We start from the raw sequence: 54,710 nt of genomic DNA on the forward strand, positions 1-54,710 counted from the left end.
AGATTTGTGAAATGGTTGAACCAAAATTGGGACGTATTCTCGGCTTATAAAGCCAGTTTAGGCCTTGTTTGGGCTTAAAATTTGTTTAAGTCCCGCTAATTAAATCTGTAGGCGACGTATTTTTATCGACAGTGATGCGAGAGATGCGGTAGTTATTTTCCAGTCGGTTTACTCTAAATAAATGGTCATTGTACAAAAAGCCACTTAAATGATATTTAGGCAAAATATCTTCCACTTCCGAGTCTGATGCGCCGTAGGGATAGGCGATGTGAGCGCCGATAACTTTATTTTTGTCTAAATCCCCCAGACATTTTCTCAACTCTAACTTAGATTTTGCAATTTCAAATTCTAATTCTTTTCCGCTCACCTTAGTTAAGTCTTTGTGAGTAAAACCGTGTGACTGAATGTCATAAAAACCTTTTTGATATCCATCTCTTAAATCGTTGCAAGTAGTGTGTGCTAAAAAATCTTTGCCCATATCAATACCTAAAAAGTGAGGGTTGACAAATAACACAAATTTACCCTTTTCTTTGTTGGTTACAGACAACTTTTCTAATATTGGAAGTGCATTTTCATGAACGCCTTTGTAGCCGTCGTCAAAGGTTATCATGATTGGTTTTTGACCGAGATTTTTAGCGGGTATTGGCTGCGACTTGTCAATAAAGTATACGTACAAGTCTTGAGATGATAAAAACCAATAGTTTTCTTTAATTAGATATTCTAAAAATACTGACAAGTCTTGTTTGGTGTAGTTAGTGGGAAAAGCGAGCCTCCGAGGTGGTAAGTCGGCGGGATTGCGAGTGTCTACAATGTTGTGAAAACCGATTATAGGGATTCTGGTGAAGTTAGATTCTACTGTCCAGCCAGAAATACCTATACTGATGGCAAATATCACCAATAAGTAAATCAGTTTGACTTTGTGTAGCAGTCTAAAAAGAAAATTTTCCAGGAATTTTATGTTTTCTAACAATTGCTCGAAGCTCATACTTTCTTTACCAAGTTGTGTGCTTTTTACCTCTACCATTAATAGAGGCAAATTCAGCTAACTTGACATTTTTTTTGGTATTTCTTTGGAATCTAGGTAGAGTGTGGATGCCGTAAGCCGATCGCCCAAAATGCTTCCGAGAACCCAAAATGCGTTATAATCGGGGCTGGCGCGAGTGTTACGGCTGTCGATCGAGGGTTGCAATGGCAGAAATCCGTTGACCTCACCTGGATAGGGATGCAAGCCCTTGACAGGAGTCGTAAAGATTCCCCAAATTTAGACTTTGGTTGGATCTCCCAGATTCATCTATGGAGTCAATCTAAAATCTAAAATCTAAAATCTAAAATCGACTGACGAGTACCCGAGTGTCGATCGTACTTTTTGGAAATATCAGAGCAATTGATGTCTACTCACAACCCGACTACCCTAACTGTAGAAGCAGCACAGCAAATCCTCAAGGATTTTACTTGTCTGGATATGCAATCTGTAGCATCGCCACTGGAAAAACAGGCGCTGCGTGAAGCGATTTTGCTGGTAGCAAGTTTGTCGGATTACCAAATGCTTGGAGTTTGCGCGACTTCGACGGATGAGGGTTTTGCAGCTTTAGCAACTTATTTGAAGGCTTTGGGATATGATGCTGTTTTAGATCCAAGTGCTTTTGCTGCATTTAGTGGTTCGGTTTATATTAAGTTCAATACTTTGAAGGGTTCATATTATGTTGATGGCTATCCTGGAACTTATCGGGGCGTGTTAGTATCGTGCCAATTTTCCTCGGAAGATGGAGTTAGCGGGACTTACGGTCATTTACCTCTCGATTTATTTGTTGATTAATTGAGTAGAAGGAAGAAGGAAGAAGGAAGAAGGAAGAAGGAAGAATAGAAATTTAGATGATGTCATTGCGAGGCACGAAGCAATCGCAGGGTAAGAGAGATTGCTTCGTGCCTCGCAATGACACGTTTTCGAGTGCGTCAGCAAATATCCTACTCATTAAAGCGACAATAACGCCTGACGCACCCTACAAAGAAAGAGATTAACCTTTACCAATGATTAATTCGGTTTCCGGTTCCGGTGCGATTTCGTCTGGTGAGATGCCGAGAATTTCGCTGTACAAGTTGACATATTTTCTGGCAGAAATGTCCCAGCCAAAATCTTCTTTCATGCCGCGCTTTTGCAGTTCTTTCCACTTATCTTTGTAGCGGAAACCTTCCCATGTTCGGATCATGCAGGTGAATAAGTCGAGGGGTTCGTAGCGATCGAAACAGTAACCTGTGCCGGTATCATTAATCGGGTCGTTGTGAGATACAGTATCGACTAAACCGCCGGTGCGGCGCACCATTGGGACGCAACCGTAGCGGAGGGCGAGCATTTGGCTGATGCCGCAGGGCTCGAAACGGCTGGGCATCAGGAAGGTGTCGCAGCCTGCGTAAATGCGGCGGGAGAGGGCGTCGTTGTAGAGTAATTGGGTGGACATTCGGCCGGGATAGCGGGCGGTCATTTGCCAGAGTTGGGTTTCGTAGTAGCGATCGCCAGTTCCGAGTACAATAAACTGAGCGTCGGTATAGGCCATGAAGCGATCGAGCATTTGAATGATCAAATCCAATCCCTTCTGTTCTACTAGCCGCGTCACCATGCCGATTAACAGGGCATTTTTATTCACTTCCAAACCGACTTCTTCTTGCAGCGCAATTTTGTTAACTGGGCGCTTGTCAATAGTATCAACACTGAATTGTTGGTGGAGGTACTTGTCAGTTTCTGGGTTGTAAGATTCTGTATCAATTCCGTTCAAAATACCTGATACTTTGCCGCCGAGGAAAGATAGCAAACCTTCCAAAGTTTCCCCATAGGCTGGGGTTTTGATTTGTTCGGCGTAGGTGGGCGAAACTGTATTTACGCGATCGGCAAACTGTACAGCCGCAGCCATTGTATTGTGACCTTGCATATACCAAGGGCACCAAGTCATCTGATCCAAACGCCAGCGCCACGGCCCTTGATAAGCTAAATTGTGAATAGTAAAAACTGTGCTGATATCGGGGTCTTGCTTCATCCAAACAGGTATCATCCCCGTATGCCAGTCGTGACAGTGCATAATTTGTGGTTTCCAGTGATTCCAGGCAAATTCAGCGGCAGCATTGGCAAAGAAAGTGAACCGCCAATCTTCATCTACGCCGCCGTAAACCCGGCGTGGTAAGAAAGATGGATGTTGCAATAAGTATAAAGGTACATCGGTTCCCGGCAAAAGAGTTTCAAAGACGGAGAAGCTTTGGAACATGGCCGCCCCATTCCAAACAGGTTTTTTGGGAACGTCCATTTTGTCGGGGACGAAGCCGTAGTAGGGCATGAAGATGCGGACATCGTGACCCATGCGGCGCAGAAATTTAGGCAAAGCGCCGACGACATCGCCCATACCGCCCACTTTGGCTAGGGGTGCCGCTTCGGCGGATACAAATAAAATTCGCATTATTTTTTTGTGTTCCTTGGGATAGTTAGGCTAGATCAAGTTTAAATGGGTAGCGGCACAATGTTAACGTGCCGTGCAAAAAACAAGTATAAATCTGAGTTGCTGTGTGGCGAGACGTTATAAATCGGTGTCTCTACAAGAGTAAGTCCTAACCCAGAAACCCGGTTTCTTTAAGCTACCCGCGCGGGACACGGCTTAGCCTCAGTGCATAAAGATGCTCGCGTAGAATCTATAGGTGGCAAGATGTTTCATAATAGGTATTAGTTAAAGCTGCCAGTACAGGCTGTGGAGTAAATCTCAAATCTCAAATTTCAAATCTTTTTTAGAGTTAATTTTAAATCTCAAGTCTCAAATTATTTTAGACAATCGAGAACTTTATTCACTTGCTTAGGACTTTTCATTGCCTCGAATATTTTAATAGCTTTTTGCCAATGTTTTGCCGCTATTTCTAACTGTCCCAAGTCGCGATATGTCAAGCCAATGTAATAATTGCTAATCCCTAATTCGTACTTAGCACCAATTTTGGTATAAAATTCAATAGCTTGGTTTTGATATTTCAAAGACGCTGAAAAATCATTACTTTCTCGAAAAACGTCACCTAAAATATACCAGGCACGGGCGATGTCTGATGTAAAGTTGCAATTTTGTGCGATCGCCACAACTTGCTCTAAAGTTTGCTTAGCTTGTTCGTACTCGCCAATATGTTTTTGAGCTAAACCAGCCATATTCAAATCCCAGCAAGCTTGCCAAGGCGGAACACTTTCTAAAGGTTGTTGCAAGTGTCTTGTAGCTTCTTTCAATGCTGCTTTCGCCTCACTCGCTTGTCCTAAATAAGAGTGCAACAGAGCAACTTCGCAATAGCAACTATTTAGCCGAGATTGAATTGCAGGAGATACAGGAGATAAAGCTAGATTAAGTTTGGCCTGATAAATCGCTAATCCTAACTCGTATTCACCAGCAGCAATATAGCACAAACCCATATCACTAAAAGAGTTAAATTCTGTCCATTTATCGCCTTCACGCTTAGCAGCAAATTGAGCTTGGCGGTGATATTCTAAAGCTACTTCAAAACCATCCGCTAGTAGATAGGCGTGACAGTCACCGATGCAGCGATACAGACTTGCCTCCCGGTTAGGCGAAACTCGATTTACCAGTTTTTCTGCTAATTCTAGTGTTTGGCTGATGTATCCCCAAGATAAAAAATATAGAAATAATTCTTCTGGTAAAATAGGTATAGCAGGACGGCACAATACATCCCAAGCTGAATCATAATCTTCAATTTCTCGGAAATGATAATAAGCTTCTAAAACTTGCAAACCTAATTGAGGGGATTGAATGTGTTCTACACTAGAAAACCAATGTTGTGCGATCGCCCTTTGAGTTTGCTCCCATTCGCTGCTCTTTTGCAACTGATTCAAACCCGCCGCCCGAATTGCTGGGTGCATTCGGTATTTACCCCGATGTAATTGTAGCAAGGAATAGTCACACAACCGCCGCGTTACTTTCAATTGTTCTGCTGGTGTCACATCCCACAGCAAAGCTTTGATGCAAGTATCTGGCAACCATTCAATTTCTTGATACCGACAAGCTCCCAAACGACATAGCAAACGGTAAGCTTGATGAGAGTGAGCATTGAGGCGATTTAATTGATTGTTGATAAGAAACGAAAATGGATCTAGCTGCTGTAATTCTTGGCGGTTTTGTTGCCAAGCTTCGGCAATATCTCCATCATAATTATTTTGAATATCATTATACAGCACTTCCATTGCCAGAGCATTGCCTTTATAGAGTGCGTGCATTTCTTGCAGAGATTGTAAATCTTCTGAAGTTTTGGGATATTCAAAATATTGTTGCCATGCTTCTGGACTCAAGCCTGTTAAAGTGTGAGTTTGAACACCTCTGATGTCAGGTTCTTTTAATTTTTCTCTACTGGTGATCAGCGTGACTCCTTTGATTCTTGGATCGCTGAGTACCCGCAGCAATTCTACATAATTGCGGTATTCAGGTAAAAACATACCGTTGCGTAAAGCAGGCTCTAAGTTATCTATGAAAATTGCAACTTTGATTAGACGCAATTTTTTTTCTAGTAAGTTTAAACTAAGGCTAAAATCTCTGGGTGCATCTTCTTGAAAATCTTGTTGCAGCCAAGTCTGCACAAATGAATCGGCACTCCGCAAGTTTTCGGGAGTTAGGGCAATTTTCATATCTAAGATTTTTTCAAATTGGCAACTGGCCAAGTATTGCTGTGCTAAGGTAGTTTTGCCGATGCCGCCTTCTCCTACTACTATCAAAATTTTGAAATTTTCTGATGTCCATTTTTGGAGTTTAGTAATATCTGAAGTTCGTTCTACCCAGCGAGAATTTAATGGTTGTGGTTCTAGTTTCGTTGGGATTAATTCGGGCATGAATTGAAAAAACAATGACTGCAAATCTGACCAGCTAGAGCGCTTGTCGTCTCCTAAGCCAAATGCTTGATATGCTGTTGTCAAATGTTGGCGTACAGTTGCTTCTGATTTAATTTGGATAATTTTGGTGATTTGTTTATTGGGTGTTCCAGCTAGTTTTTGCTGTAAAACTTGTCGGCATTTGTTGCCTAATTTGTTGTAAATACTGATAAATTCTGCTTGATTCATGGGTGGTTTGCCTAGGTCAGTGCGATCTTAGGGGTGTGAACCCCTGGGATGTTTAAAAAAGTCGGATTTCCTAAGTGCGATCGCGTAGGGCAGCGAAATGTCAGAGGTTGGTGACTGCTGCGTGTGACTGCACAATTGTGAGTTTTGAATGTGTATTGATTTTACACTGAGTTACGGGTTAAAAAGTTATTCAATAATTAAATTTTTGCAAACACCATTTTGGAGGTAAGAAGTATGGAGTTTCTGGCGGATGGGAATTGTGCGGATGCAAGGCTGCTAATTGTTGTGCGATGCTGTGCGTCATCGTCTGCGACACTGGGAGCGATCGTGTAAATGATTGTTACAAAAGCTGGAACTATGCGTAAAAACATAGGGCTATTTCCGAAATCTATATAGAGGCTGAAATTTAGGGAGTAAAAAGCTATGAGATTGGTATCAAAGGATGCAGCAGGCGATCGCGATCGGAAAGCAGGCGACAGCAATAGTAAATCTAAGTCAACTCAGAAGGTGGAACCAAATATGTCATCATCGCACAACGTTCAAAGACATACTGTTAAACAAGTTTTTGACCAGGTTGAGAAGATTCTGGAGGAAACTTGGCAAGAAACTGGGTTTGGGAAGGTGACAATTGAAAGTGAAAGGGAAAAGACCAATGCGATTCGGGTAATTGTCAAGGGTTCGACTTATTATAAGTTCTTTATTGACGATGAAGAAGTTAGTAAGTGGAGTTCGAGGAAGTAAGTGCGATGTAGGATATTGACAAATCGACTAAGATGGTGTACCTTATCAATTTAAGGTGCATAAAGCAAAAGTGCATCTACGCTGCAAGGCTGAGAGAGCTGTCAGCGTTAAAGTTTGAATCATCTAAATAAACACAAAACCTAGTTCGAGACTGACGAGAGGCTCAGCGGTGGGCTGGGGAAGTGGTGATTTCGCATTATGTGCGATCGCCGCTTCTCCGGCTTTTTGTTTTTTGGCAAACAAATAGTTTTTTTGAGGAGATCGGATTATGAAATGGCTAACAGATGATGAGTTTTTCGGTACTGAAGTGGGTACGAGTGTCGAGGATCGCGCTTTGATTATGGGAAGTGCGATCGCGCAGACAGCCGCAGGCATCGCGCAGAATTCCCTCAGCATTTTGGCGACAACTCCAGATTTTCTGGCGAAGATGCAGGTAGCATTCGGCAACAGCTTTGATGTTGAGAAAGCAGTCAAGTTAGCATCAGCTTGGGCACAGGGAGATTTTAGCGAATTTCCAGAGATTGAAATTCGTTCCGAAGCTGAGATTAATGGTGCTTTGGGTGCGTTTGCGGCTGCGACTGGGAAGATTTATCTGTCGCGGGAATTCCTTGCCAAAAATGCGGGGAATGTTACGGCTGTTGCGGGTGTTTTGCTGGAAGAGTTTGGGCATTTTGTTGATTCGCAGATTAATAGTGTAGATGCGATCGGGGATGAGGGGGAGATTTTTTCGGATTTGGTTCAAGGTAAGATGTTGAGTCAGGGGGAATTGGCGGGGTTGAAGGGTGAGGATGATTCGGCGATCGTTGTTTTGGATGGGGAATTGAGGGCGATCGAGCAGGCAACAGATTCTAATAATACTGCATCAGATGACTGTGGTAACTCCTCTGATAAGAAAGCTCCAGTGTACACATTTTATATCAATGGACTTAGAGTCCCAGAGGAAGACTACTATACGAAAGACTTGCCAGCAATTAAAAATCTCCTTGATAAAGCTGGTTATGGCGAATCGCTACTCCCAAAAGAAGAACAAAAACATAATAAATCCGGGGTAGACAATGAGACATTGAAAAAACTAGCAAATCAATCCGGTAGTTTGCCAGCGAAAGTCCTAGCTACAGGAGCTGATTTTTTATTAAAAGGTGGTGGCGGAGATATTGTTCAATCCTATATTCAAGCACTTTTTCCATTTTCAGATGAGGAGGGAGAGAAATATAAAAGTTATTTCGTTGGTAAAATCGAGGAACTTGAACAGAAGAATAAAGAAAAAGCTCTAGAAAATTGTTGTGATACACCGCGCCCTAAGTATTTGATTATTGCCCATTCTCAAGGCAATTTCTTTGCAGAACAAATTGCTGAAAATCTTTCCCCAGAAATTCGAGAAAGAACAAAAATTTTAGCTATTTCCCCTTTTACAAATTATAGTCGAGTTTCAGGGGAAAAAGTTAGTTCTCTGGTTCGTAGCGATGATATTTCAAATGGGTCTAATAAAGCGTTAACTAAAGCAGCACTCAGCGGGATTATCAATGGTGTGTTAAAGCTTCCTCTACCTGTTCCTGACATACAAGGTCCACAGCCTGACAACATATCAAAATATCCATCATCAAAAAAGCCGCAAGAACAAAATATCTTTGACAAAGGTGCTGATGAATATTTTGATGTAGAATCTCATGCCATAACCAACTATATTGATGATCCCGACGGTATTGAAAAGCTCGATCCCGACACTGCGGAGAGAACTTTAAATAGGAGCCCAGAGCAAAATGATGTAGTAAGGGAGTCTTTTAATCTCGCTCAACAAAAAATTAAAGATTTGCTCGATCCTGCTGATTCTGGTGTTTACCCCGAAAAGAAAAAGGATTGCTCACCTATTTCCCTTTCAGATGTAAGTTTAACTGAGGGGAATGATCCAGGCACAGCACGGGAAGGAAAAGCCTATTTCATTTTTGGTGGTAAATACTACGAGTGGCAAAAACGCACTGTGGAGGTTTTCACAGGGCCAACAGGAGATATATTGAGTCGAATTGCTCTCGAAACTTTGGGAGATGGTTCTCCAAATGCCTACAACTTCATTGCTTTTCACAACAACATTGCCGATCCCAATTTGATTATTACAGGAAGTACAATTGAAGTTCCCAAGGAAGTATCAAAACCAGATACAACGGGTTACGCTGCGTTTGATGTGAAGCATAGCGGAGATCCAAATACCTCACTAAAAATCGATTATAGCACTGCTAATGGTGCAGCAAAAGCCGGAAGTGACTATAAAGAAACAAAAGGTCAGTTAAGTATCCCAGCAGGACAGGGTGGCATTATTCTAGTGCCAATCATTGGAGATAGGAAGCGGGAAGAGACAGAAACATTCAAGCTTTCTCTGAAAAAACAGGATGGTACGTGCTTGGGAGAGTGTGTGAATACAGTTAATGCAACGGGCACTATTATTGATGATGACAAAGGCACAAGTGGCAAAACCTACAATGACCCTCGCATCGTCACCATCGACAAACAATATAACGACTTCCAAGCAGCCGGAGAATTCACCTTAATAGAATCAACCACTGGCGACCTAAAAATCCAAGTTCGGCAACAACCCATTAACAACAACCCTCGCAGCAATGTCTCCGACAACACCGCAGTAGCAACTGTTTTGGGTGGAAAACGCATCGGAATTTACAAAGATCAAGGACTTTTAATCGATGGTCAACCAACTCAAATTGCTAACGATGATGTAATTGCCATTGGAGACGGCAGCATCTATCGTGAAGGCAGCAAATATACTATTGTTTATCCCACTGGCGATCAATTAGTTGCAAGTGTAGGAAGTCGCGTCAATATCGAGGTTTCCCTCACCGATGAACGCGAAGGCAAAGTTAAAGGACTACTCGGTAACTTCAACAAAAATCCCAAAGATGATCTAGCAAAACGCGACGGAACTGTAATTCCTGAACCAGTTTCCCAACAGCAACTTTACGGCGAATATGCTGATAGCTGGCGAGTCAGTCAAGCAGAATCCCTATTCGACTACAAACCGGGTGAAAATACCAACACCTTTACCCTGCAAAATTACCCCCGCCAGAAAGTTAAAATCTCCGACTTAAACCCCGCCGATGTTGCAAAAGCCGAACAACTAATAGGCGATCGCATCAAAAATCCCACCACCCGCGAAGCTGCTATCATCGACCTCGTACTCACTAACTTCGATCCTGACATTCTTGAGGAAGCACTCAACGCACCCGATCCAGATAGCATACTTGCGATCGCCCTTCCATTCACCGCCAACAGCGACTTTTCCACCACCACCGTCAACACAGCCACAAAAATAGATATCTTAGCCAACGATACCACCGCAAAAGACCCCCTCTCCATCAAAGAATTCAACGCAAAATCAGTTGCCGGAGGCATCATCACCCTCGACAATAACAACACCCCAGACGATAAAAGCGACGACCAACTCACCTACACCCCACCCCCAGACTTCACCGGCACTGATAAATTTAACTACCTCCTAACAGACGGCAAACAAATCCAAGCCGCCACCGTTAATATCAACATCAACAGCCTCAAACTTGACAACCTTTCCGGCAATAACGGCTTCGTCCTCAACGGCACAGAAGCAGGTAACTTTTCAGGAGTTGCTGTCAGCAAAACCGGAGATATCAACGGGGACAAAATTGACGATATCATAGTCGGATCGTTCGGTGCCGATCCCAATAACGTCAATGCCGCAGGCAAAAGTCAAGTCATCTTTGGCAATCAAAAATTCCCCGCCAGCCTCAACCTTTCCCAACTCAACGGTCAAAATGGTTTCACCCTCAACGGCACCGATGCCGAAGGTTTCAGCGGCGGAACAGTTAGCAGTGCCGGCGATATCAACGGCGACGGCATCAAAGACTTTATTATTGGTGCCTTCGGTGCCACTGTCAACGGTCAAAACAATGCCGGAAAAACTTACATTGTCTTCGGCACAAACAAAGGATTTCCTGCTAACTTCAACCTGGCTAATTTGAACGGAAATAATGGTTTTGCCGTAACAGGAACCAACACCTTTGACTACGCCGGCCTCTTTGCCACTGGAATTAGCGATATTAATGGCGATCGCCTTGACGACGTACTCATCAGCGCACCCGGCCCCCTTGGCGGCACACCCGGTAAAAGCTACGTCATCTACGGCCGCACCGCAGGTTTTTCTCCTAACTTAAACCTAGCTGAAATTAACAACAATAACGGCTTTGTAATTAACGGCATCGACGGCAATTCTAGCGGTACTGCCAGCAGCGGCGATATCAACGGCGACGGCATCCCCGACCTGATTATTGGTGCAGATGGTGGCAACACCAGCGGCGGCATTAATGCAGGCAAAACTTACGTTATATTCGGTCAGCAAGGCGGATTTACTGGCAGCGTCAACGTCCCAGAATTAAATGGAACTACCGGATTTGTCATCGCCGGCCTCACTCCCCAAGAACGTTCTGGAATTGCCCTTACCGCTACAGGAGATATTAACGGTGACGGCAATAAAGACCTGGTAATTGGCGCTCCAGGTGCGACAGTGGGCGATCGAATTAACGCAGGCAAAACCTACGTAATTTTTGGCAAAAAAGCAGCATTTCCTGTCATTGTCAACCCGGCTGACTTGAACGGCAGTAACGGCTTTATAATTTCTGGTTTCGATCCAGAAGCATCTGCCGGAAATGCCCTTAGCTATGCCGGAGATATCAACAAAGACGGGTTTGACGACTTGTTGATCGGAGCCTCCAGCGCCAACTCTGACAGCAAAAACAATGCAGGCAAAACCTTTGTAATTTTTGGGAAAAAGGAATTTCCAGCTAATTTCAATTTAGGACAAGCCAACGGTAAGAATGCCTTAGTTTTAAATGGAGTAGAAACCGATGGTTTAGTTGGCACTGCTGTCAGCGGTGGGGGAGATATTAACGGCGATGGCATCGACGATATAATCGTTGGCGCACCTGGCAGTTTATTTCAAGATTCTCCCGGCAAGAGTTATGCCGTTTTTGGTAGTCGAGGTTTCGGTTTTGCTAACCCGAATAATGGTTTGCAAGGCACGGTTCAAGATGATATTATCAATGGAACCCAAGCAGATGACACGATTTCCGGTCAACAAGGAAATGATAAAATCTTTGGCAATTCAGGTCAAGATGTGTTATCGGGAAATCTCAATGATGACTACTTAGATGGTGGAAAAGGGCAAGATATCCTAATAGGTGGAGATGGCAATGATACCCTTGTCGGCGGACTTGGCAATGATGTACTTAAAGGCGACAATGGTAATGATATCCTCACGGGAGTTGACATCAATGCCATTAACCCCGGAATTGAGGAAATTGACACTTTAACTGGTGGAGGTGGGAGCGATATTTTCGTCTTGGGAGATGTCAATAACACTTACTACGATAACGGCGATAGTGACTACGCGCTGATTACTGATTTTAATGCCAGTGAAGATAGTATTCAATTGCAGGGTAAAGCGGATGATTACCTGTTAGTTCCTTTCTCGCAAGCCAACCAAACTGGTACGGCAATTTACCGCAAAGATTCGGCTCAAAATGAATTGATTAGTATTCTCCAAGGAGGTGCAAATTTGAGTTTGACTGGTAATTATTTCAAATTTGTAGGGGCGGGTTAACCGATCGATTCTGTCACCCACAGATAATTTTTGTAAACCCGCCCGACCCCATCAATAACCCCGATTGACTTTAAATTGAATTTATTTTTGATTTCTGGGTTGGGTTGGGGCGGGTTTAGATAATTTGTCGATGGGTGTCAAATATCTAGGCGAACCCGCCCCTACAGGCCTGTAAAATCTGAAAATAATATATAATTTTAAATTGACTATACTAATCTTACAAAATCAAGTAAGTGAAACTACCTGATGATACCATTATTGCTGAGGCCAAAATAACTCAGTATTTGCTCAAGTTTTTATTACAAGATGATAAATCTTTATTTCTTGCACAAGCCAACTATACCCAAGACAACTAGAAAAAGACTTAAGAGAACAAATTTTGCCTCTAGATGCAACACCAAGCGAACAAACGCGCTATGGTAATAAGTATGAAATTCGCGGCACATTAACTGGCTTTAATGGAACTGTTTGACCAGTAGTGACTATTTGGATGACTGAGTTTCTATCGCAAAAAACCAAGTTTATTACCCTATAGCGTTGTCGGCGTTTATAAGGACTCAAGGGTTTACCTGTTAACTCATACTCAGTATATTATGCTGAAGTCAGCGATCGCCCTTTTCACATCTTTTCACAAAAAGTGCGATCGCCCGAATCACAGATTACCGACAACTAGCGACTATTCCTCATCAGGTTCACCCTCAAAAGTTTCTTCAAATCCAGCCAAGAAGTCATCCAATGCAACGGAGGCGATCGCCAAATTAATAGTATCAGCATCTTCCAATCCCCACGTGTTCACCCCAACAACTTGACCGGCCATATTAATCAACGGGCCGCCCGAATTTCCCGGATTAATCGCCGCATCCGTTTGCAACACCTTCACCTCGGCAATCTCATCCTCATCATCCTCGCCCACCTCATACTCTTCCGGTTCGCGAATTGCACTAATAATACCTTGAGTTACAGTTGCAGCAAACTGTCCCATAGGATTGCCCACAGCAATTACCCGATCGCCCACTTTGACATCAAAAGACAATTCTAGGGGAGGATATTCTTCGGGAGACTCCACTTGTTCCCCTGTCGCCGGATCGATGATAAAACCAGTAATCAACAGCAATGCTAAATCCTCTTCCGCATTACCTGTAAATACCACCTCTGCCATTCTCAACTTTCCGTCGTAAGTTTCCACTAAAACCTGTTCGACTTCATCTTCCTCGTAGAAGTAATCTTCATCGGCAATATCTTCGATAACGTGATAGTTAGTGACAATTACGTCAGGAGATACAAAAAAGCCGCTCCCGGAAGAAATTTCTTCTCCTGTATCCCAATCCATCACGTAAACTGAAACTACGGAAGGCAAGACTTGCTCGACGACATCGGAAAAGTTTCCTGTCTGAGTTTTAAACTCTTTCAATTGCTGCTGCAAAGCTTTCCGATCTGCCTGCATTTTGCGATAAAGTTGCTGAACTTTTGCCAATTCTAGCTTTAATTGAGTTTCCTGAGCGCTCATATTTTGCATTTCCCTGAAATAGGTTGTTGATTTATTGTCGATGTTTGATTGGAGATTTTGGATTGTATATTGACAATGATAGGGCTGATGCAAAGAAACCCAGTTGCTACGAAAAATCCTGGGCTTTACAGCAATTTAATGTGAAGTTGCACATATCCGGATCCCCCTAAATCCCCCTTAAAAAGGGGGACTTTGAATTCTTGCTCCCCCTTTTTAAGGGGGCTGGGGGGATCAGATTCTACGGGGCCTCATAAAAAATTGGTATTACAGCAAGGTATCTATCCATAAACCGGGCTTCTCAAGATCCTGCGGAGCATCCTAAATTAGTCAGATATTTGTGAATTTGGCAATTTTATTTAAAATCACCATCTAAAATCTACAATCAGACTGCTATTGTACCTGTCAAAACAAAAGCGAACCGCCAGTTATTTTTATTTTACCAAATGCGATAAATCGCGTCTCAAAGCCGTGAAAAACAGATGTCGATCGCATTTATGAACCGCGTTGAACTTCGACAAAGATTTCCTCTAAAATAACACTCGCTCCCTGGGCGCGCAGGCGGTGAGCGAGGTCTATTCCCAGCATTTCAGCAGTCTCGGCTGCGCCGGAAACAGTATCTTTGACGAATCGCTGGCCGTCGAGACTGGATACCATTCCAGTTAATGTTAATTGACCGTTTTCTATATTGGTATTGACGCCAATGGGTACTTGACAGCCGCCTTCTAATTCCCGCAGAAATGCGCGTTCAGCATGACATCTTTGGGCGGTTTCGGAGTGTTCGAGAGCTTTAATAACTTCCAGGATTTCTGGATCTCCGGCGCGGCATTCGATGCCCAAAGCACCTTGTCCGACGGCGTGGAGGGAGATTTCAGGATCGATAACTTGGTGGATGCGATCGCCCATTCCCAATCTTTCGAGTCCGGCAACTGCTAAAATAATCGCGTCGTAACCGCCATCATCTAATTTAGCGAGTCGAGTATTGAGATTGCCGCGAATATCTTTGAATACAAAATGAGGGAAATGGTGCCGCAGTTGAGCCAGCCTACGGAGGGAAGAAGTGCCGATTACTGCACCTTCGGGGAGGGTGTCAAGTTGCTTGTCTTTGTGCTTGGAGTGAACTACCAGGGCGTCAGCGGGATTTTCCCGTTCGGTGACACATCCTAATATTAAACCTTCGGGTAAGTTGGTCGGTAAATCTTTGAGGGAATGCACGGCAAAGTCCGTTTCACGGTTCAGCATTCCCGTTTCTAATTCTTTGGTGAAAAGTCCTTTGTCGCCGATTTTAGCGAGGGCGACATCAAGAATTATGTCCCCTTGGGTGGACATGGTGTGGACTTCAAAAGTGTGTTGCGGGAAGCGTTTCTGTAATTCTGCTTGCACCCAGTGGGTTTGAACGAGGGCGAGTTGGCTTTTGCGGGAACCGATGCGGACGGTTCGGGAAGGGGCAGATGTGGTTGGGGACATAAGATCGATCGCAGGATAGCTTGAAATGAGCCAGTATATTCACCTGATCTAGCGTACCGCAGGTGGGGACTTTAATTGCTGGTTGGGACAATTCGGGCGATAAAATAGTAATACCAGATATTGATCGGCAGCAGCGAGCTTTAAGGGTGTTTCCAATTTTGCGTTGGCTTGGGTGGCTTGAGTCGATCGGCATTTCGAGCCAAAGGCAGCCGAGGATGTATGATTTTCCTAGAGTTAATGCGGATGAACGCGGTAGAAGCCGGCGGCAGAGTTAGCTCAAAGGTGGCGGGATTTGGAGAGAGAAATATAGACAGGAGGGGAAAAGGGCGATGTAATTGCGATCGAACTTTTAGCTCTCAGTTACAGCAATCAATAACTGAACTTCAATTCCTAAAGTCTGAGCACTGCGAGCCAGAGCCTCATCGCCAGTAACCAAAAGCAACTGATTAGAACTTGCTACTGCTAAATGTAGTGCATCTAAAGTACGCAACGGTACTTCAAAGCGACTAATCCAATCGCGAGCTAAATTGTAATGAATGGGCTCTAACGGGATGCGAGTATAAAAATTTTCATCCAAGTCAGTTTGAAAATCGAGCACTATTTGTCTTGCCTCTTCAGCAGAAATTTCTCTCATTCGCAATTTGCGGGCAATTGCTGAAAACAATTCCACCTCAACTAATTGACTTAGTGCAGGTTTGTCTTCAATCCTCAGTAATTCATCAACAGCATCGCTGAGAGCTTCTGGTAAATAGAAGGGGACAAGAACGCTGGTATCTATATAAATCAATACCGTGCTTCCTCCCTTAGCCTAATGACTGTTGCGCTCAGGGGTTCGCCCTTGACATTAATGGAGTTTCGGAATGCTTTACGCCTAGCTAACCGCTGCTCCTTGGATAGGGGCGGGACTACACGAGCTACTACTTTGCCCTCCTGTACGATTGTCACTTCTTCTCCTTTTGCCACCTTTTCCAAGATATCTTGCAGACTCTGCTTGGCTTCTTCAACGCTAATCGCAGGCATCTTATTAGTTTTTTAGGTACAATTAAATTGTACATCAAATGGAATCGAAAATCGAAAATCGAAAATAGTATTAACGTTGTCCTGCTTGAAGTGCAGAATTTACCATCGCAACAACATCTGACTGCCGTCCGTTTTTGAGACTTACTCGATACAACACCCCCAGCCTTTGCCACTCAACAGAAGCAATGCAGTAATTACCGCAACTATTGAAATAAGTTCCCTTCATTCCGCCTGCTAATTCAATACTTCTGTAAGTATCTCTCGGCAATTGCGAAGGAGGCGAAATCGGTTCATCTCTTTTCGCTTCAATTGTGCCGAAAGTACAGGCTCCCCCGCGACATCCTTTGCCGAAATACATTCCAACAATGTAGCCGTGGGAGCCAGCTTTGATATCAAAATCAAGTTGCTGAGTATCCGATAGAGGAAGCATACTCGGCAGAAAAACTGGTACTCGTGTTTTGCCTTTGATTTGCCCAAAAATGTTACTTACAGGAAAACGAGTTTTAGCTTGATTTGTACCTGACTTATTGGGGATTGGGGGAAACTTTTGGACATAATCTCTCCACTGTAAAACTCTATTTTTAGCAACGTTCAGAGTGGGAATTGAATATTTTACAACTGCAAGAGAAGGGCGGCCGTCTTTTTGATCGAAGTTGCGGCGAATGACTGTATTTTCGAGTTTGCCTAATCCGTAAGTTATGGCGGTGGAACGGGCTTTCTCGCAGCTAATTTTGAAGATTCCCATGTCAATGTTGCCATTTTCGGCTTGGTAAGACCAATTGTAACCTTCAGAAGTGCGATCGCGATCGCACAAAAAACGCGAAATCTCGAACATCTTGGCAAGATGAACGTCGTAGGGGCGCAGCTTGCGGCTGCTGGTAGATTGTGCAGTATTGCGATCGGGCACAATAAATTGGATGGATTGCCAGCCATCTTTGGAGGTATAATTAAACCAGCGAATTTCTGTCACAGACACTTCTGGACGTGCTAACGCGGAGTTGGGCGTCAAAAGTGCGATCGGCAAAGCAGTCACCACACCAGCAAAAATCGCCCAAAATAGTCCTTTTCCCCTCATCCTGATTTCCCTGTAGACATCACAACCATTCTCTCTTGCTTCCCCAGCTTAACTGGTTTCAAGGCTCCCAAAATATATAATATTCTCTGTCATTGCGAGGAACGAAGCAATCGCCAGGACTAAAATTGCTTCGTTTCTCTACAAAATCGCAAATTATCTTAGCGTTTACCAGCTTGAATAGCAGAATTTGCAATCTTAATTAAATTTGCTTCACCTCCATTTCTAATGGCTAGAGTATACATAAAACCCTGAGTTTTCCACTCAAGATTAGCCGTACAGTAAGCCCCGCAACCGTCGTGAAAATTTCCTTTCACTCCGCCCGCAAGTTGAACAGTTTTTAATGTCTTAGTTACCCCTTCCATTTTAGTAGAAAACTCACCACCTTTTTGACCTCTAATTTCCCCAAAAGTGCAAGCGCCCGTACCTTTGCAATCTGCTGTAAACTCCATAGAAACAATATAGCTGTCGGGTTTACTTTGGGTTCGATAGTAAAGTTTCTGCGAAACAGGAACCAAGCTGGGGATAAAAATAGGTACTTGCGTTTTGCCTTTTAACTTTGGCAAAATTTCACTTACAGGCACGGCAGCATCAGCTTTAGCAACAGGCTTTGTTTCCGCCAGCATCTGCGGCAACTTGCCCGCACCGAAAACTTGTGATACAGGTACTAAAGCAGTCAATACGCACGCAGAAGTCGCCAAAAGTAATAATTTATTGTTCACTATTTTCGTCCTCAATGTCGAAACAGTCCAGTTTGGCACCCAAGCGTGTTCACTTAATTTACAACACAACTCCCAAATACAAAAGCCACAACAGGCATTCAGGAAAAAAGCAAGTTTAAATTTTCTTTACAAATGCACGGAAATATGCAATTTCCGATAAAATAGAGAAGGCGAGTAATTTAGGAGTCAAACGTGGAACTGCAAGAGTATTTACGCCAGCACGGATTAGAAACTTTGTGCGAAACTTATCATATCAAAGTTACCCGCCACCGCCAATATCCTCATCTAGTCTGCCTGAAATACTCGCAGATAGAATCCCCGCTGGGCGAAAAAATAGTCCAGCAGTGTCGAGGTATTATTTTAGATTCATCTCAAAACTGGGAAATAGTTTCTTATCCCTACGACAAATTTTTTAATTACGGGGAAGGCCACGCCACAGCGATTGATTGGAGTCACGCCAAAGTTTATGAAAAGTTAGACGGTTCTCTGACTGTACTGTATTTTTATCAGGGAGAATGGAGAGTGCAATCTAGCGGCACTCCCGATGCAGCGGGTGAAGTTAATGGTTTTGGATTTAGCTTTGCCGAACTGTTTTGGAAAGTCTGGAAAGAATTGGGCTATGAATTACCGGAAGCAACCGATGAGTGTTTTATCTTTGAGTTGATGACACCTTATAATAGAATAGTTGTTCAGCAAAAAAACAATGATATCGTGCTGCACGGGGTTCGCAATACTGAAACCTTGCGAGAAACAGATCCCCTTTTCTGGGCAAACAGATATGTCTGGAAAGTAGTCAATTCGTATCCTTTAACTAGCTGGAAAGAAGTTATCGAAGCAGCTCAACATTTAGATCCAATGGATTTAGAAGGGTATATTATCTGCGATGCTAACTTCAACCGAGTTAAGGTTAAGTCTCCGCAATATGTGGCGATTTCCCACCTTCGCGAAGGGTTTTCGACGCGGCGGATGATCGAAATTGTTTTGACTAATGAAGGAGAAGAGTTTTTAGCTTATTTTCCCGAGTGGATTGACTTGTATCAAAAAGTTAAGAGTAAATATGAATTGTTAGTTCAAGAAATCGAGGAGGTTTACAGACAGCACGAATCTATCGAAGTTCAGAAAGATTTTGCCTTGGCTGTGAAGCATTTGCCATATTCTGGGATTTTGTTTTCTTTGCGGGCTCGCAGGGTTGCGGGAGTGAAAGAAGCTCTCCGCGATGTTACGATTCATAAGATAGAGGAGTTATTGGGTTTAGATTATATCAATTTAGGTTTGTGAGGTTCGCAGAGAATCGGCGGTTGAAACCGCTACTACACAAACAAAGTCCGCCTCCGCGGACTAAAGAATTAAGTTGCAAATTACCAATTATCCATTACCCATTACTATGAAAAGAGTTATTGTACTTGTCGGCTTACCTGCTTCTGGAAAATCTCTATTTGCGAGAGAATTGCTGCTGTCTGAACCTGCAAGATGGGTGCGTAGCAATAAAGATTTACTTCGAGAAATGGCTCACGCTTCTCATTGGTCTCCGGCGAATGAAAAGTTTATTGTGCAGTTGAGAGATACGATTATTCTGATGGCTTTGGAAAGTGGCAAGCACGTGATTGTGGACGATACTAATTTCGGGCCGCATATCGAACATATCAAAGAGTTGGTTAAGGGTAAAGCCATCGTTGAAGTTAATGATTCTTTCCTGCAAGTTCCGGTGGAGGAGTGTATTAAACGGGATTTGAAAAGGCTGAATTCGGTGGGTAAAGATGTGATAATGAAGATGTACAATAAGTACGTGCGGGTTCCGGTTGCGCCGCCGGAATATAACCCGGATTTGCCGGATGCAATTCTTGTAGATATGGACGGTACATTAGCGCTTCTCAATGGTAGAAATCCTTTTGATGCTTCAAAGTGCGATCGCGATTTACCGAATCAGCCTGTCCTAGATACCATCCGCAAGTGGCAGTCTAGCGTTAATATTATCGTAGTATCGGGCAGAACCGATGACTGTCAACCTCAGACTGAACAATGGTTGCGGCAATACGAGGTGAATTATGCAGGTCTCTATATGCGGAAAACTGGGGATATGAGGAAGGATGCGATTATGAAGGAGGAAATCTATCGGCAGCAGATTGCAGGGCAATATAATGTTAAGTTTGTATTGGACGATCGCCAGCAGGTGGTTGATATGTGGCGATCGTTGGGATTGACTGTATTTCAAGTAGATGAAGGGGATTTTTAACGAAGGATGGATTCGGGCGATAAATCGCCCTGGCCGTGATGCTACAATCGAAGTAAGATTGAATCCAAATTTTACCTGTCAACTGTCAACTGTCAACTGTCAACTGTCAATATGATAGCTATTCCCCAACAACCCCCAAGGATGACCTTCGAGGAATATCTCGAATGGGAAGCGCAACAAGACATTCGCTACGAATATGTCAACGGCGAAGTCTTTGCGATGACTGGCGGTACAATTCCCCATAACGATCTTGCACTTAATTTTTACACGGCTGTGCGCCCTCATCTGCGTTCTAGAGGTTGTCGCGCGAACGTGTCAGATGTTAAATTGCAAGTCAGTCCTCGCAGCCGTTACTATTACCCGGATGTGATAGTTAGTTGCGATCCTGAAGATATGAATGCGCGCAAGTTTATTCAACATCCGAAACTAATTGTGGAAGTTCTCTCGCCCGGTACAAGTGGTAAGGATCGGGATGAAAAATTCACGGCTTACCTGAAAATTCCGACTTTACAAGAGTATATCTTGATTGATTCTGAAAAAATCTCCGTTGAACGTTACTGTCGGGGTGAGGGTAAAATGTGGCTTTACTATTCTTATAGTGCTGGAGAGATTGTAACTTTGTCAAGCATTGAATTTGAATTGGCGATCGAGCTTTTGTATGAAGGTGTTACCTTTGAAATAGAAACGGAAACAGAAACTGAAAAATAGGCTATTTCACATTTAAATTGCATATTCGGGACGGGCTAGAAGCCCATCCCACAAGAAACATCAACATACATAATTTGTTTCACCTTTAACTTTTATGTTTCGGACGGGCTAGAAGCCCATCCCACAAGATTAGATACAATTTGTGCGTAAATTATAATGGCATTTTTTACCGCGTCCAAGCCAGCCATTTATTGAACAAATTTTTCACAAATGGAGTCAAACGAGTGCGATTGTAAGCATCTCCTGCTTTCCGAATTGCTTCCGCTTGCGTCGGATACGGATGAATGACACTAGCAATCTTTCCTAAACCAATATTGTTTACCATTGCTAAAGTAATCTCGCTAATCATATCTCCCGCGTGTCGCGCCACAATAGTTGCACCTAATATTTTATCGCTGCCTTTCTTGACGTGAATTTTCACAAAACCTTCATCTTCACCATCTATAATTGCTCTATCGACTGTATTGAAAGGAATTAAAAATGTATCGACATCAATTCCTTGGGCTTTGGCTTCAACTTCGCCCATTCCGACGCGCGCCACCTCTGGGCTAGTATAAGTACACCAAGGTATCGTCAAAGTGCTGAGCTTTTTGCGTCCGAAAAACAGGGTGTTTTGGATGACCATTCTGGCGGCAAAATCAGCAGCATGGGTAAATTTATCCTTCATACAAATGTCACCGGCGGCGTAAATGCGGGGATTGGTTGTTTGCAAATTGTCGTTGACAAAGACGCCTTTTTCTGTATCGTACTCCACGCCGACAGTTTCTAGGTTCAATCCTTCCACGTTTGGCGATCGCCCTACGCTGACAATAATCTCATCTACCGTTACCGACGCTTCCTTACCTTGAGATTGATAATAAACTACTTTGCCTGCATTTGTTTGTTCAACGCGCTCTATTTTTGAGTCTAAAATTAATTGAATATCTTCCCTGACAAAAGCTTCCTGCACAATGGTAGCAGCATCGACATCTTCCTTGTCCAAAATCTGAGCATTTTTGTGCAGCAACACGACTTTGCAACCCAGGCGCCGAAAAGATTGGGCTAATTCGCAGCCGATCGGCCCACCGCCAATTACCGCCAAACGCTGAGGTTTTTCTGTGAGGTTAAATACAGTTTCATTTGTCAAATATCCAGCTTCCTTCAAACCGGGAATTTGCGGTTCTAGCGCCCTTGCGCCTGTGGTAATTACTGCTTTTTTGAATTTAAGAGTTTGACCTGCAACTTCTATGGTAGAATTGCTAGTAAAGCGACCGGAACCTAGGAAAACATCGACTCCTAAAGTGTGCTGGTAGCGTTCCACAGAATCAACATCGCTAATTCCCGCCCTAATCCGCCGCAATCTTGCCATTACGGCTGAAAAATCAATTTCTGTACCGTTAGGAACGCTAACCCCAAATTTACTTGCTTCCCCAATATCGGCGACAGCGCGGGCCGATCGAATTAAAGCTTTTGACGGGACACAACCGACATTCAAACAGTCGCCGCCCATTAAATGTTTTTCAATCAAAGCAACTTTTGCACCCAAACCTGCGGCGCCCGCAGCCACAATTAATCCGGCTGGGCCCGCGCCAATTACTACTAAGTTGTAGCTACTAGCGGGCTGCGGGTTTACCCAATCCGGCGGATGCAAGTAGGAGACTAATTTTTGGTTGTATTCGTCCATCGGGGGGACTGTTACGCGATCGACTTTTGACTGCGACATGAGCAAATCTTCCTAATTAAATAGTTTCATCTAAAGCTTTGCGAGCAATCCTAGTTATATAGACGGTGACGGCGACAGCAGCCGTAAAACTGATGATATTAATCAACCATTTTACAAGTTCGGCTTGAGGATTTGCAGGCTGATTTACCGTACATATAGCAGCAATATTTCCTACCAAAGAACCTGAGTAAACGTACATCACGGTTCCCGGAATCATGCCGGAGGAACCTAATACATAATCTTTCAAAGAAACCTGAGTAATCCCCAAAGCGTAATTCAATAAATTGAACGGAAATAAAGGACAAAGACGAGTTAAAAAGACTATTTTTAATCCTTCTTTAGCAACGGCGCGATCGAGGGCTTGAAACTTTGGGTGAGCTTCCATATATTTTACCACGCGATCGCGCGACAGGTATCGCCCGATCAGAAAAGCAAAGGTCGCCCCTAAAGTGGCGGCGATTAACACGTATATCGAGCCCCACCACAGCCCAAACAGCACGCCGCCTCCCAAGGTCAGCACGGAACCAGGTATAAATAGTATCGTAGCGAAGTTGTAGGTAGCGATAAAGGCGATCGGGCCCCAGACGCCTAAATGCTCGATTTGGATTAAAACAGCTCTTAACAGTCCTTGAACGTAGGCGGATCTAGTTGCTACAATTAACAGAGGGACTGCAAGGGCGATCGACAAAAACAACAATCTGCTTTTAAAAGTATAGCTGCTAGAAATCTGACTTGCTTCTGGCTCCATAATTGACCGATAAATAAATAGATACCAGCATTATATAGCAGTTGTTAACTTACCAGAAAGAATTGGTTGAAAGCCTCTCCCCTTGAGGGAGAAATTAAAATCAGAATATTCATTACTCCAATCCTCTTCCTTCTAGGTAGAGGTAGCTCTCAAACTGTCAACTGTCAACTGTCAACTGTCAACTGTTGAACATATCAACCATGACCACAAAAACACAACTCCCAATTCCAGAATATTTCGATGCCCATAAAATCAGTCAAATCTGGCGAGTTCCCTATCAAGAAAGAGCGAATGAAGCTAATAATTGGGCTTTAAAACATAGTATTCAGCCAGCAGCTAGCGACGAAAAGCGAATTTGTTTGCTAATAATTGATGCCCAAAATACATTTTGCGTACCGGAATTTGAACTATTTGTCGGCGGGCGTTCCGGTAGCGGTGCTGTTGATGACAACCTGCGCCTATGCGAATTCATCTACCGCAACTTAAACGCAATTACCACGATTGCGCCGACAATGGATACGCACACCGCCATGCAAATTTTTCATCCCATATTTTGGATCGATGATGCAGGCGAAAACCCCATTCCCGCCGCCACATTAATTACTCTGGAAGATGTGCAGCAAGGAATTTGGAAAGTCAACCCAGCCGTCGCCGATAGCATCGCGGGTGGGAATTATGCGGAACTACAAAAACACTGCCTTCACTACGTACAGAAACTCAGCGACAATGGCAAATTTCCCTTGACAATTTGGCCGTATCACTCGATGCTGGGTGGGATTGGACACGCCCTGGTTTCTGCGGTGGAAGAAGCGATATTTTTTCACAGTATGGCGCGCCACAGTCAAGCACTTTTTGAGATTAAAGGTGGGAATCCCTTAACTGAAAACTATTCGGTTTTGCAGCCGGAAGTCTTAGATGGGGCCGACGGAAATCCGATTGCTCATAAAAATGCTGGGTTTATTGATAAGTTGTTAGAGTTTGATGCGGTAATTATTGCGGGACAAGCGAAGAGTCATTGTGTTGCTTGGACGATTGATGATTTGTTGACTGAAATTGTGGCGCGGGATTCTATGTTGGCTAGGAAGGTTTATTTGTTGGAAGATTGTACTTCGCCGGTGGTTGTTCCTGGTGTTGTTGATTTTACTGAACAAGCAGATGCGGCTTTTTTAAGATTCGCGCAGGCGGGGATGAATGTGGTTAAATCTACTCAGTCAATTGATAGTTGGTCTGGTATTTGTTTGTGAGATATTTGATGAATGCTATGATATAATACGCTTAACTGAAAACCGATTCCCCTAACCCCCCCCCTTAAAAAACAGGGTGGTTTTATTGTAGTTAGACAAATTAGGTACGTAGTTGCGCTTCAGCGCTCTTTATAATATTAGGAAATATCGCTAAAAGCCCGGGTTTGTAGTGAGGATTTCAGTCCTCAGAAACTTAAGAGGACTGAAGTCCTCACTACAAACTTGAGCGCGGTATTTTTTATAACTATTTTCCATCCAATCTCGGCACTCCTTCCAAGAAAGGGCCGCTCAACATTAACTCAGTCATTCTATCTAATTTGCCGCTGACTTTCATTTTTTTGTCTGTTTGAAATCGCTCGATGTCTGCTCTTAAATTCCCAGAATTATATCCTAACTTAGTCAAATAATCAACAGCCTGTTTGTCACTTAACAACATATCCGTAGCACGAAAAATCGGCACGTACTCCTCGCGCCAAACATAAGCAAAAGTCGCCCTGTCTAAATAGAAAATCCTGCCCCGCGCCGGATCTCCAATCGCTGCTACACTGTCATTCATTCCCAGCAAAGCCACGGCGTGCGGTAACTTCCGAGGGCCGTCAAACAGCCAAACCGCCAGCACGCCAGGGCGATTAATTTGCTGCATTTGCTCCCAAGTCGGCCTCAATTCTATTGCGTTCAAACCCAAAGCTCTTGCTGCTACAATTAACTGCGGCATCGAAGTTCCCAAGCGACTCGTGCCGGCCAAACGCGCTACACTCGATTCCGTCGCCTCGATTCCCCAACGCCTCAACACGGTTGCTAGCGCCGCCGGTGCACAACTGCTGCTAGATGTTTGCCGAAATACACCGTTTGGCTGCAAATTATCGATTAAATCAGCATAAATTGGTGCCATAAAATACGATTCAGCACCGGTAAATCCTCCCAATCCCAACAAGCCAATTAAAATTACTGCGATTACTTGCGATCGCGCCGTCAACCAACTTACAGTAAACCCAATACCGCAGACTCCCATCAGCATCACCCGCAGCAGAGTCCAAGTTACTCGCATCCCATGGAATCGCCACTCGATCGGCAAAACAGGCATTTGAGGCAGATTTAACGCCAGCAGCAGCAAGCCAAAGTAAAAACCCAAAAACAGCAGGGCGATCGAGTTTCGGCCCTTAAACAGATCGTTAGCCGTCACTCCCGATCGCACTAACGCCTTTCCTGCGCGCATTCCCCAGACAAACAGCGCCGAACCCAGCAGCAGCGTTACCACTATTTCCATGAGATCACAATTTTGTTCCTTAGCCTAGGTTGTAACACGCGCGCACTCGCGATCGCCCGTGGGCGCAGGGCGACAGTCGGAAAATCTCACAGCAGAAAACTGCCAAATAAACAAGACAAGGAAGACATATACCAGTGGATAGTTGACAGTTACAGAGTACGGAAATCAAACTGTTTATGCTAAATAGTTCAGGAATCTATACAACCTAAAACTTGCCATCTGTCAAGAAGTTGAGTAGCTTTTTTTACCTGTTCGGAAAACTCCCAAAAAAGATTTAGCACCGAAAAGAATTTCCCAAACCAATTGGCAAAGACAGACACATCTGCTGTAAGATAGATTGAAGTCAAAACGCCTTCAAACAATTAATCAACCCTCTTGTCGCTCAATATATTCACGCTCCAACGAGCGAGGAGTTGTATTGAGCGCGCTGATTCAATATCGATAAAAGAAAGCTCGCCAAACAACAAAAATCCAGGAAAAATTATGCCAGCAAAAGCCGCCAACGATGTAGACGTAGCAGAGCAATATTGGCACTACTTAGAAAGATCCAAAGTTGCAACTCAATTAGAAACCAATCTGGAAAACGGTATCGATCCAGCAGAAGCAGCCAGTCGCCAACAAAAATTCGGGCCAAACGAACTAACAGTTAAAGCAGGGAAACCAGCCTGGTTAAAATTTATACTGCAATTTAACCAACCCCTCCTGATAATCTTACTGAGTGCCGGTTTAATCAAAGCACTGATTGGAGAATGGCTGAATGCCAGCGTAATTTGGGGCGTAACAACTACCAACGCTATTATCAGTTTCATCCAAGAAGCTGGGGCTGAGAAAAAAATCGATGCCCTAGCTAAAGCTGTTACCACAGAAGCCACAGTCATTCGAGGTGGCAAGAAATTAAGAGTTCCCTCAAAAGAACTTGTTGTGGGCGACTTAGTAACCCTGACTTCCGGTGACAAAGTACCCGCCGATTTGCGCTTAGTGAAAGTCCGCGACTTGCAAATAGATGAATCTGGACTTACAGGCGAATCCGTTGCTGTTGAAAAACAACTCGGACAGGCGGGAAACTTGGTTTTGCCAGAAGAAACGCCGCTCGCAGAACGCGATAACATGGCCTATGCTGGCAGTTTTGTTACCTTCGGCCAAGGTAGCGGTATCGTAATTGCGATCGCCAATAAAACCGAAACCGGCAAAATCTCCCAATTGCTCGATCGCCACATCGACCTCACCACGCCCCTCACCCGCAAATTTAATCAATTCAGTCAAAACTGGCTGCTATTTGTCCTCGCAATGGCAACCTTGACCTTTGCAGTGCGTTTAGGGCGACCAGTCCCAGCCGGAGTTTCAGCCTTTAAAGAAGCAGTCGAACCAGCAGTCGCCCTCATCGTCGGCGCCATCCCCGAAGGCCTCCCCGCCGTCATTACCGTCACCCTCGCCGTCGGTGTTTCCCGGATGGCCGCCAAACACGCGATCGTCCGCAAACTCCCCGCAGTAGAAACCCTCGGCGGCGCCACAGTCATTTGTTCTGACAAAACCGGAACTTTGACAGAAAATCAGATGACAGTGCAAGAAATCTATTCTGGTGGCAAATCCTACTCCGTTACAGGTACAGGTTACAGTCCAGAAGGCGACATTGAACTCAACCAACTACCAATTAGTGTCAATCAATCTCCAGCTTTGCAAGAATGTTTGCAAGCCGGAATGATCTGCAACGACTCTCATTTAGAATTCAAAGATAATGATTGGATTGTCGTCGGCGATCCGACAGAAGGAGCTTTAATTGCAGCAGGTAAAAAAGCAGAACTCAGCCAGCAAGTCTTGGAAAAATCCATGCCGCGCCTCGATTCAATTCCCTTTGAATCTCAGTTTCAATACATGGCGACACTGCATCGAACTCCGACAAGCGACAAAATTTTGTATGTCAAAGGTTCCGTCGAATCAATTCTCACCCGCTGCGCTGAGAGTCTCGACACTGAAGGAAATTCGACAGAAGTCGATCGCCAGCAAATCCACCACCAAGTCGATGCAATGGCCGATCAAGGCTTGCGCGTCCTAGCTTTTGCTAAAAAAATCGTTCCCCACGAACAGGGATCCGTTGCTCACTCAGACGTAGAATCAGGGCTAGTTTTCCTCGGACTCCAAGGCATGATCGACCCGCCGCGGGCCTCTGCGATCGCCGCCGTCCAAGCCTGCCAAACCGCCGGCATCCAAGTTAAAATGATTACCGGCGATCACATCGCTACCGCCAGGGCGATCGCCCGCCGCATGGGATTCCGCAAAACCAAACACAATAGAGAACTTGTAGCCTACACCGGCGCCCAACTCGCCGCCATGGACAAAAATGCCCTCGCCGAAGCCGTAGAAGCCGGCTCAGTTTTTGCGCGCGTCGCCCCAGAACAAAAACTGCGCCTCGTAGAAGCTTTGCAGCAAAAAGGCGAAATTGTGGCGATGACAGGAGACGGCGTTAACGACGCCCCCGCCCTCAAACAAGCCGATATCGGCATCGCAATGGGTAGCGGTACGGAGGTTTCTAAGGAAGCCGCCGACATGATTTTGACCGATGATAACTTTGCGTCGATCGAATCTGCGGTAGAAGAAGGGCGATCGGTCTACAAAAACCTACTTAAATCCATCAGCTTCATTCTCCCAGTCAACGGCGGAGAATCAATGACAATTTTGCTCAGCACTCTACTCGGCCGAGAATTGCCGATTTTGTCGCTACAAATCCTCTGGCTGAATATGCTCAACTCGATCACCATGACTGTGCCCCTTGCTTTCGAGCCCAAGTCTCCCGGAGTGATGAAACAGCAGCCGCGCCCAGTCAACGAACCTTTCCTGACTGAAAATCGGATCAAACGCATCTTAGCTATTTCTCTGTACAATTGGACAATAATTTTCGGAATGTTTGAATGGGTGCGTCAAGCCGATTGGGGAACTTTGCCACTAGCCCGAACAATGGCGATTCAAGCTTTAGTAATGGGCAGAATTTTTTACCTACTGAGTCTCAGCCAATTGTTACCTTCTTTGATGGCTAAATTTAGCGGTTCTCAGGAAAAAGTTAGCGGAGCTCCCGCCCTCGGTGTCGGCATTGTCGTAGCTGTAATTTTGCAGATTATCTTTGCTAATTCTCCGTTTATCAATCGCATCTTCGAGACAGCTCCAATGAACCTAGATCAGTGGCTGATTTGCTTCGGCGTCGCCCTACCAATGATCGGTGTTGCGCTATCTGTCAACCGCTTCGATCCGCCAAACTAATAGGATTCAGCCTTCGCTAAAGGTTCGTAGTGAGGAATGCGAGTCCGCATCCATGACGCTTGACTCGCATTCCTCACTACAAACCAATGATGGTTTATTATCAAAAGTGCGATCGCGTAATATCAATTCCGTTAGCATCGCTATTATTCATCTCTCTCTTCACTCCCTCTGCATCCTCTGCGGTAAATTATTCCGATAAAAAAACAATTATTGTTATATACATACACCGAAGCCAAAGTCAAGCTCAGAATCAAGAATTAATACTCAAAATAAATTATAAATATCAACCAAATTAAAAAAATTCTGATATACTGCAAAGCAGTTGTAAAGATAATGAAGTTTCTGCTTCAGGAATCATTTTCTTGTCTCTACTCCATTAGGTATCTCTACATTCAGATCCATCAGGTCTGACAAAGTTAGCAACTAATATCATGTCCAGTCGATTCGTGCTGGTTGAAATCGTGCATCATTTTCAACAATCTGTAGGGGCAGATTAATCAATATCCCAAAGCGCGCAAACAGGTTAAACAAACCCGCCTCTAACCACAAAAAAGCCCCGAACTATATTAGTCTACAATTTAAAATTCAACAAATCAAGCATATATTTAAACCGATTAACATCAATTTAAACAATGGTTCAGCAATTGATTTGCGTCGCGGGTTGCTCCGCCAACAGTTACCGCAAAGAATTGGTTTAAAGCCCCAAGCCCGATCGAGAGAAATTAAAATCAGACTATTCATTCCTCCAATTCTCTTCCTTCCTTTGTCAAGTGCTATCAACCGTCAACCGTCAACCGTCAACCGTCAACCGTCAACCGTCAACTGATTAACTACCATGTCTAAACCCGTTATTTTGTGTGTTGATGATAAAACTGTAATTTTGGAAAGTTTGAAAGCCAAATTGAGAAAAGCACTAGGCAGTTCCTATGCTTATGAATTTGCCCAAGATGCTGAAGAAGCGCTAAATATTGATGAATTAAATAAACATCATATTAGCATTTTATTGGTTGTCTCTAATTGGCTAATGCCCGGAATGAAAGGCGACAAATTTCTAATTTCAGTTAATGAGAAAATTACTAAAATTGTCAAAATTTTATTGACAGGACAAGCAGATAAAAAAGCTATCGAGCGGGCTTATGCAGCAGCTAAGGTAGATAAATGTTTCTTTAAACCCTGGTCGCCCAATCAGTCGATCGATATCGTCAAGTATGGATTATAAAAACTATGACAAAAGTTGCAAAAAAACCTGTCATTGTTTGTGTAGATGATGAAATTACCATTTTGACGAGTTTGAAAGCGGAATTGAGAAAATCATTTGGAGAAGAGTATCGAGTCGAGATCGCTGAAGGGGGAGAGGATGCGTTAGAATTGCTTGGAGAATTACTTGAAGATGGAGATGAAATTCCCTTAATTATTTCCGATTACATTATGCCGGATATGAAGGGAGACGAACTTTTGCGCCGCGTTCACGAACTTTCCCCAAAAACGCTGAAAGTAATGCTGACGGGTCAAGCTACTATTGAAGCGGTTACTAATGCGGTCAAATACGCTAAACTCTATCGATACATCGGTAAACCTTGGCATAATGAAGATTTAAGACTAACGGTAGCAGAAGCAGTTCACAGTTACATTCAAGATAAGAAACTGGCAGAAAAAAATGCTAAACTTCTAGAAATGAATCAAGAGTTAGAAGCGCTGACTCGCCAGCAAGCTAAACTAATTGCGGAACTTCAAGAAAAAGAAAGTTATTTGCAAGCACTCAATGAATCTTTTTTACGGTTTGTTCCCCGTCAGTTCCTTCAGTTATTGGAAAAAACGAGTTTTCTTGATATTCAATTAGGCGAACATATTCAGCAAGAAATTTCGGTGTTGTTTTCTGATATTCGAGATTTTACAAGTCTATCAGAAATGATGACGCCGGATGATAATTTTAAGTTTATTAATGGTTATCTCTCTCGGATGGAACCAGCAATTATTGAAAATCATGGGTTTATTGATAAATATATTGGTGATGCAATTATGGCTTTATTTAGTGGAGATGCAGATGGGGCAGTTAGGGGTGGAATTTCGATGCTACAAAGACTAGCTGACTATAATACCACGCGCACGATACCGGAACGTCCGCCAATTAAAATTGGGATTGGTATTAATACTGGGACATTAATTCTAGGAACGGTGGGTGGTGCATCTCGGATGGATGGTACTGCGATCGGGGATGCGGTGAATTTAGCATCTCGTTTGGAGGGATTAACCAAACAGTACGGTGTGCCTTTGTTGATTAGCAATCGCACATTTATGGTATTGAAAAATCCGGGAAAATATCACATTCGTTTGATCGATCGCGTTCGAGTCAAGGGGAAGTCCGAACAGGTAGCTGTGTATGAGGTTTTCGATGCAGATTTACCCGAATTGCGAGAGGGGAAGTTAGCCATGAAAAGCACTTTTGAACAGGCGATCGTTTTCTATCATTCCTCGGATAAAGAGACTGCCTTTCAACTGTTTGATAAATGTTTGCAAGCTAATCCTGGGGATATGGTTGCGAGGATGTATCTGCAACGCTGTCAGTAATGTAGATTCAAGGGGCTGCGCCAAGAGGGCCTGCCTGGGTTCTTGGTGGCGACAAACCAGACTCGACCAATACTGCTGTTGGGTGGCTTTGTACAGGTTTTTACGATCGCACGATTTGAATTCCCGATCGCCATTTCAATCCCTAAGGGCGATCGACTGTTTTTGATGATAAATTTTCTGCCTAACATTATTGTACCATAATTCTGTATCGCAGAATACTTTTTTCTGGTTTTGCCAAAAATTAGAGAATTATTAAGTAATATTAATGAGTGGTGGCAGCCTAATTTCCGGCTTATTGACAATGAGGTGGGAACCCCCTCAGAGGGTATTACGCTAAAACTCTTATAAGCAAAGGAATTTTATGCAAATATTGCGCGAATTAAAACCCGACCTGCAAAAAAAACGGCTACTTATTGAGAACAACTGCCTAAAACATTTACTTATAATTTAAATTTAATATTTGTTTTATAATCACAGCAAGAGTACGGTAAACTGAATAAACAAGCCAATTAAATGTAGAACTCGCTTTTGGCGAGTTAACACAACTTGGCCGATCGCAATATTGAGTTAATCAAAAGAGTCAAATCAGCAGGGATATCATAAAAACTTATTGTTACCATAAGTTTTTTCATCCTTACTGCCAACCTGCGCTTAAAACAGTTCTCTAAGCCTAATTTAGCGAACAGCAATAAAGTGCTTTGATAAACTTCAGTGATGTCGTTACAGAAGATTATGTATTGGAGCGAGGCTAGGCTATGACCAAATTTTCAGAAAATTTTTCTCGGCGCAAATTTATAGTTACAGCAGGTGCATCTGCCGTCAGTTCCATACTGCTCAAAGGCTGTTTGGGAAATCCCCCCGAACCCGGTGGAACTGCTGATGGTGGTGCTGGTGGGGCTGGAGGAGCCCCTGCTGCCACATCAGCAGTTGCTGTGGCCAACGAGAAAAGAGTAGAAGGCATCGAAAGCACGAAGATTACATTGGGATATATCCCGATCGTCGAATCAGCGCCTTTAATTATTGCCCAAGAAAAAGGCTTCTTTGCCAAATACGGCATGGTAGATGTCAAAGTCGCCAAACAAGCCAACTGGGGTTCGGCCCGAGACAACGTAGAAATCGGCTCAGCAGGCGGTGGTATAGATGGCGGGCAGTGGCAAATGCCGATGCCATACTTGATTAGCAAAGGCCTGATCACCAAGAATAAAGCCGGCATCCCGATGTACGTGCTGTTACAGCTAAACACTCAGGGAAATGGAATTGCGATCGCTGCCAAACACGAAGGTAAAGGCCTCGGACTCAAACTAGAAAAATCCGCCCAAGACTACATCCTCGGACTCAAGAAAGCAGGTACGCCCTTCAAAGCAGCCTACACTTTTCCCAAAGCCAACCAAGATTTATGGATTCGCTACTGGCTAGCAGCTAACGGCATCAATCCCGACGTAGATGTCGAGTTGCTAACAGTACCGGCGGCCCAAACCGTGGCCAACATGAAAACCGGCAGCATGGACGGTTTCAGTACAGGTGACCCCTGGCCCCTACGGATTGTCAAAGAAAAAATTGGCTTCTTGTCCGCTTTAACTGCCGAAATGTGGAAAGGACATCCAGAAGAATACCTCGCAATTCGCGGCGACTGGGTAGACAAACACCCCAAAGCTACCGAAGCGCTGTTAGCAGGAATAATTGAAGCGCAGCAGTGGTGCGACAAACCAGAAAATCGTGCGGAATTGGTGTCGATTGTTTCTGGCAAAAACTTCTTTGACGTAGCTCCTGGAGTGTTGCTTCCTCCTTATGAAGGCAAGTATATCATGGGCGACGGCAAGCCCGAAATCAACGACTTCAAAATGAGTACGCTGTACTGGAATGATGGAGTCGGCAACGTTTCCTATCCCTACAAGAGCCACGATTTGTGGTTCTTAACCGAAAGCGTCCGCTGGGGTTTCTTGCCAACAAAAACCTTGGCAGATTCTAAGACAATCATCGATAAAGTCAACCGAGGAGATTTGTGGAAAGCTGCGGCTAAATTAGCCGGAGTTGCTGAAGCTGACATTCCGGCAAAATCGACTCGTGGTGTTGAGAAGTTCTTCGACGGCAAAGAATTCAACCCGGACAAGCCCGAAGATTACATCAAGAGTCTGGCAATTAAAAAAGCGTGATGGGTTAAACAGTTGACAGTTGACAGTTGACAGTTGACAGTTGACAACACAGTTTTTAGAAGCGTGCGATTTAAACCTCGTTCTAAAAACAATCCGCTTCCGTGGGGATGCGAGACCATTGTTAGTTGGTAAAAGCTTCGCATAACTTAAGTCTCGAAAAAAAACAGCAGAAACACAGGAGATTAGCAAGATGGCTGTCAGCACAAATCGGAGAGGCGGAGTCGATGTCCAAGGAGTTCTTGGCGAGTTTTGGAAAAAGAATTCGTCAAATATATTGCCGCCAATTTTAGGACTTTTAGGGTTCCTGCTAATTTGGCAATTCCTGTCGGGTACAGGAATCATCAAGTTGCCACCCCCAACTAGCGTTTGGACTGACGAACGGACGCGGATTTTGTTGATGTATCCTTTCATGAACTCCAAAACCTACGGAGTCGGCTTATTTTGGCAGACTATGGCTAGTTTGGAACGGGTAGCAAAAGGCTACACTCTCGCGGCCGCTGTGGGCATTAGCATGGGAGTTGTGGTAGGTACGAATCCCTTCCTGAACAAGGCTTTAGACCCGATTTTCCAGTTTTTGCGGATGGTAGCACCTTTGGCTTGGGTACCGATCGCCCTGGCTGCACTTCAACAAAACGAACCGGCTGCTTTGTTCGTGATTTTCATTACCTCTGTTTGGCCGATTTTAATCAACACGGCTGAAGGTGTTCGTCAAATTCCTGACGATTACAACAACGTGGCGAAAGTGCTGCAACTTACTCAGAAGGAATATTACATCAATATCTTGTTTCCGTCGGCGCTTCCTTATATCTTCACCGGATTGAGAATTGCGATCGGTTTGGCTTGGCTGGCGATTATTGCAGCGGAAATCGTGATGTCCGGGATTACAGGTATTGGCTTCTTTATTTGGAATGCTTACCAGCAAAACTACATCAGTGAAATTCTCTTGGCGGTGTTCTACATTGGGGCTGTTGGTTTGATGCTCGATCGCCTGATGGCATGGTTGCAGCAAAAAATTGCTCCCTCTCAAGGCAAATAAAAACAGTTGATAGTTGACAGTTGACAGTTGACAGTTGACGGTTGATAGTTGACAGTTGACAGTTGACAGTTGACAGTTGACAGTTGACAGTTGTTAGCTAAAAGCTAATATCAAGTCCGGTAAAATAACTGGGAACCCATATCCAAGAGGATCTGCCTCGGCTGGAAAATCGAGGCAGAGCCTCCTGATTATGTGTTACCAGGCTGTGCCTGATAACGAGTTAAAGGAGTAGCAGAACTTCAGTCCTCAGCTTTTTAAAAGAATAGAACTGAAGTCCTCACTACGAACCAATATTATTATTGCAGTTGGGCGATCGGCATAATATAAAAGCTAACGGTCAACAGTCAAAAATAATCGAAAAATCAAGGACAAACCTACAAAAAAGGCAAGAAAACCATGTCAGTTTTGATTGCGGTAGAACAAGTCGGAAAAACATTTAATTTAACAGACGGCGGTACATACGTAGCCCTCAAAGGGATCGACTTAGAAATTAAAAAAGGAGAATTTATCTCCTTAGTCGGACACTCGGGTTGTGGCAAATCCACTCTGCTAAATATGGTGGCAGGTTTGGATCTGCCCACAGAAGGATTGGTGACGATCGACGGACAAAGAATCACTCAGCCGGGCCCCGATCGCATGGTGGTGTTCCAAAACTATTCGCTGCTACCTTGGCGGACAGTCAGAGAAAACATCACCCTGGCCGTAGACTCAGTAATGAGCGGCTTAGCTAAAGCCGAGCGCCTCGACATCATCCAAAAACACATTGACATGGTGGGCTTGGGCCCCCACGCCGAGAAGCAACCGGCACTACTATCAGGCGGACAAAAACAGCGCGTGGCGATCGCCCGTGCCCTAGCCCTGCGTCCCAAACTGTTACTCTTAGACGAACCATTCGGCGCCCTAGACGCTTTGACTCGCGGCAACTTGCAAGAAAAGTTGATGGAAATCTGCCAAGAGTACGAAATTAGCGCCTTGATGGTAACGCACGACGTAGATGAAGCGGTGCTGCTGAGCGATCGCATCGTCATGCTCACCAACGGCCCAGAATCGAAAATTGGCGGCATCCTCGAAGTAGACATCCCCCGCCCCCGGGTACGTATGGAAGTAGTCTCGCACCCCAGCTACTACGCGCTGCGGAGCGAAATGATTTACTTCCTCAACCAGCAGAAACGGGTGAAAAAACTGCGCGCGCGGAAAGTACCGGCGATCGCCCGCCACGGCCTAGAAAAAGTCAACCTCGAACTCGGCTTTATCCCCCTGGCAGCCTGCGCTCCCCTCGCGATCGCCAAAGAAAAAGGCTTATTTGCCAAACACGGCCTCGATGAAGTGCATCTCGTGCGCGAAACAAGCTGGCGCGGCATCGTAGACGGCATCGCCGCCGGATACCTAGACGCAGCCCAAATGCCCTCTGGGATGGCAGCGTGGTTGAGCTTAGGAGGCCACCAAGAGAAGCCCATAGCAACCGTTACAGCCCTCACCATGAGCCGCAACGGCAACGGAATTACCCTGGCCCGTCGCTTCTACGACCAAGGAATCTACACTCTGGCAGATTTCAAAGAAATGCTGCACAGAACCCCCGCCCAAACTCACCGCATGGGCATCGTTCACCCTTCATCGATGCACAACCTGCTGCTGCGCTACTGGCTGGCTTCCGGTGGCATTGACCCAGATCATGATGTTTCACTGAAAAACATCCCTCCAGCCCAGATGATTGTGGACTTGCAAGGTGGGACGATTGACGGTTTCTGCGTCGGCGAACCTTGGAACTTGCGCGCGGCGATGGAAGGAGTCGGCTTTACCGTGGCTACGGATTTGGAACTGTGGCCTGGACACCCGGCAAAAATTCTGGGAGTTCGGGAAGACTGGGCGAATGCTTACCCCAACACTCACATTGCTCTAGTGAAAGCTTTGCTAGAAGCTTGTCACTATTGCAGCGATCCGGCCCACGCTCAAGAAGTTTCCGAAATTGTGGCGGGACGGGAGTACGTCGCTACTGACAAGAGTTACATCCAAATTGGCGATTCCAAATCTACTGCTTGCGATCTTGATACTCCGATGCGGGAATACGCTCACCACTTGTTCGCCGGCGACGGGGTGAACCGCCCAAGCCGTACCGAACAGTTGTGGCACATGGTACAGATGGCGCGTTGGGGCGATACAGTCTTCCCCCGCAACTGGGTAGAAATTCTGGAACGGGTGGTGCGAGTCGGCCCCTTCAGTACAGCAGCACGGGAGCTGGGAATGTCTGATATTACTTACACTCGGGGTTCTCTCCGTTTGTTTGATGGCTCGGTGTTTAATGCTGAAGATCCGATCGGCTATCTCAACAATCTAGCGATTAAACGCGATTACACGATGGCTGAAGTGATTCTGGATTCGGGCCGCAGAGCTGCTTAGGATCTGTTTTTGTCCAGCCGGTGGACTTCTTTCCACCGGCTCAATGTCTAATGGTGCTCTGTGAGTTTTGAGATATCAAAAGGTGAAAAAATTGCTTGGTTCTCGATCGCCCCTGTCAAAGACTTATCAACTCACAAGTCAGACAAGAGGAATCAGAAATCACAGCGATTGATTGCATTGTTGAGAGCGAAGCGGCACAATTATATAATTGATGCAAAAGTCTTGCAATTTAAACTCAATACTGAAAATATACAGGGAACTCGCAAATCTACAGTCTCGACTCGCAGCTCACCATTCAAAACTCCATTATTTGCTATCGCTAATCACCTACTAACGGCTTCTCAAACCCATGATTAATACTGCTGTCAACCAGACAAACACCAAAACCCAGAGCCAGCAACCAAACGATCGCCGCCAGCCTTTTTTGGTGATGGACAATGTTTATAAAGTATATCCAAACGGTTACAGAGCATTAGAAAACGTTAACTTGACCGTAGCTGAGGGAGAGTTTATTACTCTGATCGGACACTCCGGCTGCGGCAAATCAACACTGTTAAATATGGTGTCCGGTTTTAGCCATCCCAGCGAAGGCACCGTGTCGATTAACGGGCAGCGGATCGAAAAGCCAGGCCCCGATCGCATGGTAGTGTTTCAAGGTTACGCTTTACTGCCTTGGCGGACTGTGTTTGAAAACGTTTACATTGCCGTTAACGCTGTATTTCCCGAGAAGTCGAAAGCCGAGAAAAATGCGATCGTCAAAGATCATTTGGCAATGGTGGGACTGACAGAAGCTGCTGAGAAAAGACCTCCGCAAATTTCCGGGGGTATGAAACAACGGGTTTCCATCGCCCGCGCCTTAGCAATTCGTCCCAAGGTGCTGATTTTAGACGAACCCTTTGGTGCTCTCGACGCAATTACCAAGGAAGAATTGCAGGAAGAGTTGCTGAAAATCTGGAACGATCACCGCTGTACCGTGTTGATGATTACTCACGATATTGACGAAGCGCTGTTTTTGGCCGATCGACTCGTGATGATGACTAACGGCCCATCAGCAACGATTGGCGAGGTTTTGGAGATTCCTTTCCCACGTCCGCGCGATCGGGTACAAATGATGGAAGATCCCGAATATTACAACTTGCGGAACTACGCCCTAGACTTCCTCTTCCGCCGCTTCGCTCACGATCACGACGCTTAAACCCTTGGAGATTGGGGATTGCTGGCAAAATAAAGCTCCAGCATTTCCCCACTTGCAGGGAAACATCGCTGTGTGCGAAATTTTCCCGATCTGCTTGGGTAAACTGGAGCTTAATTGTTGAGGATAAGTTTTTCCGGAAGATTTGGATCTTTTTCTCAACTTTTACGTCAATCGGCTAAGAGACCCGATTGCCTAGCTGTCTGTAAGCTGGCATGAATTTAGCCCACCTTTGACTGAAGGCGGGCTTCTTTCTTATCTTATTAACAGTTTTTCCTAAATTGATGGTTTGTGCATTCCACCATTTTAAGTGGCACAGGGCCAATGTTGATTAGTGTTTTATGGATTAAGTTTTTGGCAAAGATATCAGTTTTCTGTAGGGAAACGGCACTGCCGTGTCCTGCGCGGGGATCTGCCACTGTTAAGAATTGGTCTAAGATTGATGATTCTAGCAAGACTTTTTTAAATTCGTATTAAATCAATTAATTTTCAACCAATTAAACAACTCGGCTGCGGATAACTGCCAATCGCCCAACACGCTAAGAACAGGTAAAATATCCGTATCTGATTTAACCTCAGGCAATTGATTCGGTTGAAAAACTATTACTGATTTATCGCTCGGATCGGCAAACCAACCCAATTTAGTACCGTGATTGATCGAAAAAATTATTTTTTTTATCACCTGATTTGGAGATTGGTCAGGTGACAAAATTTCAATTATCCAATCCGGTGGAATTTCAAAGCGGTTGGCAATTTCTCCATCTTCATCAACGGGAATGCGAGACCACTCAAAAACAGCAATATCGGGAACGATCGATCGCCCCCCAAACGTACAGCGCAATTCGGGAAATGCACAGGCTAACTTTTGAGGTTCCCCAACCTCAGAAATTGCCTCCAGCAATCGTTTTTGCAATCGGCTATGTTTTCCTTGCGGCATAGGTTTTTGATAAATTTGACCGTCGATGTACTCGCTTGCTGGTTTAGTTTCGGGCAACTGCAAAAACTCTGCAAGAGAAATCGTTGATTTTGCTGCAACTACCATATATCGTATTTCCTGAAATCATCCTAATGAACAAATAATCTAAGGTTCTTGTATTTCTGCTGCTTGCATTCAAGTTTGCACGGAAAACTCTTCTGAGTCAATGTCCCAATTTACCCAGCGAATTGCCTCTTTTGCTGATACTACATCAGGAGGCACTCGCAACGAATGAATGTGTCCGGTGCTCGGACAGGTCATTTTTAACAAATGAATCGGCTCGACATCGGCGTTATCGATTTCTAAGAGCGTGTATTCTTGCCAATTATCTAATTCTACGGCTTGGAGTTGTTGGCAAATGCGATCGCACCCGAGGCATCGAGATGGATTGTTGGTAGTTGATGTGATTGATTGTTGAGTGGGATGATTTATTTGAAGGAACGAGGCATAGCCTTTGGATATGCGTTCCCAGGCAGAAGAGCCGGGGAACGAGGGATATCTAAAAATGCAGGATTTAATTACCAGCCAAAATCTCTTCTAGAGCCAACTTCAGCATCGGATACTGATATTGAAAACCGCTAGCCAAAGTTTGTTTCGGCAAAACTTTCTGCCCTTCCAAAACAACTTTAGCGCCGTCTCCCAACAGCATTTCTAAAGCAAAACCTGGCACCGGCAACCAAGAAGGCCGACTTAAAACTTCCCCTAAAGTTTGGCACAATTCATTCATCCGCACTGGATTCGGTGCTGTCGCATTCAAAACGCCTTGAACTTGCGAATTTTGCAAAGAATACAAAATTAAATCAACCACATCCTCGCGGTGAATCCAAGAAAACCACTGTTTTCCTGTGCCAATTGGGCCGCCTGCAAATAGTTTAAAAGGTGGCAGCATTTTTGCTAGCGCGCCTCCCATTCCCAAAACTATTCCCAGCCGCAAAATTGCTAGCCTTGTGCCTGCATTTTTGGCAGGTTGGGCCGCAGCTTCCCAGTCTTTGCAAACTGCTGCTAAAAAATCGTTTCCCGCAGGGCTGCTTTCGTCAAACTCAGCGGTTTCGCTGGTTCCGTAATAGCCGATCGCCGATGCGCTCACAAACACCGATGGTTTAGGATTAGCATTGACGATCGCCTCTACCAATTTTGCCGTCGTCAATCTGCGACTGTCGAGAATCGCTTGCTGGCGCGCCTCCGTCCACCTTTCCTCCGCAATCGGCACCCCAGCTAAATTAACCACAGCGTCGCAGCCCGCGATCGAATTTTGCCAATCACCAGACTCCGCCGGAGTGTAGGCGACAACTTCCAAATTCGGATAAGCCGAAGCTGGGAAAACTCGCCCAGCTTTCGCCGCATCTCTACTCAAAACCACCACTTGATGTCCGGCTGCTTGCAGCTTCTCCACCAGCCGGCTACCTACAAATCCCGTTGCTCCCGCGATCGCTACTTTCATATTTCTTCCCGCACTTCATCTCAACAGCAGTTTACACGATCGCCCAAACCCGTTTTAAATTGTATAAAAATAAATAGCAAGCTCGATCGGCTCCCCACAAGCCCAGTGGATTTTCATTAAACTGATAAAGGACGCTAGGATCGAAAACAATGCCTGCAAAAAAACCAAAGCTTCTAATTGCTGCCGCCATCATTGCAGCAGGTAGCGCCGCGGTGTACCTTTACTTCCACGGTTTGAGCCAACAAGTCTCCAACCCCCAAGACAGCGCCAAAGTTGTACCCGACGAAGCAATGATGGCCGCCTTCATCTCCCCCAATCCCCAAGCACTGTCACAGTTGCAGCAATTCGGCACCCCGGGCGCTCAAAAGTTGGTCGGTGCGGGTTTGAAGGCCTTTCAAGAACAAAGCTTGGCAGGCACTCAAATCGACTTTGAGAGAGACTTAAAGCCCTGGCTGGGGGGCGTGATGGTGGCTTTGTTACCCCCAGATGCTACCGCTAAAACAGAGCCTCCTAAACTGCTCGTTGTAGTCAGTGTCAAAAATAAAATTAGTGCTTGGAATTTTGCTAATAAATTAAAATCTCAGGAAGGTGCCACAACTCAAGAAACTGAGTATAAAGGAGTTAAAATTTCTGAGATTGCAGAGCCAACGGGCAAGCGCTACAGTGTGGCTTTGTTGGACGATCAATTAGTGATGGCTCCTTTGAGAAAGCCTGTGGAAATGGCGATCGATACTTTTAAAGGACAGCCCTCCCTCGCCACCGAAAAGAGTACAACTAAGTTTTTTGCAGAGAGTGCTGGCGTACCGAATCCGATCGCAACTATTTACATTGCTGATTATCCTGCTGCAATCGAGCAATTAAAAACTAATTTGCCCGATGATTTTCAATTGCCTTCGACAGTGCTTTCACAGTTTAAACAAGTCAAGTCTTTGGTAGCGGGAATAGGGGCCGACAGTTCGGGATTGAGGGTGAAAACTATCGCTCGGTTAGATCCTAAATTCGGACAGCAAAAGCCGCCAGTCGGATCGAAATTGTTGCCCAGATTTCCCGGTGAAACCATTGCTTTAGTAGGGGGTAAGGGACTCGATCGCATTTGGTTGCAGGCGACGGCAGAGGCAAAAGATAGCCCGGAAGTTGACAGGGGCATTCAGCAGGTGAGAAGTAGTTTTAAACGCTTGGATTTGGATGCCGATCGTGATGTTTTTGGCTGGATGAATGGGGAATTTGCGATCGGGGCGATCGGTTCGGATCAAGGTATTTTGTCTCAGTTGGGGATGGGGGCGGCGATGATTTTTGAAACGAGCGATCGCCCCGCAGCCGAAGCAACCCTCAAAAAACTCGATGCGATCGCCAAAAGCAATCCTACAGTCAGCGTCGCCCCCAGACAAGTCCAGGGAAAAGAGGTTACAGAGTGGCAAATACCGCAACAAGGAACCTTATTCGGGCACGGTTGGCTGAATGAAAATTCTGTATTTGTTGCCTTCGGCGGCCCTTTAGTTGATGTCATCACCACAGCGCCACCGCAACCATTAAGCAGCAGTCCGAGTTTTCAGGCGATCGCCACTGCTGTACCGCAGGCGAACCAAGGTTACTTTTATATAGATATGGAAAAAACCATGTCATGGGCGAACCGTTATTTGCTCGCTGTACAGCCCAATTTAGTTTCGCCGCCCGTTGCTGAAGTGCTCAATTCTCTCCGAGGAGTCAGCGTAGCCACAACTTCGACAGAACCGACAACTGCTCAGCTCGATCTGCTTTTTGCCTTCAAATCTAGCAATTAGGCGATCGGGAATTGGTCAACAGTTGACAGTTGACAGTTGACAGTTGACAGTTTGAGATCGACCTCTACCTAGAAGGAACAGGATTGAAACAGTGAATAATTTTGTTTTATTTCCTCCTCGAACGAGGAGGCTTTAAACCCATTATTCTTGGTAATCGGTAATTTGTAATTTTTCTATCAAATCTAGCAATTAGGCGATGGGGAATTGGGAATTGGTAATTGGTAATCGGGAATTGGGAATTGGTAATTGGTAATTGGTAATTGGTAATTGGTAATTGGTAATTGGTAATTGGTAATCGGTAATCGGTAATCGGTAATCGGTTATTGGGAATTCTATCCGTTACATCCGCTACACAACCCGTTGCCGAACTTCCTTACATTGGTTAGATCTCAATACGGTTTACTTAACGTTTTTTGTCATTGCGAGCGTCTTCGCGAAGCAATCGCAGGGTCTGTTTGTCAAATCGTTTTTCCTGGTGTACTGTCTTAAGTGAACTGTATTGGGTTAGATCTAGTACACTTCTGACTGATGACTGATGACTGCCCGACGGCAGGACTAATGACAACTGACAACTGACAACTGACAACTGACAACTGACAAAAAAAAAGTTGCTGCCTCTCCAGGGAGGGCAGCTACTCAAATAAAGCATTTTAATGTCTCTCAAAACTTCTGGATTAACCTTCAGACATTCCCGACTTATTCGGCAATTGCAAGTCATCAGGATCTACATAATGACAAACTGCTTTGTCCATGCAAATCAAGGCCCAGCCGGATTTATCGATGCTCATCAATTTGTAAGAAGCAGGCTGAATAAAGAAACCTTTGTGGTTGCGGGTTGCTGGTTTGATGTTAACGTGGCTGTCAGTGCTCATGTTCTTACAACTCCTAGTATTTATGGTAGTCAAGTCTGAAAACCGCTGTGCCGGTTTGTCGATCGTCTAAGTTTTCAAATACTAGCACTGACTTCCTGAGTTTTCCATAAAGTTATTTATTGATTTATTACGAGATCGTAATAAACCACAAACCCGATTTCCTTGATCCCCACCCCCAAATCGACATTGTTTGGGGGCTTACGCTTCCAGAAGCCACTGTTTCACGCGGGCGAGACTCTTCCAGTCCGGTTTGCGGCTTAATCCTTCTTCAAAATTTTTTGTAACTTCCTCTAACAACTCTTCGGAAGCCATCAGGAGTTGCTGAGCAACTTCTACGTGGGGGCGCACCCCTTTTTCTTTGAGATCCAGAATCGCGACTGCTAGGTTGATGCGAGCTTGGGCGTCGTGAGGGTTCAATTTAACCGCTGTTTTCGCTGCTTTTTGAGCCGATCCGGGTTTATTTTCCAAAAGGTAGAGCCACGCGAGGCTAGCCCAGGCATTGCCATTTTTGGGAGATTTCTCGCACAATTCTTTGAACACGGGGATCAGATTAGCAGGGGCTTCGCCAGCTTGGTAGCGATCGAAACCGTCTTTAAACATTTCTTCAGGGGTCATTCGATTTTGGATTTTGGATTTTAGATTTTAGATTGCTCGAAAGCATGGGGTGCGGGACAAAGGAAGCGCATCCGAGGCTAATTGTCGATCGCGATTGTCAGCAATTAGCTGGAGACCAATTACCAATGCCCATACCCATGCCCCAAGCAATTTTCCCATTTAAGCAGAAAAAGAACTGCCGCAGCCACAAGTTTGAGTAGCGTTGGGGTTGGTGAACTTAAAGCCACCGCCGATCATCGAATCGCTGAAGTCGAGCACCAAACCGTAGAGATAAAGAATGCTCTTGCGATCGCACACTACCTGAAAACCCTCGTAGTCGAACACTTCATCGTCAGATTTCACAGTGCTGGGGTCTGCGAAATCCATCACGTAAGACATACCAGAACAGCCGCCCTGCCGCACCCCTACGCGCAAGCAGAGGTCTTTACCTTGTTTTTCTCGAAGAGCTAAAACTTGACGAACAGCAGAGTCCGTCATTTGAATGCCCCGCTGTTGGGAAATCGCTTGAGTCATAATCTGTCGAACTCCTGAGACTGTCGAATGTTAAGAGTTTAATCTTATACCTCCATTGTACAGGGAAGGAAGAAGGAAGAAGGAAGAGGGAAGAAGGAAGAGGGAAGAAGTCATTAGTCATCAGTCATTAATTAGTGCGAGCGTCCCCGAAGAGCGAACGTTATCAGTATCAGTCATCAGTCAGTCACCTACTTTCCTGCCAACTGCCAACTGCCAACTGCCAACTGCCAACTGCCAACTGCCAACTGCCAACTGCCAACTGCCAACTGCTTTCGGAGTCAACTGTCAACTGTCAACTGTCAACTGTCAACTGAACGTTGAAGGCAGAATTTTTAGCCGGAAATTTTTAATTACGGTGAGACCTCATTTCCAAGCTTGATGTCCTCTCCCCCTATAGGGTTTATGATTGAGAAGCAGCGGTTGACCCTTTGTGGCACCGCAACAATGCTTCACCCAACGGGCTTACTCTATGGCAGCGCTGAATCGCTCTACTCTTCGTCGGCTACAAAACTTACCTCAAATTCCCAGCGTGTGGGAGGGCGACCGCCGACCGTTATCAAATGCTGACTCGCACATGATGCTAGAGGACGACGACGATCCAGAAGCTGGTGGCGAGTGTATTCTCTGGGTGGACGGCTCTGAAGGCATCGTCAGAGCAATGGACATGGTAGGCCCAGATGCGGGCCCAGAGGCGATCGTCCGCGCTCTCCTGCGGGCAATGGAACATCCCCAAAGTCCGGCCCCCGCAGTCCGCCCCCAAAAAATCGTAGTCAAAAATCGAGAAATTCAATTTTACCTGCGGGGAATACTTCAAGATTTAGGTATTTCCATTGACTACGTACCGGAATTGCCCTTAATTGATGAAATCTTTCGGGGCATGGAAGAGGTCGCTGTGAATCGGCCTCCCGAATTACCGCCTGAGTACGCCGAAGTGCTAATGGAAAAAGCCGCTCAAATTTGGCACGATGCTCCGTGGCGGACTTTGAGCGAACATCAAATTATATCTATTGAAATCAATCAGTGGGATGTCGCCAGCCTCTACGTATCCGTATTGGGCCAAGGGAGAATGGATTACGGAGTTTTGCTGTACCGATCTCTAGAATCCTTGAAGCGGTTTCGAGAGCGAGTTGTCAACGATGACTCTTTTGAAGATTTAGAACAGGCTTTTTTAGGGCAAGACTGTTTGTTTCTCACCTTTGAAAGCGCCGGCGAGCTTGATGAGGATGACGATGACGAAATTGATTTAGCCGATTTGCCTCCATCGGAAATTGAACCGAATTTTGGCAACCTGCATCCTTTAGAAGGATTGCGATCGATTCTTTACGAAGAAGAAGCCCTGACGATGTTAGTTGCTCTCGAAGCATTCCACCGCTTTTTCCACAACGGCCGCCGGAAATTGGCAGCAGACACATTTCCCGCTCTCAACAGTCGCTACCGCATCCCTGTTCCGCAGTCTGATGGAGAAATTCAACAGGTATCGGTTAAAGTTTCGACGATGCCTGAGGTGTCAGACGAATTATTACAGATGCTGGGCGATGACGATGACGATGAGGATGATGAATTTGAAATGCCACGGCTGCGGGACGATTTGGTGCCGCAAAATTCATTCTTGAGTCTGGGTGTCGTACCTTGGGAAACGGTAGATTTTCTACGCGGAAGTGTCCAGTTTCACGAAGGTGCAGAAGTCGATATTAATACCGCCGGGGATGGTTTGCCTGTAGTGATGATTCAAACTTCCAATCCCAAGGCTAAAACTATGATTCAAGATTTGAAAGAAGCTGGAGGGGTGAAGGCAATTTGTTTTAATCCGGGCGAAGATCCTTTTCAAGACGAGCAATACGACTTGGGTATTTTGCAAACAAAAAATGGGGAATTGTATTTGTTTGGCGAGTTTAATGAAAACGACCCGGTGCATCAGGAAGCTCGCAAAAAGTGGGAGCGCCGCTGTAAATCAACTAACGGTTGGTGCGGTTTGGTGATTGCTAAAGGGTTGATGGGTGCTTCTCGCGGTCAGCCTCAGTTTAAGGATATGGTCGCTTTGTTTGAGGTGCGCTGGGTTTCTCCTAAAGACTTAGGAATTGGGCCACTTCAGTTGATGCCGATGTTTTAAAGTCAGTTGTTAGTTGTTAGTTATTTGTTATTTGTTATTTGTTATTTGTTACTCGTGTGATGCTGCTAATAACCAATAACTAACAACCAATGATATTAGTCGCCAGTCAACAGTTAGCAGTCATTTTTTTATTTGAATTGGCAAGGAGAACGAACGTGTCAAATTCTACTCAAAAGCGAGAAGTGTTGGTCGCCCTTGATGCCGAGTTTGCTGATAAAATAGACCAGCTTACCGATAATTGGACGGAGGCGATCGAACAAGCTCTCCGTCTCTGGTACGCCAAGCAAATAGAAGATAAATTGCGGAAATTTTATCTCAACCGCAGTCAAGAAGATATTCAGGATGAAAAAGAGTGGTTTGATTTTGTAGAAGAACAGATAGAGGAAGCATGGAACGCCGATGGACTCTAATTCAATAACTACAACTTATCCCAGACAAGGAGAGATTTATCTTTCAAGGGCTTTGCGTCAGTTAGGAGATACAAAAAAAAAGACCTGTAGTTGTGGTTTCTCCTGACATCCGCAACGAGTTTAGCGATTCTGTGATTGTTGTTCCTTTCACAAGTAACCTTACAGGCGTAGATAATCCTAATCGCATCTTAATTCCGGCTGGTGAGGGAGGATTACAAGCTGATTCTTTAGCTGTCTGCGAAAATGTGTCTGCTTTGCGCCAGACTTATCTGGAACAAAGCCCTTACGGTGCAATTAGTGCGGATTTTTTGGCAAGAATTCAGAGAGGGGTGCAAGTGCCGATCGGCATTTACGCACTTTAGAATGTTTCGGAAACTCTAAAACTTGTTACAATTTGTAAAAATACTGGATAAGGATAGGTAAAATGCGGGTTGCGATCGCAGGTGCGGGACTGGCTGGAATGACCACAGCAGTCGATTTAGTGGATGCCGGCCACGAAGTAGAAATTTTTGAGTCCCGCCCTTTTGTCGGCGGCAAAGTCAGCAGTTGGGTAGATCCCGACGGGAATCACGTTGAAATGGGTTTGCACGTATTCTTCGGCTGCTATTATAACTTATTTGCCCTAATGAAAAAGGTGGGAGCTTTTGACGATTTGCTCCTCAAAGATCACGTCCACACTTTTATCAATCGAGGTGGCGAAACTGGTTCTTTGGATTTTCGCTTTCCCGTGGGTGCTCCTTTGCATGGTTTGAAGGCATTTTTCACTACATCCCAGCTAACGGTACAAGACAAAATTCAAAATGCGATCGCCCTGGGAACAAGCCCCATCGTCCGTGGTTTGATCGACTTTGACGGAGCAATGAAAACTATCCGCAATTTGGATAAAATTAGCTTTGCTGACTGGTTCCGCAGTCAAGGCGGCAACCAAAACTCCCTCAAAAGAATGTGGAACCCGATCGCCTACGCACTAGGTTTTATCGACACTGAAAATATTTCAGCCCGGTGTATGTTGACAATATTCCAATTCTTTGCATCAAAAACCGAAGCCTCTGTCATGCGGATGCTGTCCGGTTCTCCCAACGAATATTTGCACAAACCAATTGTCGAATATTTGGAAAGTAAAGGAACCAAAATTTACACGCGGCGCCGAGTCCGAGAAATTCAGTTTGAAGAAGGCACAGAAACGCGCGTAACAGGTTTGCTAGTAGCTAACGGCGAAACTGAAGAACATATTACCGCAGATGCCTACGTTTTCGCCTGCGACGTGCCTGGAATTCAGAAAATATTGCCTCCAGCTTGGCGCAAATGGTCGGAATTTGACAACATTTATAAGTTAGATGCGGTACCTGTTGCGACAGTACAATTGCGGTTCGACGGTTGGGTAACGGAACTGGAAGATGAAGCCAAGCGCAAACAGTTGAGCCACGCTGTAGGCATCGATAATTTGCTATATTCAGCAGATGCAGATTTTTCTTGTTTTGCCGATTTGGCGCTGACAAGTCCTAAGGATTATTATAAAGAAGGACAAGGTTCTCTGTTGCAGTTGGTGCTGACACCGGGCGATCCGTTTATCAAACAAAGCAATGAGGCGATCGCCCAACACGTACTCAAGCAAGTTCAGGATTTATTCCCCTCAGCACGGGAATTAAATATGACTTGGTACAGTGTGGTTAAGCTCGCTCAATCTTTGTATCGGGAAGCGCCGGGAATGGATGTTTACCGCCCCGCTCAAAAAACTCCTGTTGCTAATTTCTTTTTAGCAGGAAGTTACACTCAGCAAGACTACATTGATAGCATGGAAGGTGCGACTCTTTCCGGTCATCAAGCGGCTAAGGCTATTCTGGAAACTTACAGTTAGTTGGCAGTTGATAGTTGGCAGTTGGCAGTTGGCATTAGTCGCTCCAGTGAAAAATGCTAAAAGCTAAAAGCTAATGATTTTCTCTCGTTTCCAGGCTCTGGCTGGGAATGCCTTGGAGGAGGCTCTGCCTCTGATATTCGCTTTTGAAAACCGAGGCGGAGCCTCTGGATATGCGTTACCAGGCCGAGCCTGGAAACGAGAAGAAACAATTCTTCAATCTAAAATCTAAAATCTAAAATCTAAAATCGAATGACTGATTGGTTAGAGCATAGTGTACAAGTAGAAGTGGCAATTCCTATCGAATTAGCGTGGGAACTTTGGTCTGACTTAGAGCAAATGCCGCGCTGGATGAAGTGGATAGAATCAGTTCGAGTTCTCGAAGAAGATCCAGAATTATCGCGCTGGAAACTTGCAACCGGGGGGTTACAATTTAGCTGGCTTTCTCGGATTCTCAAATTAGTGCCAAATCAGATAATTCAGTGGGAATCTGTAGACGGTTTGCCAAATCGCGGTGCGGTGCGGTTTTACGATCGCAAAAACAGCAGCATTGTCAAACTAACGGTGGCTTATGGAGTTCCCGGCTGGTTGGCAACATTGATGGACAATTCATTTGTAGGGCGAGTTGTTGAATCGACTATTCAGGCTGACTTGGAAAGGTTTAAAGAGTATGCTCTGAATGTTAAAGCTAGATCTTAAATGCTGCGGACTGAAGTCCTCACTACAAACTGGTTTGATCGTTCGGACTTCAGTCCTTTAATTTTAAATTGTAACGCGAGAGATAAGACTCGGCGGTTGAAACCGCGACTACACAAACGATGTCCGCCTCCGCGGACTAAGAAATAAAGGGGATATTTAAGTCGGATTTGGTATTGCCTCAGTATCATAGAAATATGCTGCTGATTGCTTCCCGGTTCAGTTATGAGTTATTGCCTAAACCCCGCCTGTCAAAACCCGCAAAATGCCGATCGAACTCAATTCTGCCTGAATTGTGGCACAAAACTGTTGCTGAGAGAGCGTTACCGCGCCATCAAACCCCTCGGGCGCGGCGGTTTTGGCCGTACTTTTTTAGCCGTTGACGAAGACAAACCCTCAAAACCGCGCTGTGCAATCAAGCAGTTTTTCCCGCTATCCCAAGGAACCAGCAGCGCCGAAAAAGCAGCAGAATTATTCAACCGAGAAGCGGTGCGGCTGGACGAATTGGGAAAACACCCGCAAATTCCCGAATTGCTGGCGCACTTTCAGCAGGAACGATATCAGTATTTAGTGCAGGAATTTATAGAAGGTCAAAATTTACAGCAAGAATTGGCGGGGGCTGGGGCTTTTAGCGAAAATCAGATTCTCGGTATGCTGAATGATTTATTACCAGTATTGCAGTTCGTGCACGATCGCAATGTAATTCACCGAGACATTAAACCACCTAACATTATCCGCCGCCGCGTTTCTCAAACTCCGATTATTTATACTTACCCAACACTAACCGGGGAATTAGTTTTAGTTGACTTTGGTGCTGCAAAACTTGTGGAGGGTTTGAGAGAAACAGGTACAGTGATTGGTTCGCCTGAATTCGTGGCGCCGGAACAAATTCGAGGTCAAGCGGTTTATGCTAGCGATTTGTATAGTTTGGGCGTAACTTGCATTTATTTACTGACTCAAATATCTCCGTTTGATTTGTTCGATATCAATCAAGATGTTTGGGTTTGGCGAGATTTTTTAAAGGTTCAAATCGATCCGAAATTAAGCCGCATCCTCGACAAAATGATCGAACCGAATCTCAGTCGCCGCTACAAATCTGTAGCTGAAGTTCTCCAAGATTTGCAGCCGCAGCAGTCGGGGGCGGGCACGCACCATCCACCGCCCCTACCAGCGCCTGCAATTCCCGTGCCGCAGAGGATGCCTGCGGTGCAGAATGCCGTGCCTGCAACCGTTGCTGGCACGATTATACCTGTGCCGCCGATGCAGCGGGTTGTACCGGCACGCGCGCCTACTTGGAGGTGCGTTCATACTTTGGTAGGTCATTCCCATGCTGTTACGTCAGTAGCTTTCAGTCCCGATGGCGCGACTTTAGCTAGCGGGAGTGAGGATAAGACGATCGAGATGTGGAAGTTGGACGCGGGTAAGCGGTGGTACACTCTCACTGGTCATTCTGACTGGGTGACTTCTGTGGCGTTTAGTCCTGATGGCGCGACTTTGGCTAGCGGCGGCCGGGATAAAACGATTCAAATTTGGGATTTGAATAAGGGTAAGTGGTGGTATGCTTTGCGCGGTCACGAGGATCGAGTTTATGCTGTGGCTTTTAGTCCCGACGGTCAGGTTTTAGCGACGGGGAGTCGGGACAAGACTGTGCAGTTGTGGAATTTGAATAAGGGTAGGCCGATGTCGGCTTTAAGCGGTCACGCTGGTGGGGTGGAGGCGGTGGCTTTTAGTCCTGGTGGGGAGTTTTTGGCGACGGGGAGTCGGGATAAAAGTTTGCAGTTGTGGGATTGGCGCAATGGTCGATCGATTTGTACTTTAGCAGAGCACGGGGATTGGGTGCGGGCGATCGCCTTTGCATCTACCCCCCCCAGCCCCCCCTTGGTAAGGGGGGGAGTAGGAGAAGGATCGATTTTGGCGACGGGGAGTCGGGACGGTACAGCGAAGCTGTGGCGGGTGGATGCACAGGGGCGAGGGACACTGCTGCGAAGTATGAGGGACAATTCTGGGGATGTTTTGTGTGTGGCGTTAAGCCGGGATGGTGGGTTTTTGGCGACGGGGAGTCGGGATGGTTCGATTTATTTGTGGGATACGGCTACGGGGGGTTTGCTGGAACTTCTGACGGGACACGGGGGGGAGGTTTTGTCGGTGGCCTTTAGTGCTGATGCGGGGTGTTTGGCTAGCGGTTCGGGCGATCGAACTGTGAAGATTTGGCGGGTTGGGAATTAGGGTGGTGGCTGTGGGTGGCTTGAAAAATTTTATATTTATGCTTGACAATCCATCTAATGTTCTGCTACATTGGTAATTCGTGAGGACGCATAGCTCAGTTGGTTAGAGCACTACGTTGACATCGTAGGGGTCACTGGTTCGAGTCCAGTTGTGTCCATAGTTTTTTAAGCCTTATGGCTACGACATTTAGGACTCTGACTTAATGTATAGTAACAAAATATTTATCACTGATAACATACTTAATCGCGCTGGCAGCGATCGACTCTTGTTGGTCTGTGGGTTTGAGCTTTGAAATACTGGCAGCGCTCAAACGCCTTTATGAGAAAGAACTGGAGTTTACTCACCCTGCTTCAGAGATAAGGAAATGGATTTAGAAACATTACTCGATCGCATAAACCTTGGAGAAGACCAAGACATTGAATTTAAGTCTGCTGACGGTGGTTTTCCCAAAAGTAGTTGGGAAACAGTATCAGCATTTGCCAATACAGATGGTGGTTATATTGTTCTAGGTGTCACGGAAAATCGAAATGGGTTCGAGATTTCAGGTGTCCGTAACCCCAGTGTACTATTAAAAGAATTTTGGAACAATCATAACAATCTGCAAAAACTCAGCACTCCTATCTGTTTTAACTCCGATCTAGAACAACTAGAGATTGAAACTAATAAGTTAGTCATTATTAAAGTGCCAAGAGCGACTCGGACACAGCGACCAGTTTATATTAACAATAATCCCTTAACAGGCACATATAAACGCAATTATGAAGGGGATTATCGTTGCACTGATGCTGAAATCCGTCAAATGTTGCGCGATGCCAGTGATGCACCTCAAGATATCCAAATTTTAGAAGGTTTCGACCTTAGTGATATCGATACAGAAACATTAAAATCCTTTCGTCAACGGTTTAGCTCTAGAGAACCAGATCATCCTTGGCTGGCATTACATGATTCGGATTTGTTGCGTCAGTTAGGGGGATGGAGTCGCGATCGCAGCACGGGTCAAGAAGGGTTAACTATTGCTGGTTTGCTCATGTTTGGTCGCGAACGTAGTATTTTAGATGCACTGTCTCACTACCAACTTGATTATCAGGAGCAACTTTCTGACGATCCAGAAACACGATGGACTTACAGACTAACACTTGACGGCAAGTGGGAACCTAACTTGTTTAATTTTTACTATCGTGTTTATACTCGTGTAGTTAATGATTTAGAAGTTCCTTTCCAACTCGACAAAGATGCCATACGTCGTGGCGAAACTCATGTCCATGAAGCATTGCGAGAGGCTTTGGTCAATACTCTTATTCATGCCGATTATCAATCTACTCGCCCTTTAAAAATTACCAAGTATAAAAATGGTTTTTCGTTTTCCAATCCGGGTCGTCTGAGAATTTCTATTCAGCAGCTTTACGAAGGCGGCGTTAGCGATCCTCGCAATCCTAATTTGCAAAAAATGTTTCAAATGCTTGGCTTAGGAGAAAAAGCAGGATCGGGCTTTAGAAAGATGATCCGCGCATGGATAGAGCAGCAATGGTTTCCTTTGGTATCAGAGAAATTAGAGTTAGAGATGACTTTGGTTGCTTTACCAATGGTGAGCATGATTCCCGAAAATGTCGAAACAGAGTTAAGGGAAATTGTGGGAGATGACTATTGCGAATTGACCGAATTAGAGCGGATTATTTTGATACTGGCACATCAATCAGGAGAAATTAGCAATGCTGACATTCAGTGTTATAGTCGAGAACATCCCAGAGATATAGGGGAATGTCTCAAGCAATTCGTAAATAATGGTTGGTTAGAGCGCTCTGGTCGTGGTCGCGGAACTCAGTACGCTCTACCAAATAAAAGTCAACCTGATTTACTTTCCTTGATTCCAAGCTCCGTGCATAATGAGCCAAGCTCCGTGCATAACGAGTCAAGCTCCGTGCATAATTACTCAAGCTCCGTGCATAATGAGTCAAGCTCCGTGCATAATGATGAAAATTTCTTTTTACTAGAAATAGCTGCTCCGGTTCGAGAAAAGCAACGGGCAAGTCCAGAGTTGATGAGAAACACGATTCTGAAACTTTGCTCGGAAAGATATTTAACTGTCAAAAGATTAGCTGAACTATTGAATCGCAGTTCTGAAACAATTAGGACTCATTTTATTAATCCAATGTTGTCAGAAAAATTACTAGAACTCAAATATCCTGATGAACCAACTCATCCTCAGCAAGCATACAGAACTTTATTGTCTCAAGGAATCAGCAATATTTCTGATACTCCGCCATCTTTTTAAACCTCACAAAACCTCCTTGACACCAGCCATCCGCCCACAACGCGGGAATCTTAAACTTCGCCCCACAGTTGGGACATTCCGATCGGTACGCCTCTAATCGCCGATTTAGCGGACAAGAGTGGAAAACCCATACATATAACCATCATTGCGGTGAACAGTTTTGCAGTATTTGTGACGCACAGGGCTAATTTTTCCCCAAG

At 45.0% G+C, this 54,710-nt stretch carries 41 protein-coding genes, 1 tRNA gene and 1 pseudogene; 24 read left to right on the top strand and 19 right to left on the bottom strand.

What is annotated here, in order from left to right:
• Positions 1–85 precede the first annotated feature (85 nt).
• The gene (locus JGK22_RS10740; protein ID WP_293312845.1) at positions 86–985 is read right to left on the bottom strand and encodes a polysaccharide deacetylase family protein; all 900 of its coding nucleotides are present in this window, start codon (positions 983–985) and stop codon (positions 86–88) included.
• A 402-nt stretch (positions 986–1,387) separates the two neighbouring features.
• Between JGK22_RS10740 and JGK22_RS10745 the strand changes: the two genes are divergently transcribed.
• Positions 1,388–1,816, top strand: a complete 429-nt coding sequence (locus JGK22_RS10745; RefSeq protein ID WP_293177012.1) for a DUF1824 family protein — start codon at positions 1,388–1,390, stop codon at positions 1,814–1,816.
• Positions 1,817–2,015: 199 nt separating this feature from the next.
• On the opposite strand, the gene glgA is transcribed toward JGK22_RS10745, so the two are convergent.
• From glgA to JGK22_RS10760, 3 genes are all read right to left on the bottom strand, one after another.
• Positions 2,016–3,443 carry a glycogen synthase GlgA gene (gene glgA / locus JGK22_RS10750; protein ID WP_293177010.1) on the bottom strand — a complete coding sequence of 476 codons (1,428 nt, stop codon included), beginning with the start codon at positions 3,441–3,443 and terminating at the stop codon, positions 2,016–2,018.
• Between the two features lie 353 nt (positions 3,444–3,796).
• Positions 3,797–6,076 carry a tetratricopeptide repeat protein gene (locus JGK22_RS10755; protein WP_293312847.1) on the bottom strand — a complete coding sequence of 760 codons (2,280 nt, stop codon included), beginning with the start codon at positions 6,074–6,076 and terminating at the stop codon, positions 3,797–3,799.
• A gap of 197 nt (positions 6,077–6,273) precedes the next feature.
• Positions 6,274–6,447, bottom strand: a complete 174-nt coding sequence (locus tag JGK22_RS10760) for a hypothetical protein (RefSeq protein WP_293312849.1) — start codon at positions 6,445–6,447, stop codon at positions 6,274–6,276.
• Between the two features lie 52 nt (positions 6,448–6,499).
• Between JGK22_RS10760 and JGK22_RS10765 the strand changes: the two genes are divergently transcribed.
• Together JGK22_RS10765 and JGK22_RS10770 are read left to right on the top strand one after the other, a co-directional pair.
• Entirely contained in the window at positions 6,500–6,817 is a 318-nt protein-coding gene (locus tag JGK22_RS10765; RefSeq protein ID WP_293312851.1) for a hypothetical protein, read from the top strand.
• A gap of 268 nt (positions 6,818–7,085) precedes the next feature.
• A complete protein-coding gene (locus tag JGK22_RS10770) occupies positions 7,086–12,458 on the top strand; it encodes a VWD domain-containing protein (RefSeq protein WP_293312853.1) in 5,373 nt (1,790 codons plus the stop codon).
• A gap of 676 nt (positions 12,459–13,134) precedes the next feature.
• Here JGK22_RS10770 and JGK22_RS10775 read toward each other — a convergent pair.
• From JGK22_RS10775 to JGK22_RS10800, 6 genes are all read right to left on the bottom strand, one after another.
• Entirely contained in the window at positions 13,135–13,965 is an 831-nt protein-coding gene (locus tag JGK22_RS10775) for a S1C family serine protease (RefSeq protein ID WP_293216977.1), read from the bottom strand.
• 492 nt (positions 13,966–14,457) lie between these two features.
• Positions 14,458–15,429, bottom strand: a complete 972-nt coding sequence (gene hemC, locus JGK22_RS10780) for a hydroxymethylbilane synthase (RefSeq protein ID WP_293176980.1) — start codon at positions 15,427–15,429, stop codon at positions 14,458–14,460.
• Between the two features lie 349 nt (positions 15,430–15,778).
• Positions 15,779–16,216 (bottom strand): type II toxin-antitoxin system VapC family toxin, encoded by a 438-nt coding sequence (locus JGK22_RS10785; protein ID WP_293312855.1) that lies wholly within the window; start codon positions 16,214–16,216, stop codon positions 15,779–15,781.
• A complete protein-coding gene (locus tag JGK22_RS10790) occupies positions 16,213–16,449 on the bottom strand; it encodes a type II toxin-antitoxin system prevent-host-death family antitoxin (RefSeq protein ID WP_293210913.1) in 237 nt (78 codons plus the stop codon). Before JGK22_RS10790 ends, JGK22_RS10785 begins: the two co-directional genes overlap by 4 nt.
• 70 nt (positions 16,450–16,519) lie before the next feature.
• Positions 16,520–17,524: a hypothetical protein gene (locus tag JGK22_RS10795; protein ID WP_293191440.1), complete on the bottom strand. Its 1,005-nt coding sequence runs from the start codon at positions 17,522–17,524 to the stop codon at positions 16,520–16,522.
• A gap of 158 nt (positions 17,525–17,682) precedes the next feature.
• On the bottom strand, positions 17,683–18,243 hold the full coding sequence (locus JGK22_RS10800) for a hypothetical protein (protein ID WP_293216980.1): 561 nt from the start codon (positions 18,241–18,243) through the stop codon (positions 17,683–17,685).
• Between the two features lie 192 nt (positions 18,244–18,435).
• Between JGK22_RS10800 and JGK22_RS10805 the strand changes: the two genes are divergently transcribed.
• From JGK22_RS10805 to JGK22_RS10815, 3 genes are all read left to right on the top strand, one after another.
• Entirely contained in the window at positions 18,436–19,521 is a 1,086-nt protein-coding gene (locus JGK22_RS10805) for a T4 RnlA family RNA ligase (protein ID WP_293216983.1), read from the top strand.
• A 106-nt stretch (positions 19,522–19,627) separates the two neighbouring features.
• Entirely contained in the window at positions 19,628–20,476 is an 849-nt protein-coding gene (locus JGK22_RS10810) for an AAA family ATPase (protein WP_293176971.1), read from the top strand.
• 111 nt (positions 20,477–20,587) lie between these two features.
• Positions 20,588–21,184, top strand: a complete 597-nt coding sequence (locus JGK22_RS10815; RefSeq protein WP_293197192.1) for a Uma2 family endonuclease — start codon at positions 20,588–20,590, stop codon at positions 21,182–21,184.
• Positions 21,185–21,350: 166 nt separating this feature from the next.
• Here the strand turns inward: JGK22_RS10815 and JGK22_RS10820 are convergent, their stop codons facing one another.
• Together JGK22_RS10820 and JGK22_RS10825 are read right to left on the bottom strand one after the other, a co-directional pair.
• Positions 21,351–22,886: a mercuric reductase gene (locus JGK22_RS10820; protein ID WP_293312857.1), complete on the bottom strand. Its 1,536-nt coding sequence runs from the start codon at positions 22,884–22,886 to the stop codon at positions 21,351–21,353.
• Between the two features lie 16 nt (positions 22,887–22,902).
• Positions 22,903–23,634 (bottom strand): TVP38/TMEM64 family protein, encoded by a 732-nt coding sequence (locus JGK22_RS10825; RefSeq protein WP_293191436.1) that lies wholly within the window; start codon positions 23,632–23,634, stop codon positions 22,903–22,905.
• Positions 23,635–23,834: 200 nt separating this feature from the next.
• Here JGK22_RS10825 and JGK22_RS10830 point away from each other — a divergent pair, with 200 nt between their 5' ends.
• Positions 23,835–24,878 (top strand): isochorismatase, encoded by a 1,044-nt coding sequence (locus JGK22_RS10830; protein WP_293176963.1) that lies wholly within the window; start codon positions 23,835–23,837, stop codon positions 24,876–24,878.
• Between the two features lie 244 nt (positions 24,879–25,122).
• Here JGK22_RS10830 and JGK22_RS10835 read toward each other — a convergent pair whose 3' ends face one another.
• Positions 25,123–26,145, bottom strand: coding sequence for a cysteine peptidase family C39 domain-containing protein (locus JGK22_RS10835; RefSeq protein ID WP_293312859.1), 1,023 nt, complete (start codon positions 26,143–26,145; stop codon positions 25,123–25,125).
• Positions 26,146–26,628: 483 nt separating this feature from the next.
• Between JGK22_RS10835 and JGK22_RS10840 the strand changes: the two genes are divergently transcribed.
• The 7 genes from JGK22_RS10840 (at position 26,629) to JGK22_RS10870 (ending at position 38,746) form a co-directional block, all read left to right on the top strand.
• Complete coding sequence (locus tag JGK22_RS10840) at positions 26,629–29,397, top strand: HAD-IC family P-type ATPase (RefSeq protein WP_293192333.1); 2,769 nt, start codon at positions 26,629–26,631, stop codon at positions 29,395–29,397.
• Between the two features lie 835 nt (positions 29,398–30,232).
• Positions 30,233–30,616 carry a response regulator gene (locus JGK22_RS10845; RefSeq protein WP_293176957.1) on the top strand — a complete coding sequence of 128 codons (384 nt, stop codon included), beginning with the start codon at positions 30,233–30,235 and terminating at the stop codon, positions 30,614–30,616.
• Between the two features lie 5 nt (positions 30,617–30,621).
• Positions 30,622–31,965 (top strand): adenylate/guanylate cyclase domain-containing protein, encoded by a 1,344-nt coding sequence (locus JGK22_RS10850; RefSeq protein ID WP_293176955.1) that lies wholly within the window; start codon positions 30,622–30,624, stop codon positions 31,963–31,965.
• Between the two features lie 755 nt (positions 31,966–32,720).
• Positions 32,721–34,118: a CmpA/NrtA family ABC transporter substrate-binding protein gene (locus JGK22_RS10855; RefSeq protein ID WP_293176953.1), complete on the top strand. Its 1,398-nt coding sequence runs from the start codon at positions 32,721–32,723 to the stop codon at positions 34,116–34,118.
• Positions 34,119–34,308: 190 nt separating this feature from the next.
• A complete protein-coding gene (ntrB, locus tag JGK22_RS10860) occupies positions 34,309–35,154 on the top strand; it encodes a nitrate ABC transporter permease (protein WP_293176951.1) in 846 nt (281 codons plus the stop codon).
• Between the two features lie 396 nt (positions 35,155–35,550).
• Entirely contained in the window at positions 35,551–37,551 is a 2,001-nt protein-coding gene (locus tag JGK22_RS10865) for a nitrate ABC transporter ATP-binding protein (RefSeq protein WP_293192331.1), read from the top strand.
• A gap of 349 nt (positions 37,552–37,900) precedes the next feature.
• Positions 37,901–38,746: a nitrate ABC transporter ATP-binding protein gene (locus JGK22_RS10870; RefSeq protein WP_293176947.1), complete on the top strand. Its 846-nt coding sequence runs from the start codon at positions 37,901–37,903 to the stop codon at positions 38,744–38,746.
• A gap of 475 nt (positions 38,747–39,221) precedes the next feature.
• Here the strand turns inward: JGK22_RS10870 and JGK22_RS10875 are convergent, their stop codons facing one another.
• The 3 genes and pseudogenes from JGK22_RS10875 to JGK22_RS10885 form a co-directional block, all read right to left on the bottom strand.
• On the bottom strand, positions 39,222–39,785 hold the full coding sequence (locus JGK22_RS10875; protein WP_293197198.1) for a Uma2 family endonuclease: 564 nt from the start codon (positions 39,783–39,785) through the stop codon (positions 39,222–39,224).
• Positions 39,786–39,854: 69 nt separating this feature from the next.
• Positions 39,855–40,094, bottom strand: a pseudogene (locus JGK22_RS10880) (leucine-rich repeat domain-containing protein); the annotation flags it as partial.
• Positions 40,095–40,233: 139 nt separating this feature from the next.
• Complete coding sequence (locus tag JGK22_RS10885) at positions 40,234–41,160, bottom strand: TIGR01777 family oxidoreductase (protein WP_293176945.1); 927 nt, start codon at positions 41,158–41,160, stop codon at positions 40,234–40,236.
• A gap of 149 nt (positions 41,161–41,309) precedes the next feature.
• On the opposite strand from JGK22_RS10885, the gene JGK22_RS10890 reads away from it, so the two are divergent.
• A complete protein-coding gene (locus JGK22_RS10890) occupies positions 41,310–42,941 on the top strand; it encodes a DUF3352 domain-containing protein (RefSeq protein WP_293192325.1) in 1,632 nt (543 codons plus the stop codon).
• A gap of 674 nt (positions 42,942–43,615) precedes the next feature.
• On the opposite strand, the gene JGK22_RS10895 is transcribed toward JGK22_RS10890, so the two are convergent.
• The 3 genes from JGK22_RS10895 to JGK22_RS10905 form a co-directional block, all read right to left on the bottom strand.
• On the bottom strand, positions 43,616–43,813 hold the full coding sequence (locus JGK22_RS10895) for a hypothetical protein (RefSeq protein WP_006632682.1): 198 nt from the start codon (positions 43,811–43,813) through the stop codon (positions 43,616–43,618).
• A gap of 198 nt (positions 43,814–44,011) precedes the next feature.
• Positions 44,012–44,428, bottom strand: a complete 417-nt coding sequence (locus JGK22_RS10900) for a tetratricopeptide repeat protein (RefSeq protein WP_293186825.1) — start codon at positions 44,426–44,428, stop codon at positions 44,012–44,014.
• Positions 44,429–44,587: 159 nt separating this feature from the next.
• Positions 44,588–44,941, bottom strand: a complete 354-nt coding sequence (locus JGK22_RS10905; RefSeq protein WP_265238087.1) for an iron-sulfur cluster assembly accessory protein — start codon at positions 44,939–44,941, stop codon at positions 44,588–44,590.
• A gap of 55 nt (positions 44,942–44,996) precedes the next feature.
• Here JGK22_RS10905 and JGK22_RS10910 point away from each other — a divergent pair, with 55 nt between their 5' ends.
• From JGK22_RS10910 to JGK22_RS10950, 9 genes are all read left to right on the top strand, one after another.
• A complete protein-coding gene (locus tag JGK22_RS10910; protein ID WP_293186824.1) occupies positions 44,997–45,320 on the top strand; it encodes a hypothetical protein in 324 nt (107 codons plus the stop codon).
• A 90-nt stretch (positions 45,321–45,410) separates the two neighbouring features.
• The gene (locus JGK22_RS10915; protein WP_293186823.1) at positions 45,411–47,051 is read left to right on the top strand and encodes a hypothetical protein; all 1,641 of its coding nucleotides are present in this window, start codon (positions 45,411–45,413) and stop codon (positions 47,049–47,051) included.
• 155 nt (positions 47,052–47,206) lie between these two features.
• Positions 47,207–47,461: a hypothetical protein gene (locus JGK22_RS10920; RefSeq protein WP_293192321.1), complete on the top strand. Its 255-nt coding sequence runs from the start codon at positions 47,207–47,209 to the stop codon at positions 47,459–47,461.
• A gap of 92 nt (positions 47,462–47,553) precedes the next feature.
• A complete protein-coding gene (locus tag JGK22_RS10925; protein WP_293192319.1) occupies positions 47,554–47,823 on the top strand; it encodes a type II toxin-antitoxin system PemK/MazF family toxin in 270 nt (89 codons plus the stop codon).
• Between the two features lie 62 nt (positions 47,824–47,885).
• Entirely contained in the window at positions 47,886–49,319 is a 1,434-nt protein-coding gene (zds, locus tag JGK22_RS10930; RefSeq protein ID WP_293225203.1) for a 9,9'-di-cis-zeta-carotene desaturase, read from the top strand.
• Between the two features lie 249 nt (positions 49,320–49,568).
• Positions 49,569–50,015, top strand: coding sequence for an SRPBCC family protein (locus tag JGK22_RS10935; RefSeq protein ID WP_293186819.1), 447 nt, complete (start codon positions 49,569–49,571; stop codon positions 50,013–50,015).
• A 222-nt stretch (positions 50,016–50,237) separates the two neighbouring features.
• Positions 50,238–52,238, top strand: a complete 2,001-nt coding sequence (locus tag JGK22_RS10940) for a serine/threonine-protein kinase (protein WP_293312861.1) — start codon at positions 50,238–50,240, stop codon at positions 52,236–52,238.
• Positions 52,239–52,321: 83 nt separating this feature from the next.
• Positions 52,322–52,395, top strand: a tRNA-Val gene (locus tag JGK22_RS10945).
• Between the two features lie 207 nt (positions 52,396–52,602).
• Positions 52,603–54,510, top strand: coding sequence for an RNA-binding domain-containing protein (locus JGK22_RS10950; RefSeq protein WP_293186817.1), 1,908 nt, complete (start codon positions 52,603–52,605; stop codon positions 54,508–54,510).
• The last annotated feature ends 200 nt before the right edge of the window (positions 54,511–54,710 follow it).

This window comes from Microcoleus sp. PH2017_08_TRC_O_A (assembly GCF_020738665.1).
Lineage (GTDB): Bacteria > Cyanobacteriota > Cyanobacteriia > Cyanobacteriales > Microcoleaceae > Microcoleus.

Bases quoted from the DNA above. Each gene is read 5' to 3' on its own strand.
- JGK22_RS10775 (WP_293216977.1), bottom strand. From the start codon at position 13,965: ATGAGCGCTCAGGAAACTCAATTAAAGCTAGAATTGGCAAAAGTTCAG.
- glgA (WP_293177010.1), bottom strand. From the start codon at position 3,443: ATGCGAATTTTATTTGTATCCGCCGAAGCGGCACCCCTAGCCAAAGTG.
- zds (WP_293225203.1), top strand. From the start codon at position 47,886: ATGCGGGTTGCGATCGCAGGTGCGGGACTGGCTGGAATGACCACAGCA.
- JGK22_RS10815 (WP_293197192.1), top strand. From the start codon at position 20,588: ATGATAGCTATTCCCCAACAACCCCCAAGGATGACCTTCGAGGAATAT.
- JGK22_RS10865 (WP_293192331.1), top strand. From the start codon at position 35,551: ATGTCAGTTTTGATTGCGGTAGAACAAGTCGGAAAAACATTTAATTTA.
- ntrB (WP_293176951.1), top strand. From the start codon at position 34,309: ATGGCTGTCAGCACAAATCGGAGAGGCGGAGTCGATGTCCAAGGAGTT.
- hemC (WP_293176980.1), bottom strand. From the start codon at position 15,429: ATGTCCCCAACCACATCTGCCCCTTCCCGAACCGTCCGCATCGGTTCC.
- JGK22_RS10855 (WP_293176953.1), top strand. From the start codon at position 32,721: ATGACCAAATTTTCAGAAAATTTTTCTCGGCGCAAATTTATAGTTACA.
- JGK22_RS10770 (WP_293312853.1), top strand. From the start codon at position 7,086: ATGAAATGGCTAACAGATGATGAGTTTTTCGGTACTGAAGTGGGTACG.
- JGK22_RS10905 (WP_265238087.1), bottom strand. From the start codon at position 44,941: ATGACTCAAGCGATTTCCCAACAGCGGGGCATTCAAATGACGGACTCT.
- JGK22_RS10840 (WP_293192333.1), top strand. From the start codon at position 26,629: ATGCCAGCAAAAGCCGCCAACGATGTAGACGTAGCAGAGCAATATTGG.
- JGK22_RS10830 (WP_293176963.1), top strand. From the start codon at position 23,835: ATGACCACAAAAACACAACTCCCAATTCCAGAATATTTCGATGCCCAT.
- JGK22_RS10900 (WP_293186825.1), bottom strand. From the start codon at position 44,428: ATGACCCCTGAAGAAATGTTTAAAGACGGTTTCGATCGCTACCAAGCT.
- JGK22_RS10745 (WP_293177012.1), top strand. From the start codon at position 1,388: ATGTCTACTCACAACCCGACTACCCTAACTGTAGAAGCAGCACAGCAA.
- JGK22_RS10845 (WP_293176957.1), top strand. From the start codon at position 30,233: ATGTCTAAACCCGTTATTTTGTGTGTTGATGATAAAACTGTAATTTTG.
- JGK22_RS10885 (WP_293176945.1), bottom strand. From the start codon at position 41,160: ATGAAAGTAGCGATCGCGGGAGCAACGGGATTTGTAGGTAGCCGGCTG.
- JGK22_RS10835 (WP_293312859.1), bottom strand. From the start codon at position 26,145: ATGGAAATAGTGGTAACGCTGCTGCTGGGTTCGGCGCTGTTTGTCTGG.
- JGK22_RS10890 (WP_293192325.1), top strand. From the start codon at position 41,310: ATGCCTGCAAAAAAACCAAAGCTTCTAATTGCTGCCGCCATCATTGCA.
- JGK22_RS10950 (WP_293186817.1), top strand. From the start codon at position 52,603: ATGGATTTAGAAACATTACTCGATCGCATAAACCTTGGAGAAGACCAA.
- JGK22_RS10810 (WP_293176971.1), top strand. From the start codon at position 19,628: ATGAAAAGAGTTATTGTACTTGTCGGCTTACCTGCTTCTGGAAAATCT.
- JGK22_RS10790 (WP_293210913.1), bottom strand. From the start codon at position 16,449: ATGCCTGCGATTAGCGTTGAAGAAGCCAAGCAGAGTCTGCAAGATATC.
- JGK22_RS10870 (WP_293176947.1), top strand. From the start codon at position 37,901: ATGATTAATACTGCTGTCAACCAGACAAACACCAAAACCCAGAGCCAG.
- JGK22_RS10795 (WP_293191440.1), bottom strand. From the start codon at position 17,524: ATGAGGGGAAAAGGACTATTTTGGGCGATTTTTGCTGGTGTGGTGACT.
- JGK22_RS10915 (WP_293186823.1), top strand. From the start codon at position 45,411: ATGGCAGCGCTGAATCGCTCTACTCTTCGTCGGCTACAAAACTTACCT.
- JGK22_RS10820 (WP_293312857.1), bottom strand. From the start codon at position 22,886: ATGTCGCAGTCAAAAGTCGATCGCGTAACAGTCCCCCCGATGGACGAA.
- JGK22_RS10765 (WP_293312851.1), top strand. From the start codon at position 6,500: ATGAGATTGGTATCAAAGGATGCAGCAGGCGATCGCGATCGGAAAGCA.
- JGK22_RS10760 (WP_293312849.1), bottom strand. From the start codon at position 6,447: ATGTTTTTACGCATAGTTCCAGCTTTTGTAACAATCATTTACACGATC.
- JGK22_RS10935 (WP_293186819.1), top strand. From the start codon at position 49,569: ATGACTGATTGGTTAGAGCATAGTGTACAAGTAGAAGTGGCAATTCCT.
- JGK22_RS10755 (WP_293312847.1), bottom strand. From the start codon at position 6,076: ATGAATCAAGCAGAATTTATCAGTATTTACAACAAATTAGGCAACAAA.
- JGK22_RS10825 (WP_293191436.1), bottom strand. From the start codon at position 23,634: ATGGAGCCAGAAGCAAGTCAGATTTCTAGCAGCTATACTTTTAAAAGC.
- JGK22_RS10740 (WP_293312845.1), bottom strand. From the start codon at position 985: ATGAGCTTCGAGCAATTGTTAGAAAACATAAAATTCCTGGAAAATTTT.
- JGK22_RS10895 (WP_006632682.1), bottom strand. From the start codon at position 43,813: ATGAGCACTGACAGCCACGTTAACATCAAACCAGCAACCCGCAACCAC.
- JGK22_RS10850 (WP_293176955.1), top strand. From the start codon at position 30,622: ATGACAAAAGTTGCAAAAAAACCTGTCATTGTTTGTGTAGATGATGAA.
- JGK22_RS10875 (WP_293197198.1), bottom strand. From the start codon at position 39,785: ATGGTAGTTGCAGCAAAATCAACGATTTCTCTTGCAGAGTTTTTGCAG.
- JGK22_RS10940 (WP_293312861.1), top strand. From the start codon at position 50,238: ATGAGTTATTGCCTAAACCCCGCCTGTCAAAACCCGCAAAATGCCGAT.